Annotated in this window: 30 protein-coding genes; 27 read left to right on the top strand and 3 right to left on the bottom strand. The window is 72.4% G+C overall.

Features of this window, described 5'->3' with window-relative positions; all coding sequences use genetic code 11:
• The 21 genes from JKV81_RS11765 to JKV81_RS11665 all read left to right on the top strand — a co-directional run.
• Positions 1–2,648 (top strand): SDR family NAD(P)-dependent oxidoreductase (locus JKV81_RS11765; protein WP_202075691.1); only part of this gene is annotated, 2,648 nt, incomplete at its 5' end.
• A gap of 117 nt (positions 2,649–2,765) precedes the next feature.
• Positions 2,766–10,193 carry a beta-ketoacyl synthase N-terminal-like domain-containing protein gene (locus tag JKV81_RS11760; protein ID WP_202075688.1) on the top strand — a complete coding sequence of 2,476 codons (7,428 nt, stop codon included), beginning with the start codon at positions 2,766–2,768 and terminating at the stop codon, positions 10,191–10,193.
• Between the two features lie 28 nt (positions 10,194–10,221).
• Entirely contained in the window at positions 10,222–11,844 is a 1,623-nt protein-coding gene (locus tag JKV81_RS11755) for a PfaD family polyunsaturated fatty acid/polyketide biosynthesis protein (RefSeq protein ID WP_124275605.1), read from the top strand.
• Positions 11,841–13,739 (top strand): acyl-CoA dehydrogenase family protein, encoded by a 1,899-nt coding sequence (locus JKV81_RS11750; RefSeq protein ID WP_202075687.1) that lies wholly within the window; start codon positions 11,841–11,843, stop codon positions 13,737–13,739. The genes JKV81_RS11755 and JKV81_RS11750 overlap by 4 nt, the downstream gene beginning before the upstream one ends.
• Positions 13,736–15,493 carry an acyl-CoA dehydrogenase family protein gene (locus tag JKV81_RS11745; RefSeq protein WP_129266354.1) on the top strand — a complete coding sequence of 586 codons (1,758 nt, stop codon included), beginning with the start codon at positions 13,736–13,738 and terminating at the stop codon, positions 15,491–15,493. Before JKV81_RS11750 ends, JKV81_RS11745 begins: the two co-directional genes overlap by 4 nt.
• Before the next feature lie 22 nt (positions 15,494–15,515).
• Positions 15,516–16,286, top strand: a complete 771-nt coding sequence (locus JKV81_RS11740) for a 4'-phosphopantetheinyl transferase family protein (RefSeq protein WP_202075686.1) — start codon at positions 15,516–15,518, stop codon at positions 16,284–16,286.
• 170 nt (positions 16,287–16,456) lie between these two features.
• Positions 16,457–17,158 (top strand): RNA polymerase sigma factor, encoded by a 702-nt coding sequence (locus tag JKV81_RS11735; RefSeq protein WP_164992732.1) that lies wholly within the window; start codon positions 16,457–16,459, stop codon positions 17,156–17,158.
• A 5-nt stretch (positions 17,159–17,163) separates the two neighbouring features.
• Positions 17,164–17,574 carry an acyl carrier protein gene (locus JKV81_RS11730; RefSeq protein ID WP_124275610.1) on the top strand — a complete coding sequence of 137 codons (411 nt, stop codon included), beginning with the start codon at positions 17,164–17,166 and terminating at the stop codon, positions 17,572–17,574.
• Positions 17,567–18,025, top strand: coding sequence for a hypothetical protein (locus tag JKV81_RS11725; protein ID WP_129266357.1), 459 nt, complete (start codon positions 17,567–17,569; stop codon positions 18,023–18,025). Before JKV81_RS11730 ends, JKV81_RS11725 begins: the two co-directional genes overlap by 8 nt.
• Before the next feature lie 4 nt (positions 18,026–18,029).
• Entirely contained in the window at positions 18,030–19,442 is a 1,413-nt protein-coding gene (locus JKV81_RS11720; protein WP_241748559.1) for an aldehyde dehydrogenase family protein, read from the top strand.
• A 9-nt stretch (positions 19,443–19,451) separates the two neighbouring features.
• The gene (locus tag JKV81_RS11715) at positions 19,452–19,931 is read left to right on the top strand and encodes a DUF4188 domain-containing protein (RefSeq protein ID WP_124275612.1); all 480 of its coding nucleotides are present in this window, start codon (positions 19,452–19,454) and stop codon (positions 19,929–19,931) included.
• Between the two features lie 7 nt (positions 19,932–19,938).
• On the top strand, positions 19,939–21,645 hold the full coding sequence (locus JKV81_RS36685; protein ID WP_129266358.1) for an acetyl-CoA carboxylase carboxyltransferase subunit alpha: 1,707 nt from the start codon (positions 19,939–19,941) through the stop codon (positions 21,643–21,645).
• Positions 21,635–22,138: an acetyl-CoA carboxylase biotin carboxyl carrier protein gene (locus tag JKV81_RS11705; protein ID WP_202075684.1), complete on the top strand. Its 504-nt coding sequence runs from the start codon at positions 21,635–21,637 to the stop codon at positions 22,136–22,138. The genes JKV81_RS36685 and JKV81_RS11705 overlap by 11 nt, the downstream gene beginning before the upstream one ends.
• Positions 22,139–22,170: 32 nt before the next feature.
• Positions 22,171–23,535, top strand: coding sequence for an acetyl-CoA carboxylase biotin carboxylase subunit (gene accC, locus JKV81_RS11700; RefSeq protein WP_129266359.1), 1,365 nt, complete (start codon positions 22,171–22,173; stop codon positions 23,533–23,535).
• A complete protein-coding gene (locus JKV81_RS36680) occupies positions 23,532–24,566 on the top strand; it encodes a helix-turn-helix transcriptional regulator (RefSeq protein ID WP_129266360.1) in 1,035 nt (344 codons plus the stop codon). Before accC ends, JKV81_RS36680 begins: the two co-directional genes overlap by 4 nt.
• A 111-nt stretch (positions 24,567–24,677) precedes the next feature.
• Positions 24,678–25,163, top strand: a complete 486-nt coding sequence (locus JKV81_RS11690) for a cobalamin B12-binding domain-containing protein (protein ID WP_147982352.1) — start codon at positions 24,678–24,680, stop codon at positions 25,161–25,163.
• A complete protein-coding gene (locus JKV81_RS11685; protein WP_202075682.1) occupies positions 25,163–26,425 on the top strand; it encodes a methylaspartate mutase in 1,263 nt (420 codons plus the stop codon). The genes JKV81_RS11690 and JKV81_RS11685 overlap by 1 nt, the downstream gene beginning before the upstream one ends.
• Positions 26,422–27,462 (top strand): amino acid ABC transporter substrate-binding protein, encoded by a 1,041-nt coding sequence (locus JKV81_RS11680; RefSeq protein ID WP_202075678.1) that lies wholly within the window; start codon positions 26,422–26,424, stop codon positions 27,460–27,462. The genes JKV81_RS11685 and JKV81_RS11680 overlap by 4 nt, the downstream gene beginning before the upstream one ends.
• Before the next feature lie 30 nt (positions 27,463–27,492).
• Positions 27,493–28,551, top strand: coding sequence for an aspartate-semialdehyde dehydrogenase (locus JKV81_RS11675; RefSeq protein WP_129266364.1), 1,059 nt, complete (start codon positions 27,493–27,495; stop codon positions 28,549–28,551).
• Complete coding sequence (locus JKV81_RS11670) at positions 28,548–29,654, top strand: amino acid kinase family protein (RefSeq protein WP_241748560.1); 1,107 nt, start codon at positions 28,548–28,550, stop codon at positions 29,652–29,654. Before JKV81_RS11675 ends, JKV81_RS11670 begins: the two co-directional genes overlap by 4 nt.
• Before the next feature lie 11 nt (positions 29,655–29,665).
• Positions 29,666–30,655 (top strand): TauD/TfdA family dioxygenase, encoded by a 990-nt coding sequence (locus JKV81_RS11665; protein ID WP_236056353.1) that lies wholly within the window; start codon positions 29,666–29,668, stop codon positions 30,653–30,655.
• Between the two features lie 259 nt (positions 30,656–30,914).
• Here JKV81_RS11665 and JKV81_RS11660 read toward each other — a convergent pair whose 3' ends face one another.
• Positions 30,915–31,121: a hypothetical protein gene (locus tag JKV81_RS11660; protein WP_124275621.1), complete on the bottom strand. Its 207-nt coding sequence runs from the start codon at positions 31,119–31,121 to the stop codon at positions 30,915–30,917.
• Positions 31,122–31,285: 164 nt separating this feature from the next.
• On the opposite strand from JKV81_RS11660, the gene JKV81_RS11655 reads away from it, so the two are divergent.
• From JKV81_RS11655 to JKV81_RS11640, 4 genes are all read left to right on the top strand, one after another.
• Positions 31,286–32,299 carry a LuxR C-terminal-related transcriptional regulator gene (locus JKV81_RS11655; RefSeq protein ID WP_129266366.1) on the top strand — a complete coding sequence of 338 codons (1,014 nt, stop codon included), beginning with the start codon at positions 31,286–31,288 and terminating at the stop codon, positions 32,297–32,299.
• A gap of 121 nt (positions 32,300–32,420) precedes the next feature.
• Entirely contained in the window at positions 32,421–33,302 is an 882-nt protein-coding gene (locus tag JKV81_RS11650) for a LysR family transcriptional regulator (protein ID WP_307820523.1), read from the top strand.
• A gap of 284 nt (positions 33,303–33,586) precedes the next feature.
• Positions 33,587–34,588 carry a TIGR03842 family LLM class F420-dependent oxidoreductase gene (locus JKV81_RS11645; RefSeq protein WP_129266368.1) on the top strand — a complete coding sequence of 334 codons (1,002 nt, stop codon included), beginning with the start codon at positions 33,587–33,589 and terminating at the stop codon, positions 34,586–34,588.
• Between the two features lie 98 nt (positions 34,589–34,686).
• The gene (locus JKV81_RS11640; protein ID WP_129266369.1) at positions 34,687–36,243 is read left to right on the top strand and encodes an NCS1 family nucleobase:cation symporter-1; all 1,557 of its coding nucleotides are present in this window, start codon (positions 34,687–34,689) and stop codon (positions 36,241–36,243) included.
• Here the strand turns inward: JKV81_RS11640 and JKV81_RS11635 are convergent.
• Positions 36,206–36,967 (bottom strand): hypothetical protein, encoded by a 762-nt coding sequence (locus JKV81_RS11635; RefSeq protein ID WP_202075677.1) that lies wholly within the window; start codon positions 36,965–36,967, stop codon positions 36,206–36,208. The genes JKV81_RS11640 and JKV81_RS11635 overlap by 38 nt on opposite strands.
• A 299-nt stretch (positions 36,968–37,266) precedes the next feature.
• Between JKV81_RS11635 and JKV81_RS36525 the strand changes: the two genes are divergently transcribed.
• Positions 37,267–37,398, top strand: coding sequence for a hypothetical protein (locus tag JKV81_RS36525; protein WP_268980706.1), 132 nt, complete (start codon positions 37,267–37,269; stop codon positions 37,396–37,398).
• An 18-nt stretch (positions 37,399–37,416) separates the two neighbouring features.
• Here the strand turns inward: JKV81_RS36525 and JKV81_RS11630 are convergent, their stop codons facing one another.
• Complete coding sequence (locus tag JKV81_RS11630; RefSeq protein WP_307820522.1) at positions 37,417–39,369, bottom strand: CocE/NonD family hydrolase; 1,953 nt, start codon at positions 39,367–39,369, stop codon at positions 37,417–37,419.
• 217 nt (positions 39,370–39,586) lie between these two features.
• Between JKV81_RS11630 and JKV81_RS11625 the strand changes: the two genes are divergently transcribed.
• On the top strand, positions 39,587–41,161 hold the full coding sequence (locus JKV81_RS11625; RefSeq protein ID WP_236056351.1) for an AbgT family transporter: 1,575 nt from the start codon (positions 39,587–39,589) through the stop codon (positions 41,159–41,161).
• Positions 41,162–41,212: the final 51 nt, after the last annotated feature.

Below are 41,212 nucleotides of genomic sequence, written 5' to 3'. Positions count from 1 at the left end.
TCCAGATCATGGGTGCGCTCCAGGAGCGTTTCCCGGTCTCCGGTGAGGTCGACCCCGAGCGTATGGGTGAGCTGCGGACGCTGGATGACATCGCCGGCTTCCTCGCCTCCGCCTCCGGTGCGGTCCCCACCCCTGACGGTTCGCCCGTCGAGGTGTCCGCGCCCGCCGTCGAGACCCCCCTCGTCGTCACCTACCCCCAGGCGGCCGGCGTGGGACGTACCTTCGCGGCCGTACGGGAGCTCCCCGCGGTCTGCCGGGTCGTTCGGGCGTACGCCGAGCAGCCCGTCGCCCTCGTCCTCGACGACGGGTCGACGCTGACCCGGCCGCTCGTGGCCGGTCTGCGCGCCGACGGCTGGCGCGTGGAGGTCGTCGTCCTGCCGGGCGTCACCACCTCCACGGAGGCCGACGCCGTCCGCCCGCTCCGTACGTGGGACGAGCAGGAGCTTGCCTCGGCGGTGACAGCCGAACGGCTTGACCTGGTCGTACAGATGGCCGCCGAGGCCGGACAGGAGTGGGCCGGGGTGGCACGCCGCCTGGCGCACACCGTCCTCGTGGCCAAGGTAACCCAGGCCCCGCTCAAGGCCGCCGCCGGCGACCGCGCCGCGTTCGTCGCGGTGACCCGGCTGGACGGCGCCAACGGCTACCGGGGCGGTGGCACCGGATCCGCCCTGCTCGGCGGGGTGAGCGGGCTCGTCAAGACGCTGGCGATCGAGGTCCCGGCGCTCTTCACGCGCACCGTCGACTTCGCTCCCGGCCTCGACGACCGCACCGTGGCCGCGCGCTTCCTGGACGAGATCCACGACGTGTCGTCCGACCTGTCGGACGTGGGCGTCGACCCGGAGGGACGCCGCACGATCGTGCCGTCCGCCGAGCCGCCGGCCGCGCACGTCACGGCCGTACCGGAGATCGGGGCGGGGGATCTGCTCGTCGTCACCGGGGGCGCCCGCGGCATCACCGCGGACTGCCTCCAGGCGCTGGTCCAGGCCCGTCCCGCGGGGCTGCTGCTGCTCGGCCGCAGCCAGGTGACCCCGGAGCCCGCGTGGTCGGCGGGTGCCGAAGGCGCGGCGCTCAAGGGCCTCATCGCCAAGCGGATCACCGCTTCGGGGGAGAAGGCCACCCCGCGCGGCGTCGAGGCGGTCTACCGCGAGGTGACCGGCAGCCGTGAGATCCAGGCCAACCTCGACCGGCTGCGGGCGACCGGCGCCACCGTCGAGTACCTCGTCGTCGACATCACCGATGCCGCCGCCGTCCGTACGGCTCTCGCTCCGTACGCCGCGCGTGTCACCGGTGTGGTGCACGGCGCGGGCGTCCTGGCCGACCGGCTGATCGCCGACAAGACCGGTGACGAGATCGACCGGGTCCTCGGTACGAAGATCGTCGGCCTCGGCAACGTGCTGGACGCCCTCCGTGGCCCGGCCGACCTGCGCCACCTGGTGTTCTTCTCCTCGGTCGCCGGATTCTTCGGCAACCGGGGCCAGTCGGACTACGCCGTCGCCAACGAGGCGCTCAACCGTCTCGCCGTGCGGCTCAGGCAGGAGCTCCCCTCGGCCCGCGTGACCTCCGTCAACTGGGGTGCGTGGGACGGCGGGATGGTCACCGACGACCTGCGCAGGATGTTCGCCTCCCGGGGCGTGGCGCTGGTCCCGGTGGCGACGGGGGCGGGTATGTTCGCCGAGCAGTTCACCGCCGCCCGTGGCCAGGACACGGTGGTCGTCGCCGGCCCGCTCACCCCGCTGTCCGCCCCGCCCGCCGACGGCTCGCCGGCCGCGCCGACGCTGCTCGTCGACCGTACGCTCGCCGACATCTCCGCCGATCCGCTGCTCGCGGACCACACGATCGGCGGCAAGCGGGTGCTGCCCGCCACCGCCGCGCTCGGGGCGCTCGTCAACACCACCGAGCGGGTGACCGGCAGGCCGGTGACCGAGGTCTCCGCGTTCAAGGTCTTCAAGGGCCTCGTGCTGGACGCGGCGCAGGGCGAGGGGGCCGACGCCTCACGGCTGCGGCTGTTCATCGAGCCCGGACCTGCCACCCGGCCGCACGCGATCGAGGTGCTGGCCTCCGCGGTCGACGACGCCGGACGGAGCAGGCCGTCGTACGGGGCGAGCCTCTCCACCGACGTGACCCCGGCGCCCGCGGACCGTACGGACCTCGCCCGTGCCGCGCGTGCCGCGAACCGCACGGACGCCGCACCGCTCTACCGGGACGGCACCCTCTTCCACGGCCCGGCGCTGCGCGGCATCCGCTCGGTGCTGGTCGCGGAGGAAGGACTGCTGCTGCTCGGCGCACGGCTCGGTGACGGGCTGCCGGCGCGCGGCGCCTACCACGGCCGGTTCCACAGCCCGGTCATCGCCGATCTGCTGCTCCAGTCCGCGCTGGTGTGGGTGCGCCGGTTCCGTAACCGCGCCTCCCTGCCGCTGGAGATCGGCAGCGCCCGCTTCCACGCTGAGCTGCCGGCCGACCGGGAGTTCCTGATCGCGGTGGAGAACGTCGTCTCCGGGCCGAGCGGCATCACCTGCACGATCACCGCGCTCGACCAGGAGGGCCGTGTGCTCCAGGTCCTCGACGGTGTGGTGGTCGTGGAGGACGCGCAGCTGGAGGGCAAGTTCGGAGCGGTCGAAAGGACCGGGACCGCGACCGTCTCGGTCTGACGCCCACCCCCTGCCGGGTCCGGCCCCGCCCCCCGGGGCCGGACCCGGCCGTACCACCCCTCCCGACCCCTGACTCCCCGAACCGAACCATGCGGACACCCGGAGGCTGACCCAACCATGGGCAAGTACGCGATCGTCGGCCTGGCCTGCCTCTTCCCGGGGGCCGGGACACCCGACGACTACTGGCGCAACCTGATCGCAGGTGTGGACTCCCGCACCGACGGCGACGACCGTGTCTTCGGGCACACCCCCGAGGCCCGGGAGACCGACCCCGAGGACCGGCACCGCATCTACTGCACCAGGGGCGGATTCCTGGACGAGTACGACGAGGGCGCCGCAGGACTCGACCCGGAGAAGTACCTCCTTCCCGCCGACTACCTGGCCGGCCTGGACCGCTCGTTCCACTGGGCGCTCAAGGTCGCCGGGGACGCGCTGGCCGACGCGGGCCACCCCCTGACCGCGGACGGCCGACAGGGCCGGAGGACCGGGGTGGTGTTCGGTAACTACCCGTTCCCCACCCCGGCCTCCGGCACGTTCGCCGGTGAACTCTGGGACTCCGCCGTGGCCCAGGGCCTCACCGAGGCCGGCCTCCCCGTGCCCGACGGCCTGATCACACCCGGCGCCCCGGATCCGTCCGGCGCGGTCACCGCGCACAACCTCTGGGCGGGCGGCATGCCGGCCCGTGTCGTCGCCGCCGCTCTGGGCCTGGAGGGACCGAGGTTCACCCTCGACGCGGCGTGCTCCTCCGCGCTGTACGCCCTGAAGCTCGCCTGCGCCCACCTGGAGACGGGCCGGGCCGACCTGATGCTCGCGGGGGGTGTCTGCGCACCGGACCCCACCGTGATCCACCTGTCCTTCTCCGACCTGCGCGCCTACCCGCAGGACGGGTTCAGCCAGCCCTTCGACGCCCGCTCCCGGGGCATCGTCACCGGGCAGGGCGCCGCGATGATCGCGGTGAAACGGCTCGCCGACGCCCAGCGCGACGGCGACCGCATCCACGCGGTGATCGACGCCCTCGCCCTGACCAACGACGGCCCCGGCAAACACCTGCTCGCGCCCAACGAGGCCGGCCAGCTCGCCGCGTACGAACTCGCCTACCGGGAAGCCGGTGTCGACCCGTCCGCGATCCAGTACCTGGAGTGCCACGCCACCGGTACACCGCTGGGCGACAGCACGGAACTCGGCGGCGCCGAGGCCTTCTTCGGGCGTGGCCCGCTGCTGGGATCCGTCAAGGCGAACATCGGGCACCTGCTGACCGTGGCCGGCATGTCCAGCCTCCTCAAGGTCGTCCTCTCGCTGTCGCACGGAGTCATACCCCCCACCATCGGTGTGGAGCAGCCGCTGCCCGGCACCATCGCGGACCGGGTCGTCCGGGAAGCCGTGCCCTGGCCGGACCCCGCCCCGGGCGCTCCCCGCCGGGCCGGCGTCTCCGCCTTCGGCTTCGGCGGTACGAACGCCCACGTCGTCCTCTCCGCACCGGAGACACCGGCCGCACCTGCCGGTCGGCCCGCACCGGAGGGCGCTCCCACCGAGCCGCCCCCGCTCGCCGTCATCGGGATGGGCGCCCACTTCGGGTCCTTCGCCACCCTCGACGAGTTCGAACGGGCGGGCTACGACGGGCTCGTCGGCGTACGGTCGCTGCCCGAGCAGCGCTGGCGCGGCTTCGAGACCGTGGAGGGCGGCCCCCTGGACCGGGCGGGTCTCGGCGGGGACGCGGCCCCCGAGGCGGCCTACATCGAGGACTTCGAGGTCGACACCACCTCGTACCGCATCCCGCCCAAGGACCTCGCCCACTTCAACCAGCAGCAGCTGCTGCTGATGCGCGTGGCCGAGGAGGCGTTGCGCGACGCGGGGTTCGAGCGCAAGCGCCCGGGCGGCACGGCCGGCCCGGACGCACGGCGGGTCGGTGTCGTCATCGGCATGGAGATGGAGCCCAGCGCCCACGGCCACGGCTCCCGCTACGAGCTGGGCCGCAAGCTCACCGAGTGGTGCGAGGCAGCGGGCGTCGACCCGTCGCCGCAGCAGCTCGCCGAACTGACCCGGGCCGCGCGCGACGGGGTCCACGACTCCATCGAGCCCAACGAGGTCCTCAGTTACATCGGCAACATCATGGCCAGCCGGGTCTCCTCGCTGTGGAACCTCACCGGCCCCTCCTTCACCCTCTCCTCGGACAGCGCCGTCGGCGTCGAGGCCCTGGACGTCGCCCGGCTGCTGCTGCTCGACCCCACCGTGGAAGCCGTCCTCGTGGGCGCGGTCGACCTCGCGGCCGGCCCGGAGAACACCCTGGCCCGCGAACTGCTCGAACCGGGCACCGTACGGGACGGCCTGCGCATCCTGGGCGAGGGCGCCGGCGCCGTCGTCGTCACCCGTCCCGACACCGTCCCTCAGGGCGGCAGGGTCTACGCCACGGTGGAGTCGATCGCCGTGCACCACGCGCCCGACGTCGCCCCCGGCACGCACGCCGGACTCGTCGAACGCGCCGCCGAGGACGCACTCGCCGCGGCCGGCATCGGCCCGTCGGACGTCGAACTGGTCGAGACCGGCGGGGCGCACCCCGACGAGCTCGACGGCCTGGCCCGCGTCTGGAGCACCGAACGGGCGGGCGGCGAGCTGCGCACCGCCCTGTCCTCGGCCCGCCGGGCCGTGGGCGACACGGGATGCGCCTCCGGGCTCGCCGCGCTCATCCGGGCGGCGCTCTGCCTGCACCACGCCTACTTCCCCGTCGCCCCCGACGGGATCGCGGCGGACGGGACCGACGGCTCGGCGTTCTTCCTGGCCGCCGACTCCCGTCCCTGGCTGCGCTCCCACCGCGAGGGACGGCGCGCCGCCTCCGTCAGCGTCGTCGGCGCGGCCGGCAGCCACGCCCACCTGGTGCTCACCGGCGGCCAGGTGCGCGGCGAGATCACCGAGGCCGACTGGACCCGCTCCGGCGGGGGAGTGGTCGTACCCGTCGGCGCGGACGACTTCGACGGGCTGCTGCGGCGGCTCGGTGAGCTCCGTACCGCGATCGGCGCGGACGAGGCCGGGGACGGCGGCTGGCAGGCGGACTTCGGTGACCGGCCGGCGAAGGTCAAGGCCGTGCTCGTCGCCGACGACCGGGCCGGCCTGCTCCGCCAGATCGACCAGGCCCTCAAGGACCTGCCCGGTGTGTGGCGGTCCGGCGGGGAGTGGACCTCGCCGTCCGGGAGCTGCTTCACCGCACGGCCGATCGGCCCCGACGCCAAGGTCGCCCTGGTGTTCCCGGGTGCGTTCAACTCCTACCTGGGACTGGGGCGTTCGATGTTCCGGGCCTTCCCCGGGCTGCTTCCCCGCTTCGAGGCCCAGGCCGAACTCCCCGCCGAGCTCCTGCGCAGCGCGGCGCTCTACCCCCGCTCCCGCGAGCCCCTGGGCCGACGTGAGCTGATGCGGATGGAGGGCGAACTCGTCGAGGACATCCCGCTGATGCTGGCGGCCGGCACGAGTTACGCCCTGCTCTCCACGGACCTGGTCCGCGAGGTGCTCGGCGTCCCCGTGCACGGATCCTTCGGCTACAGCCTGGGCGAGAGCAGCATGCTCTTCGCCACCGGCGGATGGGTCAAGAGCGCACGCGGGGACGAGAAGATCAGCGCCTCGCCGCTCTTCGACGACATGCTGCGCGGGCCCAAGCGCACCGTCCGCGCCCTGTGGGGGCTGGGCGACGACGTCCCGGACGCGGAGGTGTGGGCCACGCATGTGCTGCTCGCGCCCGCCGACGACGTACGGGCCGCACTGCGCCGCTACGACCGGGTGTTCCTCACCCACGTCAACACGCCGCAGGAGGCCGTCGTCGCAGGCGATCCGCAGCAGTGCCGCGACCTGATCGACGAACTGGACTGCCGCAGCGCCCGTTCGCCCGCCAACCACGTGATGCACTGCCCGGTGGTGGACGGGGTCCTGCCCGAGCTCGCCGACCTCAACCGCTACCCGACCGGCGACGTGGGGGACCTGGTCCTCTACAGCAGCCGGCACTACGCACCGGTGACGGACTTCGACGCGGACGCGGTGGCCGGGAACATCGCGGTCACCCTGCGCGAGACCGTCGACTTCCCCCGGCTGGTCCGGCGGGCGTACGACGACGGCTACCGCTGCTTCATCGAGGTCGGCCCGAGCAGCACCTGCTCGCGGTGGATCCACGAGACCCTGGCCGACGAGCCGCACCTGTCGGTCTCGGTGGACCGGCGGGGCGCCCGCGGGGCGACCGACATCGCCCGGCTGGCGGCCCGCCTCGCCGCCCACGGCATCCCGGTCGACCTCAGCGCCTTCGCGCCCCTCCCGCACAGCGGTCCGCGCCGGTCGCCCGGCCTGCGGCCGTTCCTGGCGGGCGGCGCCCCGGTCCCGCCCCTGGTGGCATCGGCGGCGGCCCCGACGGTGGCCACGCTGCCACGCACCCGGATCCCGGCCGTGGCGGGAGCCGCCCCGCGCGCCGCGACCCCGTCTTCCGCTGCTCCAACTGCCCCGGTACCGGCCGTGGTTCGGTCCGCGTCGGCGACCTCGGCCCCGGGTTTGGCTTCCGCTGCGCCGACTGCCCCGGTACCGGCCGTGGTTCATGCCACCCCGGCCCCCGCCGTGGCCTCCGCCGCGCCGACCGCCCCGGTCACCCCCGCCCCCAGCGCCCCCGCACCCACCGCCCCGCCCGCCCGTCCAGCCGTTCCGGTCGCGGCGCGCCCCGGTCTTCCGGCGGAGGCCGGGCCGGCCCTCGGGGGCGCGGGCTCTCTCCTTGCCGAACCGGCGCCCGGCACGGGCGCCGAAAACTCCACGGAATGGGACACCGCGATGCCGACCCACCCCTCCGCGCAGCCGCCGACGCCAGCCCCCCTGGCGTTGGAAAGGGAGCCCGTCACGATGATTCCGGCCGGTGCCCAGGTGCCGCCCGCCGGCCTGCCCGCCGAGACCCCCCGGACGCCGCCGGTGAGCGCCGTGTTCGGCGCTCCGCTGCCAGTGCCGCCCCCTCCCGCCAGGAGCACGGCGCTCACCGGTGACGAGACCGCGGCCGTCCTGGTGCGCGGGCTGCGCAGCGAGATGCTGGAGGCGCACCGCGAGGTGCTCCAGGCCCAGCGGGAGCTGCGCGACCAGCTCGTCGCGCTGCTCACCGAGGGCGGCACCCCGCCGCCCCGCCCGCCCAAGCCCGAGGGCGTGATCTGGGACGAGCACGACCTCCTGGAGTTCGCCACCGGCAAGGTCGGCAACGTCTTCGGCCCCCGTTTCGCCGAGATCGACGCGCACCGCCGCCGCGTCCGGCTGCCCGCCCCGCCCTACCACTTCGCGACCCGGGTCACCGCCCTGGAGGCCGAGCCGGGAGAGTTCAAGCCCTCGTTCATCCGTACCGAGTACGACGTACCGGTGGACGCCTGGTACGCCGTCGACGGCCAGGTCCCCCCGGCCGTCACCATCGAGGCCGGCCAGTGCGACCTGCTGCTCATCAGCTACCTGGGGGCCGACTTCACCAACCGCGGTGACCGGGTCTACCGCCTGCTCGACAGCAGCCTCAGCTTCGTCGGCGACCTGCCCCGCGTCGGCCAGACCCTGCGCTACGACATCTGGATCGACCAGTTCGTACGCCAGGGGGACACCCTCCTCTTCTTCTTCCACTACGACTGCTACGCCGACGGGGAACTGATCCTCAAGCTCAACAACGCCTGCGCCGGCTTCTTCACCGACGAGGAGCTGGAGAGCTCCCTCGGCATCCTGGAGGCCAAGGTCCGCCCGCCCGTCGGCGACGGCACCTTCTCCGGCTCCAGCGCCTTCAAGCCGCTGGCCCGCACCGAGCGCACCGCGCTGGGCCCCGCCGACCTGGCGCACCTCGCCGAAGGCCGGATCGCCGACGTGTTCGGACCGGGGCACGGCCAGCCCGCCGGCTGCAACACCTCGCTGCGGCTCCCCACCGAGCGGCTCCGGATGGCCGACGAGATCACCGTCCTGGACCGCAAGGGCGGCGCCGCGGGCCTCGGACGTATCGAGGCCGTGAAGCATCTCGTGCCGGACGGCTGGTACTTCACCAGCCACTTCCCGGACGACCCGGTACTCGCCGGCTCGCTGGTCGCGGAGGGCGCCGTCCAGCTCCTGGAGGTGTACGCGCTCTCCCTCGGGCTGCACCTGTCGTTCCCCGACGCCCGCTTCCAGCCCGTCCCCGACCTGCGGACCGAGGTCAAGGTCCGGGGCCAGATCACCCCGGAGCACGACAGGATCGAGTACCGCGTCGACATCACCTCCCTCACCCTGGTGCCGCGCCCCGCCATCACCGCCGACGTCGTCGTCCTGCGCGACGGCAAGCCGTCCATCGGCGTCACCGGGCTCGGCATCCGGCTGGTGGAGAAGCCGGGCGCGCGCTACCGCCCCGAGACCGGCGGAACGGTCCCGCACTTCCTCGGCCGGCTGAGCCCGGCGAGCGGGAAGCCCGCGCTGCTCAGCGAGTTCCACATGGCGCACGCCGCCAAGGGCGACCTGGCCACGGCGATGGGGCCCGAGTTCGAGGTCTACGCCGACAGCCGCGCCCCGTACATCCCCAACGGCGACTTCCTCTTCGTCGACCGGGTCATGGAGCTGGAGGGCACCCGGGGCGTCCTCAAGCGCGGGGCCGTCATGGTCACCGAGTACGACTCGCCGGACGACGCCTGGTACTACGACCACAACGGGCACCCGCACATGCCCAACTGCGTCCACATGGAGTCCAGCCTCCAGGCGGCCATCCTGCTCGGCTACTACCTCGGCGCCACCCTGCCCTTCCCCGAGGAGCAGTTCAGCATCCGCAACCTCGACGGCCGCGCCACCCTGGTCAAGGACGTCGACCTGCGCGGCAAGACCATCCAGCACCGGTCGACGCTGCTCTCCAGCGACCAGATGCCGGGCTCCATCCTGCAGAACTACAGCTACGAACTGTCCGCCGACGGCGAGGTCTTCTACCGGGGCGAGTCGCTCTTCGGCTACTTCAGCGCCAAGGCCCTGGAGAACCAGGTCGGCCTCGACAAGGGCACGCACGTGGCGCCCTGGATCGACCGTCAGCCCTCCCGGCCCGCACAGACCCGCCGCGTCGACCTCGCGGCCTACCGGGCCGCCGAGGCGACCCGCCCCGGGCCCCGGATCGGCCGGGACCACCTCGACCTCGTCCAGTGGGTCGACGTCCTGCCCGGCGGCGGCGACCACGGCCAGGGCTATCTGCGCGGCCACCGCACGATCCGCCCCGACGACTGGTACTTCTCCTGCCACTTCCACCGCGACCCGGTGATGCCCGGCTCGCTCGGCGTCGAGTCCCTGCTCCAGGGCCTCCAGGTCTACGCCGTGGAGACCGGCCTCACCGACGGCCTGGTCAACCCCCGCTTCGCCCTGCTCTCCGAAGCGGAGACGACCTGGTCCTACCGCGGCCAGATCCTGCGCGACGACCCCGAGATGGAGTTCGACGTGCACATCAAGGAGGTGCGCCGCGCACCGGGCCGGATCCAGCTGCTCGGCGACGCGAGCGTCTGGAAGTCCACCCTGCGGATCTACCAGCTCGGTGGCATCGGCATCGAGATCCACCACGACCAGGCCTGATCCGCGTACGACCGACAGGAGACGCAGCATGACCACCGATCAGCACCGGCCGCGGTGGGCCGGGCCGGCAGACCCGGCCGTCGGCGACACCGGGGTCTACGACACCCTGATGCGCCTGGACGAACCCGTCTACATCGTGCGCGGGCCGTACGGACTTGGCGCGGCCGCCGGCGGGACGCTCACCGGCGACGGCCCCCACGAAGTGGTCGCCGCCGCGCCCCCGCTCGGCCCCGAACGCCTCGGCAGCGCCCGGTTCCTCGCCGCCCACGGCCTCCAGCAGGCGTACATGAGCGGTGCCATGGCCAACGGCATCGCCTCCGCCGACCTCGTCATCGCGATGGCCCGCGCGGGCTTCCTCGGCTCCTACGGAGCGGCCGGACTGCTCCCCGAAGCCGTGGAGAAGGCGCTGATCCGCTTCCGCGACGAGATCCCCGGCCTCGGCTACGCCTGCAACCTCATCCACAGCCCGAGCGAGGACCGCCTCGAACGGACCGCCGTCGACCTCTTCCTCACGTACGGCGTGCCCTGCGTGGAGGCGTCCGCCTTCCTCAAACTGACGCCGCACCTGGTGCGTTACCGGCTCGCGGGACTGCGGGCCGGCGGGCCGGACGGGGTCATCGCCTCGAACCGGGTCATCGCCAAGATCTCCCGCACCGAGACCGCCGAACTCTTCATGCGGCCCGCCCCCGAGGCCATGGTGCGGGGGCTGCTCGCGGACGGCCTCATCACCGAGGAGCAGGCACGCCTCGCCTCCCGGGTGCCGCTCGCCGACGACATCACCGTCGAGGCGGACTCCGGCGGCCACACCGACCGCCGGCCGCTCCCCGCCCTGCTGCCCGTCATCATGCGGCAGCGCGACGCGATCATGCAGGAGGCGGGCTACGCCGAGCGCATCCGGATCGGGGCGGCCGGCGGCATCGGCACCCCGGACGCGGCGGCCGCCGCGTTCGCGATGGGCGCCGACTACGTGGTGACCGGATCGGTCAACCAGTCCTGTGTGGAGGCGGGTACCTCGCCGCGCGTCAAGGAGATGCTCGCCCAGGCCGGCATCGCCGACTTCGACATGGCCCCCGCCGCCGACATGTTCGAGATGGGCGTCGAGCTCCAGGTCCTCAAGCGCGGCACGTTCTTCCCGATGCGCGCCAAGCAGCTGTACGACCTCTACCGCACGTACGACGGAATCGAGGGGCTGCCCCAGGACGTACGGGCCCGGGTCGAGCAGCAGATCTTCCGGCGGCCCCTGGACAGCGTCTGGGAGGAGACCGCCGAGTACTTCGCGCGCCGCGATCCCGGCCAGCTCGCACGGGCCGAAGGCCACCCCAAGCGGCGGGCGGCGCTCGTCTTCCGCTGGTACCTGGGGATGGCCTCGCGCTGGGCGAAGACCGGCGAGGCCGACCGGGCGGTGGACTACCAGATCTGGTGCGGACCCGCGATGGGCAGCTTCAACTCCTGGGTGCGCGGGACGTATCTGGCGGCACCCGAGCACCGCAGGGTCGCCGACGTGGGGCGGCAGATCATGAAGGGCGCGGCCTTCCACCAGCGCCTCGCCATGCTGAGGGCGGCCGGCGTCGCCTTCCCCGCCGGCATCGCGACCCGCCCGTCCCCGGAGGACTCCGCGCCCCGTGACTCCTCCGTCGGGGTGGGGCAGTGACCGTCGTCGACACGCCCTCCCCGGCCGCCGTGCCCGCCCACGCGGTGCCGGCGGCCCCGGCCGGGGCCTTCGCCGGGGCGGAGCGCCTGGACCGGCTGCTCGGCGACCCCTGGTCGCCGGAGAACCCGTACGGCTTCGCGGCGGGCGTGGCCCGGGACGCCGCCGAGGAGTACCCGCACGAGGCCGAGGCCCGGCTCCGCGCTGAGGACTTCCACCTGTGCCACCTCCCCGGCGCCCTCGGCGGGACCCTCCGCTCCTTCGAGGACACCCAGCTCCTGGTCCGGGTCGCCGCCCGGCGAGACGTCAACGTCATGCCCGCCACCATGTTCAGCATCTCGGCGGTCATGACCGTGCTCGCCGCCGGCACGGAGGCCCAGCACGAGGTCGTCGCCCGCTGGCTGCGCGAAGGCCGCACCATCGCCTTCGGGTTCTCCGAGGAACAGGCCGGCAGCGATGTGCTCGCCAACAGCTGCGCGCTGACCCCCGAAGGACTGCTGAACGGTACGAAGTGGCTGGTGGGCCGGGGGAGTTCGGCCGACGCCGCGGTGATCGTGGCGCGTACCGCTCCACGCGGTGCGGGTGCCTTCACCGCCGTACTGCTGGGACCGGAGGAGCTCTCCGCCCACCAGGTGACGCGGCACGCACCGCAGCGCACCACCGGGATGCGCGGCATCGACTTCGCCGACCTGGAGTTCGACGGCCTGCCCGTACCGCCGCAGGCCGTCGTCGGTGACACCGGCAGCGGTCTGGCGGGCGCGCTGCGCGCCCAGCAGATCGTCCGGCTGATGAGCACGGCCGGCTGCCTCGCCACCGCGGACACCGCGCTGCGCACGGCGCTCCGGTTCGCCGAGGAGCACCGCACCGGCGGCGAACGCGTGGCCGGCACCCCGTACGGCGCACGTGAACTCGCCCTGGCCGCAGCCGAGCTGATCGCCGCCGACCTCGCCGTGCTGACCGCCGCCCGCCAGGTGCACGTCGCGCCCGGCGCGTTCGGCCTGGCCTCCGCCGTCGTCAAGCACACCGCCGTCCGTCTCACCGCCTCCTGCGTCAGCCGCTCGCACGCCCTGATCGGCGCACGGGCGGTCCTGCGGGACGGCCCCGGCGCCGTACTCGACAAGGCGGTCCGCGACAACGCGATGGTCGCGGTCATCGACACCAGCGTGCTGGGCAACCTGCGCGCCCTCGCGATGCACCTCCCCGCGTACGCGCCCGCCTTCCCGGACGACCCGGCCGCCACCACCGAGCCGGACGGCCCGGCGGGGGAGCGGCTGCGCGCGGTGTTCGCCCTGGGCGAGGCCGACCGGCTGCCCCCACTGGACCCCGCCGCACTGGACCTGGGCGTACGGCCCAAGGACGACGTGCTGCTCGGCTTCGCCGCGTACGCCGGGGCGATCGGCCGGGAGCTGAGCCGGCGCGGCGAGGACCGGGCGGCCGAGCTGGTCGCCGGGGTGCGCTCGGCGCTGGCCGCCGTCGTCCACAACACGGCCGCCGCCCAGCGCGACCGCGCCCGCTCGGCGAAGGTCTCCCCGGAGACCCTGGACCTCGCGGGCCGGTTCTGCCTGCTCCACACGGCGGCCACCGCGGCCCTGACCTGGTGGCACCACCGGGACGGGGACGGCCTCTACGGCGCAGCCCCCGGCGACACCTCCTGGCTCGTCGCCGTACTGGCGCTGCTGACCACCCTCGCCGACGGCCGCGACCCGCGCACCGCGCCGTACGGGGACCTCGCCCCGGCCGGGCGTCTGGCCACCGGACTCGACGCGGCGCGGCGCCTGTTCACCGCGCTGCCGGTCCGGCTGAGCGACACATCGACGAACAGCGGCACGTCCACGAACAGCGACACGCCCATGAAGAGCGACACGAGCGACGAGAACGAGGAGGCCGACGAGCGATGACCGATCTGCAGGCCCTCATGGCCGACCTGGAACGCCACATGGGCGACCCCTTCGACGACGACGGCCCCCTGCCCTTCAGCCGCGTGCTGGAACTGGACGAGCGGGAGACGTACCCCGACGAGTTCGTCGACCTGCTCGCCTCCTGGGGGCTGTACGACTGGAGCATCCCCGTCGAGAGCGGCGGCCGGGCCGTCGACATCCAGGACGGCTTCAACCTCTACCGGCTGGTCGCCCGCCGCGACCCGACCACCGCGACCGCCATGGTCATCAGCACCATCAGCTTCATGCCGCTCTGGGTCGCCGGCACACCGGAGCAGCGCAAGCACTTCGCCGACCTCATCAAGAGCGGGTCGAAGCTCGCATGGGGCCTCTCCGAACGCGAGCACGGCAGCGACATCCTCGCCAACGCCACCACCGCCCGCAGGACCGAGGGCGGCTGGCTGCTCGACGGGGAGAAGTGGACGATCGGGAACGCCACCGTCGCCGACGTCGTGATGGTCTTCGCCCGTACGTCGGAGAAGGGCGGCCCGGGCGGATACTCCATCTTCGCCGTCGAGAAGGGGCTGCTCGCGGAGGGACAGTGCGAACCCCTGCCGCACGAGCCGCTGCACGGCCTGCGCGGTCTGGACATGAGCGGGGTCCGGCTGCGCGACTGCTTCGTTCCCGACACCGCCGTCGTGGGCAAGGCCGGCCAGGGCCTCGAAGTGGCCCTGAAGAGCAGCCACCTGGTCCGCATCGCCATCACCAGCATCGCCATGAGCTGCGCGGACACCGCACTGCGCGCCACCCTCGACTTCGCGACCCGCCGCATGATCTTCGGCGCGCCGGTCTCCGAGGTGCCCTACTCCCAGCGCCAGCTCGTGGAGAGCTACGCCGACCTCCTCGTCGCCGACGCGCTGACCACCGGCGCGATCCGCAGCCTCCAGCTCACCCCGGAGCAGTCGAGCATCTGGTCCTCGGTGGTGAAGTACTTCGTCCCCACCCTGCTCCAGGAGACGCTGGCCAGGCTCGCCATCGTGCTGGGCGCCCGCCACTACCTGCGCACCCACCCCCGCTACGGGGTCTTCCAGAAGGCCGTACGGGACTGCGCGGTCGCCGACTTCGCCGACGGCAACACCGTCGTGAACCTGAAGAACATCGCCCTCCAGCTCGGGAACCTCCTGGACACCGCGGTCACCCAGGACCCCGACAAGGTCGCGGGCGCGGTGGAGCGCACCCGTGCCCTCTTCGACCCCGCCCACCCCATGAAGCCCTACCGGCCCGCCGAACAGCAGCTGTTCAGCCGCGGTGTCGACGACCCGGTGCTCGCGCTCCGCTCGGCCGTCGACGACCTGCACCAGGCCGCGGCAGCCGCCACCGGGACCGACGCGGCCCGGCTGGCCGCCGCTGCCGACGCGGCGGGATCCCTCGCCGACGAACTGGACCGCATCGCCGCCGAGCACCGCAAGCTCTTCTCCGACCTCGGCAAGAGCGCCGGCCAGTCCGCCGAACTGTACGACCTGGCCAAGCAGTACACCTTCGTCTCCGCGGCGGCAGCCGTCGTCCACCTCCATCTGCACGGCCACGACAGCGTCCACCCGGAACTGCGCTCCCCGGCGGTCCTGCTGGTCTGCCTGGAGCGGCTGCTCAAGCGTTTCCACCCCACCGTGAGCGTGGCCGGACCCCGGGAGATCGCCGAGGTCGCGGACGCACTCACCGCCGCGCACCGTGAGGGCCGCCTCTTCTCGTTCCGGTCCTTTTCCGTCAACTGGTGAACCAAGGAAGGAGACCGAGCCCATGGACTGCACGGCACCGTTCGCCGACCCGCTCGCCGACACGGCCGAGGTCTGGCTGCTGGCGGAGGAGGACGTGGACCGGTTCGCCGAGGCGACGGGCGGCGCCGCGCTGCTGACGGACGAGGAACGGGCCCGGCACGACCGGCTCCTGTTCCCGGCCGCCCGCCGGCGCTTCCTCGGCGCCCGGCTCCTGTCCCGCCAGGTCCTCTCCCGGTACGCCGACGTGGCACCGGACTCATGGCGCTTCAGGACCGGCACCTACGGCCGCCCCGAGGTCGAGGGCTGCGCCTGGGGGCTCGACTTCAACATCACCCACACCAACGGTCTGATCGCGGCCATCGTGGTCCGCGGCCGGACCGCCGGTGTGGACGCCGAGATCACCCCGGCCAAGCCCGAGGCGATGCAGTTCGCGCCGAAGGTGTTCACCCCGCTGGAGAACGAGGTCCTGCGCCGCAACCGGGAGGGCCAGCGGGGCCACGCCTTCGCCGACTCCTGGGTGGCCAAGGAGGCGTACACGAAGGCCACCGGCATGGGCATGTGCCGGGGCTTCGACGCCTTCTCCGTCCACCGGCTCAGGGACGGCGGCCTGGCCGTCGTCGACGAGGACATCCCCGAGACGGAGCGGGACCTGTGGCAGGTCCAGGTCCTCCAGGTGTGGGACCGCTTCGCGCTCGGCGTGGCGATCCGGGCCGACCGGAGCGACACGGGCCCCCTCCCGGTCCGGCTCCGCTCCGCGATCCCCGACCTGCTGCCGGAGGAGGCGCGCTCATGACCGGTGCGGCCCGCGACCGGCGCTGTCCACCTCTGGCCGGTCCCCTACCTGAAGGCGTATCCGCTTGCCCCGCGCGCCCCCCAGCGGATTCCATGGGCGTACTCCCCTCGACGCCGTCGAAATCCTCGCACCATCCCCCCGCACCATCCCCCCTCACGAAGGGAATTCCCATGCCCCGTAAAGCGAACGCGGAACTGCTGGCGGGGTGCGCACGTGGCGAGCAGGAATCCTGGGACGCCATGGTGGAACGATTCGGCAGACTCGTCTGGTCCGTCGTGCGCAGCCACCGGATGAGCGATGTCGACGCCGAGGACGTCCGCCAGCTGACCTGGTTACGACTGGTCCAGAACGTCGAGCGGATCCGCGACCCCGAAAGGGTCGGGGACTGGCTCGCCACCGTCGCGCGCCGGGAATCCCTCAAGGTCCTCTCGCGCCGGAAACGACTCGTCATGGTCGGTGACAGCGAGACCCTCGACGGACTCTCCGGCCACAGCGAGAGCCCCGAGCAGATCACCCTGCGCGCCCAGCGCAGGGAGGACGCCCAGCGGGCCATCGACACGCTCTCCGAGCAGTGCCGCGGCGTGCTGATGCTGGCCCTCGCGGACCCGCCGGCCTCCTACGACGAGATCTCCACGGCACTGGCCATGTCGGTCGGGTCCGTGGGCCCCATACGCACCCGCTGCCTGCGCAGACTGCGCCGCGCGCTCGCCGCCGCGGACGCCGGTGAACGTGTTCCGGCGGTGCTGGGCCACGCCCGCTGCCCCCTCGCATCAGCACATGCGGACGTGTCCGGTCCGCGGCACCGGAAGGCTCTGGTGGGGGGAGGCCCCGAAGCTGCGGCCGGACAGGCCGGGCAGGCCGGACAGGAGTGACGCGCATGTCCCACTACGACGTGAACGAACTGGTGCGGTCGATCGTCATCGACACACTGGGAATCCCCACGGACCTGTACAGCACGGATCTGGTCTTCTCCGCCGATCTCGGCCTGGAATCACTGGATCTGCTCGACATCTTCTTCCGTATCGAATGCACCGCGCCCGTCATTCTCTCCGTGGAGAAATGCGGGCGGTATCTCCAGGGAGCGGTTCCCGACACGGAGTTCTGCGACGCCCGCGGAATCATCAGCGGACGCGGAATGGAACAGCTCACCACCGTGATGCCCCAGCTCGACGCGGTCCGGTGGGACGGAAAGCTCACCCTCGACCGCATGCTCGCCGAAATGACCATCGGAAACCTCATCTCGATGGTCGAGAACCTCCTGGCCGAAGGGCAGGCGGCCCATGCCTGACCCCGGGAAACCCGCGGCCGGCGACGGGGGCCGGCCGCCCGCCGGGACCGACAGCGTCCTCCGGGTGGGCAGTTACGGCGTCGACACCGGCGCCGTCGAGCGGCTCGTCGCCTGGCACGGCCCCGGGGCCCTCCAGCTCTCCTCGGGCGGCGGCGCCGGCGGAAGCTTCACCACCGGCGGCTCCGCCGTCGCCTGGGCGCTGCGGCAGGCCGCCCTGCGCGCCCTCGCCGCACCGCCGAGGATCGCCTCCCGCTGGAACGACATCTCCCTGCGCGGCACCGACGAGGGCCCCTGGACCCTGGTCTTCCGGGGCGAGCTGGCCCGGTTCGCCGAGCGCGTCCTGCACGGGGACGTCTCCCTGTCGGTGACCTCCGGCCCCGGCCGCGTCACCGCCCACGCCGTCCTCACCCGTGCCGGCACCCCCGACCCTTCTCCCGAGAATCCGAGGTAACCAGGTGAGCACCGTCACCGAAACCGGCCTGCTGACGAGCCGCGAGATCATCACGGGCGAGGAGCTGGGCAGCGTCCCGCTCGCCACCTCCGGCGCCGTCCTCTCGGCGGCCCGCCGGGCGGCCGCGGCCGCCCCGGGCTGGGCCGCCACCCCGGCCGCCGAACGGGCCGCGATCCTGGACCGGGCCGCGGACCTGCTGCTCGAACGCGCCCAGGAGGCCCAGGACCTGCTGGTCAGGGAGGGCGGCTCCATCACCGGCAAGGCCTTCTACGAGGTCCACGCCGGCGCGGCGGAACTGCGCCACGCCGCCCAGCTCGCCACCGCACCCCAGGCCCCGCACGGCCCCGGCTCCGACCCGGGCCGGGACACCGAGGTGCGGCGCGTCCCGCTGGGCGTCGTCGGCGTCATCGTGCCCTGGAACTTCCCGGTGCTGCTGGGCATGCGCTCGGTCGCCCCCGCTCTCGCCCTGGGCAACACCGTCCTGCTCAAGCCCGACCCCCACACCCCGTTGAGCGGCGGCCGCCTCTTCGCCGAGGTGCTGGCGGCGGCCGGACTGCCCGAGGGCGTCCTGGAGGTGGTCCACGGCGACGCCGACGCGGGCGCCGCACTCGTCCGGTCGCCCGACGTCTCCATGGTGTCCTTCACCGGATCGACCGAGGTGGGCCGCGAGATCGGCGCCACCGCGGGACGGCTGCTCAAGCGCGTTGTCCTCGAACTGGGCGGGCAGAACGCCTATGTCGTCCTGCCCGACGCCGACATCGAGGCCGCCGCCTCCGCCGGCTCCTGGGGCTCCTTCCTGCACCAGGGCCAGATCTGCATGGCAGCCCGGCGCCACCTGGTCCACAGGGACGTCGTGGAGAGCTACACCGAGGCGCTGGCCCGCCGCGCCGCGGCCCTGCGCATCGGGGACCCGTACCGTACGGACGCCCAGATCGGCCCCGTCATCGACCGGGGCCAGCTCACCCGGATCGCCACCGCGGTCGAGGACGCCGTCGCGCAGGGGGCCCGCCTGGTCACCGGCGGCACGGTGCAGGGGCAGTTCTTCCCGCCGACCGTGCTGGCCGACGTGACCCCGAAGATGTCCGTCTTCCACGCCGAGGTGTTCGGGCCGGTGGCGACCGTGACCTCCTTCGCCGACGAGGAGGAGGCCGTGGAGCTCGCCAACACCTCCGACTACGGGCTCACCGCCGCCGTCTACACCTCGGACGCCGAGCAGGGCCGCGCCCTGGCCTCCCGGCTGCGCTGCGGTGTCGTCCACGTCGGCGACCAGACGGTCAACCACGACCCCCACCTGCCGTTCGGCGGGGTCGGCGCCTCGGGCAACGCGTCCGGGTTCGGCGGTCAGGCGGCGATCGACGCCTTCACCCGCTGGCACACCCTCACCGTCAGCAGTCCCGCGCGCTCCTACCCCTTCTGAGAGGAAACCATGGATCTCAAGGTCGTCACCGAACCGCGCATCGCCTCGGCACCCGAGGGCACGGTGGTGCTGCTGATCGGCACCCGTATCAACAAGTTCTGGATGGTGCACCGCTGGGTGCCCGTCATCGCCTCGATGATCCCGATGCTGATCGAGCTGAAGAAGAACAAGGACCACGGATTCCTGTACTCGCGGGCCTGGTTCAACCGGACCGTGATCATGCTCCAGTACTGGCGCAGCATGGACGACCTGATGCGCTACTCGCACAACACCACGGGCAAGCACCGCTCGATGTGGGCCTGGTTCAACCGCGCGGTGCGCAACGACGGCGCCGTCGGCATCTTCCACGAGGCCTACATCGTCGACCCGGCCCGCATGCACACCGTGTACCGGAACATACCCGAGTTCGGGATCGCGGCCGCCACGGAGTCGGTGCCGCAGCGCAAGAGCCCCTCCGTGCCCGGCGCCACCGGTTCCGGGAAGGCGTGAGACGGCCGTGCGCCAGGAACAGGAGCCGGTACGCGCCGGCCAGGACGTGCAGTGGCGCCGGTGCGGGGCCTGCGGGGCCTTCGTCTACGGCAAGAGGCTCGACCGGAACCTCAAGGTGTGCCCGGAGTGCCAGTTCCACTTCCGTATCTCTCCGGACACCCGCATCCGGCAGCTCGCCGACCCGGACAGCTTCCGGCCCCTGCCCGCCGACTACGAGCCGCGCGACCTGCTCGACTTCAGCGACAGCAAGCCGTACCCCGACCGGCTGCGCGACGCCCGGGCCAGGACGGGGCGCAACGACGCCCTGGTCGCCGGTGAACTGACGATCGAGGGGCACGGCCTGGTCGTCGCCGCCGTCGACTTCAGCTTCATGGGCGGCAGCATGGGCGCCGTCGTCGGCGAGGGCATCGCGGCCGCGGCCCGGCACGCCCTCGCCCGGCGGCTGCCGCTCCTGCTGATCGCCGCGTCCGGCGGCGCCCGTATGCAGGAGGGCGCCGTCTCCCTGATGCAGATGGCCAAGACCGCCCAGTGGGTCGCCGCGCTGCGCGAGGCGGGGCTGCCGGTCGTCAACCTCAACACCGACCCGACCTTCGGCGGCGTCAGCGCCTCCTTCGCCATGCTCGGCGACGTCATCCTCGCCGAGCCCGGCAGCCTCATCGGCTTCGCGGGGCCGCAGGTCATCCGCAACACCATCCGCGAGGAACTGCCCCCCGGCTTCCAGAGCGCCGAGTTCCTCCTCGAGCACGGCATGATCGACGCGGTCGTCCCGCGCGAGAACCAGCGGGAACACCTCGCACGGCTGCTGTCCCTGTTCGGCCCGTCCGTGCCCGAACTCCCTGAACCCGGGGGAGCCGAACCGCTCACCGAGCCCCTCCCGGCGCTCCGCGGCGCCCGTGAGACCGTCGCGCTCGCCCGGAACACCGGCCGGCCCACCGCCGCCGACTACATCGGGTACGTCTTCGACGCGTTCATGCCCCTGCGCGGTGACCGGGTCTGCGCCGACGACCAGGCCCTGCTCGGCGGGATCGCCCGGCTCGGCGGTCAGAGCGTCGTCGTACTCGGCCACCAGAAGGGCCACGACACCGCCGAGCTCGTCCGCAGCAACTTCGGCATGCCGAACCCCGAGGGGTACCGCAAGGCGCTGCGGCTGATGCGGCTCGCCGAGCGGTTCGGGCTGCCCGTCGTCGCCCTGGTCGACACCCCGGGCGCCTTCCCCGGCATCGGTGCCGAGGAGCGCGGCCAGAGCCTCGCCATCGCCGAGTGCATCCTCGAACTCTCCCGGATCCGGGTCCCGGTGGTCTCCGTGGTCACCGGTGAGGGCGGCAGCGGCGGGGCGCTCGCCCTCGGCGTCGCCGACACGGTGCTCATGCTCCAGAACGCCTACTACTCGGTGATCAGCCCCGAGGGCTGCTCGACGATCCTCTTCGGCACCGCCGAGCACGCCGGACGTACCGCCGACGCCCTGCGCCTGACCGCGTCGGACCTGCTGCGCCTCGGTGTCGTGGACGCGATCGTCCCCGAACCGCCGGACAGCGCGCACAGCGCGCCCCACCCCACCGCGCTCAATGTGAAGACCGCTCTGGTGCGCGCCCTCACCCCGCTCCTCGAACTGCCGGGCGACCGGCTCGTGGAGCTGCGCAGGGAACGCTACGACCGTTTCGGGCACCCCGAACACCAGCCGGTAGTCGACTGGGAGGACCACGATGACCACTGAGACGACGACCGCCGCCGACACGATGACGGTCGAGGAACTGCGCACCCAGACCAGGCTGCTCGCCGGCGAACTGCCCGGCACCCTGCGCCGGATCACCCTCAAGGCCGGCGGGATCAGCGTCGACGTCGAGTGGGAGACGGCCCCCGCGCCAACCCCCGCGGCAGCCCTCGCCACAGCCCCCGCCGGGGTCCAGCCCGCCGCCCCCGCCCCTCCGGCCGCCGCCCCCGCCGACCCGGACCGGCCCGCCGGCCTCGTCCAGGTCACCGCACCTCTGGTCGGCACCTTCTACCAGGCGTCCTCACCCGGTGGCGAGCCGTTCGTCCAGGTCGGCGACATCGTCGAACCCGGACACCAGCTCGCGATCATCGAGGCGATGAAACTGCTCAACTCCATCACGGCCGACGTCCGGGGCCGGGTGCACGCCGTGCACCCGCAGGACGGCGAGGTCGTCGAGTACGCCCAGCCCCTGTTCGACCTCGTCCCCGTCGACTGAGCCGGCGGCCACACACACCGGAGGACCGAGACGTGTTCGACAAGGTACTCATCGCCAACCGCGGCGAGATCGCGCTGCGGATCATCCGCACCTGCCGTGATCTGGGCGTACGCACGGTGGCGGTCCACTCCACCGCCGACGCCGACGCCCGGTTCGTCAAAGCGGCCGACGAGGCCGTGCACATCGGCCCCGGAGCGCCCGCCCGCAGCTACCTCAACATCCCCAACATCATCGGCGCGGCCGTCCGCACCGGCGCGCAGGCCATCCACCCCGGGTACGGATTCCTCTCGGAGGACCCGTACTTCGCGGAGATCTGCGCCGACGACGGCATCACCTTCATCGGGCCGCCGCCGGACGTGATGGAGAACGTGGGGGACAAGGCGACCGCCCGCAGGCTCATGACGGAGGCGGGCCTCCCGCTGCTCCCCGGCACCGTCGAACCGGTCGACTCCGTCGAAGCGGCCGAGGCCGTCGCCGCCGGCATCGGCTACCCGCTGATCATCAAGGCCGCGGCGGGCGGCGGCGGCCGGGGCATCACCGTCGTACGCCGCCCCCAGGACCTGCGCGACGCCTACGCCGGCACCAGGGCCAGCGCCCAGGCCGTCTTCAAGAACAGCGCCGTCTACATGGAGCGCTACCTGGAGAAGACCCGCCACATCGAGATCCAGGTCGTCTGCGACGACTTCGGCGGAGCCGTCCACCTCGGTGAGCGCGACTGCTCGGTGCAGCGGCGCCACCAGAAGCTCATCGAGGAGTCGCCGTCCGCCATGGTCACGCCCGAGCTGCGTGCCCGGCTCGGCGAGGCGGCCGTCGCCGGGGCACGCGCCGTCGGCTACCGGGGCGCCGGGACGGTGGAGTTCCTCGTCGAGGCGGGGGAGAACGCCGCCGAGGACGCGTACTGGTTCATGGAGATGAACGCCCGCATCCAGGTCGAGCACCCCGTGACCGAACTCGTCACCGGCGTCGACCTGGTGGCCGAACAGCTGCGGGTGGCCGCCGGAGGGCCGCTCTCCGTGAAGCAGGAGGACATCGAGGTGCGCGGGCACGCCATCGAGTGCCGGATCAACGCCGAGGACCCGGCCCGTAACTTCGCCCCCACCCCCGGCCTGCTGGAGACCTACACCGTCCCCGGCGGCCCCTGGGTGCGGGTCGACACCGACTACGCGCCGGGCTCCCGGGTCAGCCCCTACTACGACTCCATGATCGGCAAGCTGATCGTGTGGGGTCCCGACCGCGCGACCTGCATCGACCGGACCCTGCGCGCCCTGTCCGAGTTCGACGTATCCGGCCCCGGCGTGCACACCACCGTCCCCCTGCACCAGGAGATCCTCGACCACCCCGAATTCCGCCGGGGCGACATCGCCACCGACTTCCTCGAACGGCACTTCGCCCTGTGAGCACCGCCGCTGAGGGGAGCGAGGCCCCGGGGGGAGGCGCCGGCCCGGGCGGCGGACCGCTCACCGACGAGGACATCCGCGTCTACCGCCACTTCCTGGAGGTCTCCCCGGACGCGGACGGGGCACCGGCCCGCCTCGGCATGCCGCCCGCCCGGTTCGCGGAGTCCGTCGCACGGCTCACCGCCCGGCAGTTGCTGCGCCCCGACGGGCCGCACCGCCACGAGGCACTCTCCCCGGGGCTCGCGGCGGCCTCGCTCACCACGTCCTCCCAGGCCCAGGTGCGCGAACTGATGCGGCGGATCGACACCACCCACCGCGAACTCGGCCCGCTGGGACCGCTGTACGAGCGCCAGGTGCGCCGGGGCCTCGAAGGCACCGCGACCGAACTGCTCACCGACGGCGAGGCCGTACGCCACCGGCTCGCCGAACTCTCCGCGCAGGTACGGCACAGCGTGCTCACCGCGCACCCCACCCTGGGCGGCCCCGAGACGCTGCGCGCCGCCAGGGAGCTCGACAGCGACCTCCTGGACCGCGGGGTGCGCTACCGCACCGTCGTACCGCACACCGCCCGCCGGCAGCGCGAGGCACTGCACCACATGACGCTCCTCAACGGCCTCGGCGCCGAGGTGCGCACGGCCGCGGTGATCCCCGGCCGGCTGATCATCCTCGACGACGACACCGCGGTCGTGCCCACCGCGACGGGCGGTGCGGCCGTGCTCCATGACCCGACCGTGGTCACCTTCCTCACCGTGATCTTCGACCACATCTGGGAGCACGCCCGGCCGGTCGGCACGGGCGGCGCGGACAACGAGGTCTTCGAGGACGTCGAACTGGCCGTCCTGCGCCACCTGGAACACGGCAGATCCGACGACTTCATCGCCCGCAAACTCGGGATCTCGACCCGTACGATGCGCCGCTACCTCGCCGGGCTCTGCGAGAAGCTCCAGGTCGAGACGCGGTTCCAACTCGGCCTGGCGGCCGCGCGGCTGGGCCTGCTCAGCGACGCCCGGGCCCAGGACGACGGCGGATAGGAATTCCTGATCGACCACATCGGGAATCACCGCCGAGGCGGCTGGACCGGGCCGCGGAGCGGGGCGGATAGTTTCCAGGACCGCTCGCCCACATACCCCCGGGGGGACCGCATGAACGTCACGGCCTGCGCCGGGCGACGCCTACGCGTCGTCGTCTCCGGTCTGTCCTCCGACGCCCACCTGTGGAACCTCGTGCACCTCCAGCTGTTCCTGGAGGACCTCGGGCACGAGGTGGCGAACCTGGGCAACACGACACCCGACGCGACGATCGTCGAGGCCTGCCGCACGGGCCGCCCCGACCTGCTCGTCCTCAGCACGGTCAACGGCCACGGGCGTACGGACGGGCTCCGGCTCATACGCGCCCTCCGCGCGGTGCCCTCCCTCGCGGCCCTGCCCGTCGTCATCGGCGGCAAGCTCGGCATCGACGGCCGCGACCACGCCGGCACGCGGCTGACGGCCGCCGGATACGACGCGGTCTTCGACGACGCGGCCGAGGGCGGCCCCGAATCGGGCCTGGCGCGCTTCGAGTCCTTCCTCGGCGCCCTGGCGGCCGGCCACTCCCGCGGGGGTCCCGCCGCAGGGGCCGGAGCCGCCTGATGACGCCCACCGACCGGTTCACCGGCTTCGTCGACCGCGCCCGTGCCGCGGGGCGCCTCGTCGTCCAGCCGCGCATGGGCTTCGGCGAACTCCACCGCATGCGCGCCGGCCTGCGTGCCGTACGGGAGGCGGACGCCACCACCGTCGGCACCGTCACCCTGGACAGCTACACCCGCTGCCACGACGACGGGACCGCGCGCCGCGCGCTGCGGGACGACCCCGCCGGGCTCAACGGCTTCCCGCTCCTCGCCCACGGCGTCCCCGCGGTGCGGTCCCTCCTCCAGGACTGTTCGTCGGCCGGCTTCCCCGTGCAGGTCCGCCACGGCACGCCCCTGCCCCTGCGGCTCTTCCGCGCGATGGCCGAGGCCGGGGCGGACGCCACGGAGGGCGGGCCCGTCTCGTACTGTCTGCCCTACGGCCGGGTGCCGCTCGCGCGGGCGGTCGCCGAGTGGAGCGCGGGCTGCGCACTCCTCGCCGCGCAGCCCGTCCCGCCGCACATCGAGACCTTCGGCGGCTGCATGCTGGGTCAGCTCTGCCCGCCGTCGCTGCTGGTCGCGCTGTCGGTGCTGGAGGCGATGTTCTTCCAGGAGCACGGCCTGCGCGGCATCTCCCTCAGCTACGCGCAGCAGATCCACCAGGGCCAGGACCTGGAGGCACTCGCGGCGCTGCGGCGGCTCGCCGGTGAGCGGCTGTCCACCCCGCACCACCTCGTGCTCTACACCTTCATGGGCGTCTTCCCGCGCACCGAGGCCGGCAGCCGCCGCCTCCTGGCCGACAGCGCCCGCCTCGCCGTGCGCGGCGGCGCCGAACGCCTGGTCGTCAAGACCCCGGCCGAGGCCCACCGGATCCCGACCGTCGAGGAGAACGTGGCCTCGCTGGAATACGCGGCCTCCGTGGCCGCCGCCACCGCGGCGGACCGCGAGCGCAGCCCCCGTGCCACCGAATCCGGCCTGTACGAGGAGGCCCGCACCCTGGTCGACGCCACGCTGGAGACCGGCCGCACGGTCGGCGACTGCCTGGCCGCCGCCTTCGCCCGGGGCGTCCTCGACGTGCCCTACTGTCTGCACCCCGACAACGCCAACCGCGCCCGCGCCACGATCGACGACCGGTCCATGCTCGGCTGGAGCCGGGCCGGCGCCATGCCCGTGACGGCCACGGCCACGGCCCCGGTCACCGCGCGGCGGCTGACCGAGCTGCTCACCTTCAACCGTCGGCGCTTCGACCGCGACGCCGTACCCCACCCGCTGAGGAGCGCCTCATGACCCGCCCCGTTCCGGCACCGAGGCTGCGCGCCACGGGCCGTTCCCTGTCCCGCCCGGCCCCGCGCCCCCAGTCCCGTACGGCGAACACCCCGGCACCGTACGACGAGAGACCCCCCGAGTCCCGCCGGACCGCCACGGCGACGCTGCGCGCCGCCCGCGCCCGGGGAGCGCTGCGGGCAGCCGTCTCCCAGGGCATCCACGGGCTGTCGCGGCGTACACCGGAAGGCCGCTGGTCGGGGCTGGACACCGACATCACGCGCGCCGTCGCGGCGGCCGCCCTCGGTGACCCCGAGGCCGTCGACTGGCGCCCCGTCACGGCGGGCGACCGGCTGACGGCGCTGGAGGAGGGGCACGCCGACCTGACGACGTGCAACCTGACCTGGACCATGGGCAGGGAGGCCACCCGCCGGGTGCTCTTCGCCGGGGTGACCTGCTACGACGGCGAGGGGTTCCTGGTCCCGGCGGGCTCCGGCGTCGTCGATCCGGCGGATCTGGCCGGCCGCCGGCTCGCGGTCCACAAGGGCTGCACGACCACGTTCAACCTGGAGGCCTGGTACGGCCCGCGCGGCCTGGAGGTCGAGCCCGTTCCCTTCGACGACCCGGCCGACGCCCTCGCCGCGTACGCCGACGGGGACTGCGCGGCCTACGTCCTGGACCGCACCGCACTCGCCGGCGCCCGGTCCCGGCTGCCCCGGCCCCGGGACCACCACATCCTGCCGGTCTCGATCTCGCGCGAGCCGATGGCCGCCGCGGTCCACGAGACCGACCCGCACTGGTTCCGCCTGGTCCGCTGGGTGCTGCAACTGCTGCTGGCCGCCGAGCACGAGGGGCCCGAGGCCGCGGCCCGGCACGCCGGCCCGCACGGCCCGGCGGTCGGACTCGACGAACGGTGGGCCGGCCGGGTCCTGTCGGCGGTCGGCACGTACGCCGACATCTACGAGCGCAACCTCGGTGCCGCCTCCGGCCTGGACGTACCCCGTGGACTCAACCATCTGTGGACATCGGGCGGGCTGCACTATCCCGTGCCCCTCCACTGACCCGCCCCTCGCCCAGAACGGAGAAGTCTGATGACTCTCGTCACCGACCCCACCGCCCCGCGCATCGCCATCATCGGTGCCACCGGAGCCGTGGGCAGCACCCTCATCGAGCTGATCGAGGAACGGGATCTGCGCTACCGCGAGCTGTACCTCGTCGCGTCGAGCCGCAGCGCCGGCCGCCAGATCCCGGTGGGCGGACAGACGCACGAGGTGTGTTCCCTGGAGGACTTCGACTTCGGACTCGTGGACATCGCGTTCTTCTCCGCCGGAACCTCCGTCAGCAGGGCCTGGGTGCCCGCCGCCGTCGCCAAGGGCGCCCTGGTCATCGACAACACCCGCGCCTACCGGATGGACCCCGACACCCCGCTCGTCGTCCCGCAGATCAACTACGCCGTCCTGGACCGGCCGCCGGGCAGCGGTGTCATCGCCAACCCCAACTGCTCGACGATCCCCCTGGTCCGGGTGCTCCAGCCGGTGGAGCGGCGCTGGGGGATCAGGCAGGTCGTCGTGAGCACCTACCAGGCCGCGTCGGGGCAGGGACACCAGGGCATCGAGGAACTGCTGGAAGGCACCGAGGTCGCCCTGCGCGACCCGGACGCCGACCTGCCGTCCGAGCGGTTCAGCCCGCCCCTCGCGTTCAACGTGGTCCCTTTCGTCGACGAGCTCCAGGACAGCGGATTCACGCTGGAGGAGCAGAAGATGGTCCAGGAGTCCCGCAAGATCCTCGGCCTGCCCGACCTCGACGTCACCGCGACCTGCGTCCGCGTCCCCGTCGTCAACTCCCACTCCGAGGCGGTCTGGGTGCAGACGCAGGAGCCGGTGGACCGCGCCGAACTGGTCGGTCTCCTCAGCCGCCAGACCGAGGTCACCGTGCACGACGCCGAGAACCGGGCGGCGTTCCCGACCCCCCTCAAGGCAGGACACCCCGACCATGTGCACGTCGGCCGGGTGCGGGTGTCGCCCCACAACCCGCGCGGCTTCTGGCTGTGGCTCGTCTCCGACAACCTGCGGGTCGGCGCGGCCCTCAACGCCGTCCAGATCGCCGAGTACGCGCTCGCCCGCGGCTTCCTGTCGGGAGGAGTGCGGTGAACACGCCGGTGGTCCTGAAGTTCGGCGGCTCCACCTTCCGCACCCCCGAGGCCTACCACGAGCTCGCGGAGGGACTCGACGAGCGCATCCGCAGCGAGGCCAGGCCCATGGCCGTGGTGGTGAGCGCGATGCAGGGGGAGACCGAGCGGCTGCGCGCCCGGCTGCACGAGATGGACGCCCGGCCCGAGGCGGCCACCGCCGCCGGCCTGCTGACCACGGCCGACCTGGTCAGCGCCCATCTGCTGGCGGGTGCGCTGCACAGCCGGGGGCGCACCGCCACGGTCCTCGCGGGACACCAGCTGGGGCTGACCACCAACGCCTCGTTCCTCTGGGCCCGGGTCACGAGGATCGACCCCCGGCCCCTGCGCCGGGCGCTCGCCGCGTACGACGTCGTGGTGGTGCCCGGCGGACAGGCGGCGGACGCCGAGGGGCGCCCGACCTGGCTGGGCAAGAACAGCTCCGACCTGTCGGCGCTCGCGGTCGCCCGCGCCGTCGGCAGCCGCTCCTGCGAGATCCACTCCGACGTCGACGGGATCTACACGTCCGACCCCCACCTGATCACCGGGGCCAGGATGCTCCCGGAGGTCTCGTACAACATGGCGGCCCTGATGTCGCTGTACGGCGCGAAGGTGCTGCACCGCCGGGCCGTCCAACTGGCCCTGCGGCACCGCATCGAGATCCTCCTGCGCTTCAACCGGGCTCCGTACACGATCGGTACGACGATCAGCGGGGCGGGCACCCAGGCGGCGGCCGTGGTCCTCAACCAGCGGTCGGTGGTCCTGGACTACCCCGACGAGGCGCGTGCCGACGCCGCGCACCACGCCTTCCACCTCGAAGGACTCGACGTCGTACGGCTCAGCACCCGGCCGTCGGTGGCGGTCGTCGGCGGATACGTCGACACGGAGGCCGTCCAGCTCCGGCACGGGGTGGTGCCCGGGCGGGAGGCGGGCGTGCCCGTGGCGGAGATGCGGGGGAGCAAGGTCACCACGCACGTGGCCGGGAGCGGCACCGACGCGCTGCACCTGGCCCAGCAGTTGCACGACGGGCTGGACTTCCCGGACCTGCCGCGGACCGGCACACGAGTGGGGGTACGAGCGACATGAGCGGGGCCACCATGACCTTCACGGACCTGGAACTGCCCGATGACGTACGGGATTCGATCGGCCGCGCGCTGGCCGGGATGCCCGATCCGGGGCATGACTTCGACGGGGCGACGGCCCGCTGCCACCAGATCTTCGCGACGCTGCCGCTCGGACTGCTGCGTGCCGTACTGGACTTCGGCCGGCACATCGACACCCCGGGCGTCGCCCTGGTGCGCAACCTCCCCGTCGACACCGAGACGGGCCCGACACCGCTGGACGGCGGACCGGGCCGGGGCAAGAGCGGTTTCGTCAGCGAGGGTGTGCTGCTGGGCCTGACCGGTCTGCTCGGTGAGGCGCTCGGTGTGCTCACGGAGAAGGGCGGCCGCCTCGTCCACGACGTCGTCCCGGTCGCCGGGGGAGCCCGTACGCAGACCAACCAGAGCTCCGCGGTCTTCCTCAACTTCCACAGCGACATCACCTACGACGCGACCGGCCGTTACGACGTCGCCAACCCGGACTTCCTCGTGCTCAACTGCCTGCGGGGCGACCCCTCGGGAGGGGCGGTCACCTATTACGCGGACGCACGCGACCTGTGCCGCCGGCTGGACGCCGGTGCGCTGGAACTGCTGCGGCGTCCGCTCTTCCGGCTCAACGCGCCGGGCAGCTACACCCGCAGCGCGGCGGGCGGGGCGGAGGTGCTGTCCCACCCGGTGCCCGTGATCAGCGGCACCGCGGAGCACCCGGAGATCGCCGTGTCGGCGAACGGTGTCCGTTCGCTCGACCGGGACGCGGAGGCCGCCTTCGAGCACCTCCAGGCAGTCGCCCGGGAGGTGGCGCACGCCGTGCGGCTGGAGCCGGGGCAGGCCCTGCTCATCAACAACCGCAAGGGCATCCACGCCCGTTCACCCTTCGAGGCCCGCCACGACGGCCGCGACCGCTGGCTCCAGCGGACCTATGTGCGGCGGAGTCTCTGGGACATCCGCTACCGGGTGACCCCCGAGGACCGCCGCGTGCACTTCTGACCGCCGCGCGCGCCGTCACACGGCGCGGCGGTCGCCTCACACACGGGACGAGCACGCCGCCCGGGCCCCGGCGACTCGAACGCCGGGCCCCGCGCGCCGTGCTCGTCCCGCACCGCCCCCCTGGTAGCGCTCGGACCCTTGGTCTACAGGGTCCGGCGCGGCCAGTGCAGAGTCCCCGAATCGACGCGGAGTGTTTCGTCACCGGTCGCGATGAGTTTCCTCTGGAACACCGTTTGCTCCTCGGTAATTCTGCGCGGATTCAGGAAAGGGAAGAGAGCGCGGCGGCGGCCACGGCACCGGTGGGCGGCGCGGGCGGGACGACGTCCCACTTGTCATCGGCGACGGTTATCCGGCCGGACGTTTCGTCCGCTCCGGCGCTCGTCGGCGTCAACTCCACGGAGTGAAACATTCCGATTGCGAGTGCGGTCGCGGCGATGCCCTGAGCCAGGAAAGTACGTGCCTTCATGTCGCGTGTCCCCCTGTGCGTCTCATTTGTTTGCGGCGCCGTCTGGGCCGCACTGGAAATGTGTCAGTTCCTGAGTTCCAGTTCGAGGGGCGTGGGGTGTCCTATGATGGAGCGGCAGCAAGTGGATAGCGACATATCGGGCATTCGATGGGGGCTGGTGGCCGATGGACGAGCATCACGAGTTGGACGAAGTCGCCGTCGCGACGTACGAGTTCGCCTTGCGCACCGGTTCCTTCGGGGACGAGGACGTCGCCGGCCACCTGGGGGTCGACGTCCGGCTGGTCGCCGAGGCGCGCAAGACCCTGCAGGACATGAGGCTGCTCGCCTCGGCGGGGAGCAACCGCGCCGTGGTGGCGCTCGACCCCGAGATCGCGGAGGCGGAGCTGGTCACGCCGCTGGAGCTGTCGATCGCCCAGCGCCGCCGCGAGATCTCCAGCATCCACCAGCAGTTGCGCGTCCTGTCCGCGATGTACCGGGCGCGCGCCCAGCCGGTGGCCGAGGACGTGCCGATCCGGGTCCTCGACGACTTCGAGGACGTACGGCGCGAGATCGACCTGGCACGAAGACGGTGTACCGACGAGCGCATCACGCTCCAGCCCGGCGGCGGCCGCAGCGCGGAACTGCTGGACCAGGACCTCCTCCAGACCCTGGAGATGCGCGAGCGCGGCATCCGTATCCGCACCCTGTACCAGCACACCGCACACGCCAGCCTCGCCACCCGCGCCTACGTACGCCAGATATGCGAGGCGGGCGCCGAGGTCCGCACCGCCGAGGAACTGTCCGAGCGGCTCATCATCTACGACCGCAAGCTCGCCTTCATCCCCAAGGAACGTACGGGCAAGGAACCGCCCGGCGCGGCCATCGTCACCGACCCCACGATCGTCGCCTATCTGTACCGGTCCTTCGAATCCGTCTGGCAGGGGAGCCAGACCTTCGACATCGGGGGGACCGCCGAGTACCACCACGCCGAGGACCTGCGGATGTCCGTCATCCGGCTGATGGCGATGGGCCTCAAGGACGAAGTGATCGCGCGCCGCCTGGGTATGTCCACGCGCACATGCCGCCGTCATATCTCCGGAATCATGGGGGAGGTCGGAGCGACGAGCCGATTCCAGGCAGGGATCCTGCTCGCGAAGCAAGGGCTCGGCCAGGACGACGAAAGCGTGACCGTTTCCTGACGGCGTCTGTCCTCGATAAGACAGCTGGTAGTTCTGGCCTCGCCCTCCCATGGGCTGATTTTCTTGTGTCCGCCACGTTCGGCGAAAACCGGACCTCGGAGGGGACATGGATATTCGGCAGTTGGCGACGTTTCACAAGGTGGGGACGCTGCTCAGTTTCACTCGTGCGGCGGCTGAACTGAAGTATGCACAATCCAGCCTGACCGCCCACATCAAGAGTCTCGAGGAATCACTGGAGGTCAGCCTTTTCGACCGGCTCGGTGGCCGGATCGAGCTCACCGAGGCCGGCCGGCGGCTGCTTCCCTACGCCGAGCAGATGCTCACGCTCGCCGGTGAGGCGCGGGGCGCCGCCCTGGGTTCCGAGGAGCCCACGGGCGCGCTCACCGTCGGATCCATGGAGAGCATCACGTCCTACCGCATGCCGATGCTGCTGGAGTTCTTCCACCACCGTCACCCGGCCCTCCAGATCGTCCTGCGTCCCAGCCTCTGCGCCGAGACCTGCCACGCCCTGCGCCAAGGGCTGTTCGACCTGGGCTTCCTCATGGAGGCCGAGACCCGGCACCCGGGCGTCCAGACGGAGGTCCTGGGCTCGGAGCCCCTGACCCTCGTGGCCGCTCCCTCACACGCGCTGGCCCAGGCGGAGAAGGTGACCACCGAGGACCTCCGAGGCGTCCAGGTCCTCTCCGCCGAGGCGGGCTGCGCGTACCGGGAACTCTTCGAGACGGAACTGAACGACGGCACCGGGGAGTCGCTGCCCTTCCTGGAGTTCGGCACGATCGAGTCCATCAAGCGGGGCGTGTCCGCGGGACTCGGCGTCAGCCTCCTGCCCACGGCCACCGTCGCCGACGCCCTGGAGGCCGGCACCCTCGTCTCCCTTCCCTGGGCCATCCCGTTCACGGTGTACACCCAGATCGCCTGGCGCCGGGGCAAGACGCTGACGCGCGAGATGCGGGTCTTCATCGACCAGACGATGCGGTTCCTCACCGAGGAGTACGCCCAGTAGTCCACCCGGCAGTACACCCACGCCCCCACCCATGACCCGCCCCCTGACCGGCAGGGGCCGCTCCCGGGCGACTCGCCCGAGAGGCGGCCGTCGTACGAGGTTCGACGCGCCCCGATGTGGAAAGCTCTATCGGAGCACGCCGCTCACGGACGCGCCCACGGAGCCGCTTCGGCGTGCCCTCGGGACACCTGAGGACCGCGGCCCGGAGGATTCCCCGAGCGCCGGCGGTCCCGGCCGCCACATCCTCGCGTTCCCTGCCAGCACCTGGACCAGGAGCATCTGTCATGGATTTTGGACTCGTCCTCCAGACCGACCCGCCCGCATCGGCCGTGGTCGGACTCATGCGCCGCGCGGAGCGGAACGGCTTCCGCTACGGCTGGACCTTCGACTCGGCGGTGCTCTGGCAGGAGCCCTTCGTCATCTACAGCCGGATCCTGGAGCACACCGAGCGGATGCGCGTCGGGCCGATGGTGACCAATCCGGGGACCCGCACCTGGGAGGTCACCGCCTCCACCTTCGCCACGCTCAACGACATGTACGGCAACCGCACCGTGTGCGGCATCGGGCGCGGTGACTCCGCCATGAGGGTGGCCGGCCGCAGCCCCAACACCCTGGCCCGGCTCGGCGAGGCCATCGACGTGATCCGGGACCTCGCCGAGGGGCGCGAGGCCACCGTCGACGGACAGCGGATCCAGATCCCCTGGGTGAAGGACGGCAGCCTCCCCGTCTGGATGGCGGCGTACGGCCCCAAGGCGCTCGCGCTCGCCGGGCAGAAGGCCGACGGCTTCATCCTCCAGCTCGCCGACCCCTACCTCACCGAGTGGATGGTCAAGGCCGTACGCGACGCGGCGGCCGAGGCCGGCCGTGACCCGGACTCCGTCACCATCTGCGTCGCCGCGCCCGCCTACGTGAGCGAGGACCTGGACCACGCGCGCGAGCAGTGCCGCTGGTTCGGCGGCATGGTCGGCAACCACGTGGCCGACCTCGTCTCCCGCTACGGCGAGCACTCCGGCCTCGTACCCGAGGCCCTCACGGCGTACATCGCGGGACGCTCCGGCTACGACTACAGCCACCACGGCCGCACCGGGAACCCGGACACGGCCTTCGTCCCCGACGAGATCGTGGACCGCTTCTGCCTGCTGGGCCCCGCCGAGGCCCACATCGAGAAGCTCCGGGCCCTGCGTGATCTGGGCGTCGACCAGTTCGCCGTCTACAACATGCACGACGCGCGTGAGGCGACCATCGACGCCTACGGCTCCACGGTCATCCCCGCACTGTCCGCCTGACGCCCCCTCACGTCCTGCCGCCCGCCCGCAGCGACTGGCCGGGCACCGCACACCCGCGCCCCGCACGGCACCTCTCCCGAGCGAAGGGTCACGCCATCATGACCGCTGCCGTCCCACCCGTCCCACCGTCCCCGTCCGGGGAGCCGATAGCCGCCCCGCCGGGCGGCCGGGTCGAGCTCGCCCCCGGGGCCGTGCCCGCGGGCTCCCGTTTCGTCAACGACGATCTGCTGCCCGTGCCCCTGGAGCGGCGCCGCTGGACGACGTACAACTTCGCGGCCCTGTGGATCGGGATGGCCCACAACATCCCGTCCTGGCTGCTGGCCTCCGGGCTCGTCGCGCTCGGCATGGACTGGAAGCAGGCTGTCCTCACCATCGCGCTGGCCAACGTGATCGTGCTGGCGCCGATGCTCCTCACCGGGCACGCCGGACCCAAATACGGCATCCCCTTCCCGGTGCTGGCCCGGGCCTCCTTCGGGCTCCGCGGTGCCAATCTGCCGGCGCTGATCAGGGCGGCCGTCGCCTGCGCCTGGTTCGGCATCCAGACCTGGATCGGCGGCGTCGGGATCTTCACGCTGCTCGGCAAGATCTTCGGCGGCTGGGCGCGGGCCGGTGAGATCGGCGGGCAGCCCTGGACGCTCTGGCTGTGCTTCGTCCTCTTCTGGGCACTCGAACTCGCCATCATCTACCGGGGGATGGACACCCTGCGCCGCTTCGAGAACTGGGCGGCGCCCTTCGTCATCGTCGGTGCGGTGGTCCTGCTGGTCTGGATCGCGGTCAAGGCCGGCGGATTCGGCCCGCTCCTCGACCAGCCGTCCGCGCTCGGCTGGGGCGCGGACTTCTGGCCGGTCTTCTTCCCGTCCCTGATGGGCATGATCGCCTTCTGGTCCACGCTCTCCCTGAACATCCCCGACTTCACACGCTTCGGCGCCGGCCAACGCGCCCAGATCCGGGGCCAGTCGCTGGGGCTGCCGACCACGATGACCTTCTTCGCCCTGCTCTCCGTCTTCGTCACCTCCGGCTCCCAGGCCGTGTACGGGGAGGCGATCTGGGACCCGGTCCAGCTCGTCGCGAAGACCGACAACGTCTTCGGCCTGCTCTTCGGGCTGATCACCGTGCTGGTCGCGACCATCTCCGTGAACATCGCGGCCAACGTCGTCTCACCGGCGTACGACCTGGCCAACCTCGCCCCGAAGTTCATCAACTTCCGTACGGGCGCGCTGATCACCGGCATCGTCGGTGTCCTGATCATGCCGTGGAAGCTCACCGAGACACCCGAGCTGTACATCTTCACCTGGCTCGGCCTGGTCGGCGGTCTCCTCGGCACGGTGGCCGGCATCCTGATCGCCGACTACTGGATCATCCGCCGCACGGTGCTGGACCTGCCGGACCTCTATCTGCCGGGAGGCCGCTACTGGTACCGCGGCGGCTGGAACTGGCGTGCCGTCGTGGCCTTCGCCGTCGGCGGTGTCCTCGCGGTGGGCGGCTCCCACTCGGCCCCGGGCAAGGGCCCGTTCCCGGCCGACGGGCTGATCCCGTTCCTCGAACCGCTCGCCGACTACGGCTGGGCCGTCGGCCTGGTCTCCTCGCTGCTGCTGTACACGGTGCTGAGCCGGGGCCTCAGGACTGCGACGGACCCCGGCCGAGCACGGCGCTGACGTCCACCGTCTCGTCCGCGGGAGGCGTGGCCGTGGGCACCGGCTCGTCGAAGCCGGAGAAGTCCACGGCCGCGTCCGCCCCGTCGCCGCGCACGGTGATCCGCACCGGGTAGTGCGTGCCGCCGGTGTCCACGTACGCCGTCAGCTTCTGCTCGTTCAGGGTCCGGGTGACCGGGACGGTCCGTACGCCGTCGACCGTCGTCACCTTCCCCTTGCTGTAGGTCCCGGCGTCCGTGCCGGCGTTGTCGGAGACCAGCTCGCGGAAGGTGTCCAGGTCGCACGCCTCGACGACGGGCCGCAGCCGGGAGTCCGAGGCGGAGCCCTTCATATACCGGCCGGCGAGGATCGCCTCGAAGGCCGAGCCGCCGACCGGGACCTGGTTCTCCCAGAAGTCCGCGTCCGGCTTGAGCCAGACCGAGTCGCCCCGTTTGACGATCTTCACCGAGCCCTTGTCCTTGCCCAGGTCGACCCCGCCCGCACAGTTGCCGTTCCGGTCCAGCGTGAGGTCCACCGTCATCGGGGAGCGGCCCTTCCCGAGATCGCCCCGCGCCCGCAGATGGACGGAGCTGACGTCCAGCAGGGCGTCACGGGACCGGTCGGCGATCTGCTCGGCGGGAAGCGCCTCGAAGTTGTCGTCCGCCCGGGCCACCGTGCCGCCGGCGACGGCGAGCACGGCCACGGCCGCGCAGGCACCTGCACGGGTGGCGATGCGCTGTCCTGCCACGGCGCCTCCTCGGAAACGTCCCTGCTCAGGGCCTTGCACGCGGGAATCACCCACCTAGTGAGCGTACGCCCGCGCACGGATGCGTGCATCGTGGCCGGGAGAGCGGAGGTTGACCGGATGCGCCGGGGGGCGGTACTGCTGGCCGGTGCACCGGTCGTACGCCGGTCGTACCGAGGAGGGGGCGCAAGGTGTGGTGGGGCAGGAAAGAGGCGGGCGGGCTGCCGAAGATCCCGCGGAGTGTGGATCCACGGCGAGCGCGAGCGCTGCCCGTTCCGGCCGATGCGCAGGCCGACGCGCGCATGTTCATGCAGGGGGGCGACACCATCCGCGCGCTCAAGGTGATCGTGGACGCGACCGGTTACGACCTGCGGCAGGCCCGGGACATCGTGTACGCGCTGATCTACGACATCGAGGTGCCGAGGACAGGCTGAGCCACGGCGCGACGCCCGTCACCGCGGGGTGACCGGGTGTCCGCAGGACGGCGCTGCGAGCGCGTCCGCTCCTCCTTCCAGCCACACCCGCAGGTGGGAGGGGTGCTCGACATCCATGTGGACGGTGTTCGTGGCTGTCGCGGTGCGGCGGGTGGCCGCCTCCGGTTCGCCGGTGTTGGTGTTGGTGTCGAAGCGGGGGAAGTTGCTGGAGGAGACGTCGAGGCGGATGCGGTGGCCGGCGGCGAACCGGTTCGCCGTGTCGGGGGCCGTCACCTCGATCTCGTACACCGCACCCGGGGTGAGGAACTCCGGCTTCTCGTACGAGCGGTGGAAACGGCAGCGAACGATGCCGTCGGTGAGGTTCATGGCGAAGCCGCGCGGATAGTCGGCGTTGGGCGGGTGGACGTCGATCACCTTGATGGTGAAGTCGGTGTCGGGGGCTGTGGTGGAGATGTACAGCCGCGCCGAGACCGGGCCGGCCAGCACCACGTCCCGTTCGAGTGGCGGTGTGGTCAGACTGATCACGTCCGGGCGGGAGTCGAGCGGCAGGTACGGCTCGCGCGCCCCGTACACCCGGGCGTCAGGGGTGTTCTGGTCGTACGCCCCACCCGTCATCACCGGCTCACCCGAGGTGACCTGGCCTCCCATGGTGGGGACAGGGTGGCGTGGGTCGAAGTCGTAGCTCACCGATGTGCCGGCCGACGTGGGCGGGTCGGCCTCCAGGGTGCCGCCGGTGGTGAGATACAGGGCGACGGGGGCCGTCGACGACGGCGGCCACCGGGTGTCGGTGCGCCATTCGCCGCCGTGCCGCATCCGCCCGGCCGTGTCCCGTCGGCCGTCACCGCCGCCCATCAGGAAGTACTGGACAGCGGGGAGGTCCGCGCCGTCCGGACCGTCCGCGACTGCCGGGCGCCTGCCCAGAGCCCGGTCGAACCAGCCGCGGCGGAACTCCAGGTACGACGGGGCGAGGTTTCCGTCCAGTGTCGCCCGCGGACCGAAGTCCACGTCCCCGGCGTACGTCTCGCAGCGGTGCCCGTGCGTCCACGGGCCCATCACCAGGTAGGAGGGTGCTGACTTCAGTTCCCGCAGGGCGGTGAAGTTCTCGATGGTGGAGCGGACGTAGGGGTCGTACCAGCTGCCCATGTGCAAGCTCGGAGCGTCCGGGAAGCGCTCGTAGAAGCCCCGCCCGTAGATCGCCGGGCTGCGGTAGAAGTCCCCGAAGGTGTCCTGCCGCCACTGCTCCAGCAGGAAGTCCTCGTACGCCGGCAGGTGCCGCAGCGGTGTGCAACCCGGGCGCCACGGCATCGCTCCGAACCAGCCCGCCACATCCACCTGCCGCAGCTCCTCCGCCAGCACGGGATCCGCGGCCGCCTCGGGGCTCCTCGCCGCCTGCCGCAGCGCCCAGGTCACCTGCTTCAGCTCGAAGGCGCCGCCCATGCGCATACCGGCGTCGTACGCGGAGGAGAAGCCGCCCGAGTCCTGGAACATGGCGGCGAGTTCGGTCACCCCTTCGGCTGCTGCGGCTGCCTGGACGTGGGCGGAGTAGGAGACCCCCGTCATCACGACCCTGCCGTCGCACCACGGCTGGTCCCTGAGCCAGGCGATGGTGTCCGCCCCGTCCGGGCCCTCGCCCAGGTACTTCACGAACGTCCCCCCGGAGTCGCCGCGGCCCCGGCAGTCCTGCCGTACGACGTGGTACCGGGCTTCGGTGAAGAACCGGGCGACGTCCTCCGGCTGCGGGACCGGCATGCCGCCGCGGTCCTGGTCCGAACCACGCTGTGCACGGCGGCCGTACGGGGTGCGCTCGAGAAGCACGGGCAGCGCGGTCGCCTCCGGGTCGGCCGAGGCGGAGTACAGGTCGGCGGCGAGGAGGATGCCGTCCCGCATGGGAACGCGCAGGTCACGGCGCCAGAGGGCACCGCCCTGGAGCGGTTCGGACCGGCAGGCGCGGGGGCTGTCGTACGAGATCACCCCGGTGACATTAGGCAGTGGCCCAGCTCATGGCGATCACTTGACTTCATCAGGTCAACTGTCCGGGCAGACGGTGACGGAACCGGATCCGGGACCTAATGTGCAGCGCAACCCCGGAACGCCGTGCGTGGCATCCCGCGACCGGGGCCCCCTTTCCCGTACAGCGCCCGCGGCGGGGCCGCGCCGTGCCCCTTTCACCGTCCCGCCGGAGGCCGCCTTGAGCACGACAGACAACCGCGACCAGGAGGTGCGGGACCTTGAGCCGGACGAGCGGGGACGCGGCTCCGGTCTCCTCGACCTGGTCGAGCGCGCCGGTAACGCACTGCCGCACCCCTTCTGGCTGTTCTGGATCCTCTGCGGGGTCGTCGCCTGCGTCAGCTGGGCGCTGCACGCCGCCGGCCTGCGGGTCGAGGAGCCCTCCTCCGATGAGCTGGTCGGCGTCCGCAGCGCTCTGTCCGCGGATGCCGTGAAGGACCTGATCGGTGGCGCCGAGGAGTCCTTCGTCACCTTCGGCCCGCTCGGAGTCGTGCTGATGGTGATGCTCGGCGTCGCGGTCGCCGAGCGGTCGGGACTCTTCGAAGCGCTGGCCCGCCGCATGCTGTCGGGGCTGTCGCCGCGCACAGTCGTCCTGGGCGTGGCGCTGGGCGGGGTGCTGGGGAAGTTCCTGTCCGACTCCGCGTACGTGGTGCTCATCCCTCTCGGGGCGGTGGCCTTCAGGGCCGTCGGCCGCTCCCCGCTGCTCGGCATGATCGTCGCGTTCGTCGCCATCAACGCCGCGGGCGACGCCAACCCGCTGATCGCCCCCGGTGACGCGCTGTTCGCCTCCGTGGCCACCGAGGCCGCGCAACTCGTGGACGGGGACGTGGTGGTCCGCGCGACGGACAACATGTACTTCACCACGGTCTCGGCCTTCGTCCTGGCCGGGACGATCGCCTTGGTCGTGGACAAGATCCTCGCCAGGCGCGAGCACCACCTGGTCCCCGACGAGGACCTGGAGGCCGCCGCGCTGGAGCAGGGCGCCGCGGCCCGGGTGGACGACGCGACGGAGTCGCGGGCCCTGAGGCTGACCGGGCTGGCCGTGCTCGGATACGCGGCGCTGATCGTCCTGGCGATGCTGCCCGCCTCGTCGCCGCTCCGTGGCGAGGGGGGAGCCCTCGTGGAGTCCACCTTCATGGACTCCATCGCCGTCTTCCTCACCGTCTTCTTCCTGCTCATCGGCGCCGTGTACGGGCTGTTCACCGGGCGGATCAGCGGGAGCCGCGCGATACCGGAGTTCATGGCGGAGGGCGTGCGCTCCATCGCGCCGCTGCTGGTGCTCTTCTTCGCGGTGTCCCAGTTCCTCGCGCTGTTCAGGTGGACCAACATCGCCACGGTCGTCGCGGTCGAGGGCGCGGACTTCCTCAAGCAACTGGGCGCACCCACCCTGGTGCTGTTCACCCTGCTGATCGTCGCGGTCGCCCTGATGAACCTCCTCGTGACGTCCGGCTCCGCCCTCTGGGCCCTGGTCGCACCGGCGCTCGTGCCGATGCTGATGCTGCTCGGCACCAACCCGGCCACCACCATGGCCCTCTACCGGATCGCCGACTCGTGCACGAACTCCATCACTCCCATGAGCACCTCGTTCATGCTCTGCGTCGGCTACCTGCAGACGCTCCGGCGCAAGGCCGGCATCGGCACCCTGATCTCCTTCACCCTGCCCCTCGCCATGATCATGCTGGCGGTCTGGGTGCTGCTGTTCTTCGCCTGGTACCTGCTGGGCATTCCACTCGGCCCCGGCGCGCCCGTCCGCTGAAGGCCCAGGGGGTGTTTTGAAAGTCCCGCCTGCCCGGCGACGCCTGGCACG

Source organism: Streptomyces silvae (assembly GCF_016745505.1).
GTDB lineage: Bacteria > Actinomycetota > Actinomycetes > Streptomycetales > Streptomycetaceae > Streptomyces > Streptomyces silvae.
This window is presented reverse-complemented; position numbering and strand designations above follow the sequence as displayed.

Excerpts from the sequence above, each read along its gene's own strand:
- JKV81_RS11755 (WP_124275605.1), top strand. The coding sequence starts at position 10,222 with ATGACCACCGATCAGCACCGGCCGCGGTGGGCCGGGCCGGCAGACCCG.
- JKV81_RS11675 (WP_129266364.1), top strand. The coding sequence starts at position 27,493 with ATGACTCTCGTCACCGACCCCACCGCCCCGCGCATCGCCATCATCGGT.
- JKV81_RS11685 (WP_202075682.1), top strand. The coding sequence starts at position 25,163 with ATGACGCCCACCGACCGGTTCACCGGCTTCGTCGACCGCGCCCGTGCC.
- JKV81_RS11680 (WP_202075678.1), top strand. The coding sequence starts at position 26,422 with ATGACCCGCCCCGTTCCGGCACCGAGGCTGCGCGCCACGGGCCGTTCC.
- JKV81_RS11715 (WP_124275612.1), top strand. The coding sequence starts at position 19,452 with ATGGATCTCAAGGTCGTCACCGAACCGCGCATCGCCTCGGCACCCGAG.
- JKV81_RS11735 (WP_164992732.1), top strand. The coding sequence starts at position 16,457 with ATGCCCCGTAAAGCGAACGCGGAACTGCTGGCGGGGTGCGCACGTGGC.
- JKV81_RS11725 (WP_129266357.1), top strand. The coding sequence starts at position 17,567 with ATGCCTGACCCCGGGAAACCCGCGGCCGGCGACGGGGGCCGGCCGCCC.
- JKV81_RS11690 (WP_147982352.1), top strand. The coding sequence starts at position 24,678 with ATGAACGTCACGGCCTGCGCCGGGCGACGCCTACGCGTCGTCGTCTCC.
- JKV81_RS11730 (WP_124275610.1), top strand. The coding sequence starts at position 17,164 with ATGTCCCACTACGACGTGAACGAACTGGTGCGGTCGATCGTCATCGAC.
- JKV81_RS11645 (WP_129266368.1), top strand. The coding sequence starts at position 33,587 with ATGGATTTTGGACTCGTCCTCCAGACCGACCCGCCCGCATCGGCCGTG.
- JKV81_RS11705 (WP_202075684.1), top strand. The coding sequence starts at position 21,635 with ATGACCACTGAGACGACGACCGCCGCCGACACGATGACGGTCGAGGAA.
- JKV81_RS11760 (WP_202075688.1), top strand. The coding sequence starts at position 2,766 with ATGGGCAAGTACGCGATCGTCGGCCTGGCCTGCCTCTTCCCGGGGGCC.
- JKV81_RS11745 (WP_129266354.1), top strand. The coding sequence starts at position 13,736 with ATGACCGATCTGCAGGCCCTCATGGCCGACCTGGAACGCCACATGGGC.
- JKV81_RS11665 (WP_236056353.1), top strand. The coding sequence starts at position 29,666 with ATGACCTTCACGGACCTGGAACTGCCCGATGACGTACGGGATTCGATC.
- JKV81_RS36525 (WP_268980706.1), top strand. The coding sequence starts at position 37,267 with ATGTTCATGCAGGGGGGCGACACCATCCGCGCGCTCAAGGTGATCGTG.
- JKV81_RS11660 (WP_124275621.1), bottom strand. The coding sequence starts at position 31,121 with ATGAAGGCACGTACTTTCCTGGCTCAGGGCATCGCCGCGACCGCACTC.
- JKV81_RS11740 (WP_202075686.1), top strand. The coding sequence starts at position 15,516 with ATGGACTGCACGGCACCGTTCGCCGACCCGCTCGCCGACACGGCCGAG.
- JKV81_RS11655 (WP_129266366.1), top strand. The coding sequence starts at position 31,286 with ATGGACGAGCATCACGAGTTGGACGAAGTCGCCGTCGCGACGTACGAG.
- JKV81_RS11640 (WP_129266369.1), top strand. The coding sequence starts at position 34,687 with ATGACCGCTGCCGTCCCACCCGTCCCACCGTCCCCGTCCGGGGAGCCG.